Source organism: Bradyrhizobium sp. AZCC 1678, from assembly GCF_036924765.1.
GTDB classification, from domain to species: Bacteria; Pseudomonadota; Alphaproteobacteria; order Rhizobiales; family Xanthobacteraceae; genus Bradyrhizobium; species Bradyrhizobium algeriense.
Window position 1 is genome coordinate 338,135 of the sequence record NZ_JAZHSE010000001.1, and the last position, 56,252, is coordinate 394,386.

The 56,252-nt window shown below is 63.2% G+C and carries 55 protein-coding genes (2 of these 55 running past the window's edge); 19 read left to right on the top strand and 36 right to left on the bottom strand.

The genetic code is table 11. From position 1 onward, the window contains the following. From V1294_RS01685 to V1294_RS01695, 3 genes are all read right to left on the bottom strand, one after another. A protein-coding gene (locus tag V1294_RS01685; RefSeq protein WP_334494754.1) for a DMT family transporter crosses the window boundary here: on the bottom strand, positions 1-699 show its 5' portion. It extends 201 nt beyond the left edge of the window; only the first 699 of its 900 coding nucleotides appear in the window; it begins with the start codon at positions 697-699; its stop codon lies beyond the left edge, outside the window. 257 nt (positions 700-956) lie between these two features. Further along, positions 957-1,718, bottom strand: a complete 762-nt coding sequence (gene ubiG / locus V1294_RS01690; protein WP_334494756.1) for a bifunctional 2-polyprenyl-6-hydroxyphenol methylase/3-demethylubiquinol 3-O-methyltransferase UbiG — start codon at positions 1,716-1,718, stop codon at positions 957-959. Positions 1,719-1,721: 3 nt separating this feature from the next. Continuing rightward, on the bottom strand, positions 1,722-2,201 hold the full coding sequence (locus V1294_RS01695) for a PH domain-containing protein (RefSeq protein ID WP_334494758.1): 480 nt from the start codon (positions 2,199-2,201) through the stop codon (positions 1,722-1,724). Positions 2,202-2,375: 174 nt separating this feature from the next. Between V1294_RS01695 and V1294_RS01700 the strand changes: the two genes are divergently transcribed. The 5 genes from V1294_RS01700 (at position 2,376) to V1294_RS01720 (ending at position 9,467) form a co-directional block, all read left to right on the top strand. Further along, positions 2,376-3,629 (top strand): aspartate kinase, encoded by a 1,254-nt coding sequence (locus tag V1294_RS01700; protein ID WP_334487026.1) that lies wholly within the window; start codon positions 2,376-2,378, stop codon positions 3,627-3,629. 326 nt (positions 3,630-3,955) lie between these two features. Further along, complete coding sequence (ptsP, locus tag V1294_RS01705; RefSeq protein ID WP_334494760.1) at positions 3,956-6,223, top strand: phosphoenolpyruvate--protein phosphotransferase; 2,268 nt, start codon at positions 3,956-3,958, stop codon at positions 6,221-6,223. Positions 6,224-6,279: 56 nt separating this feature from the next. Next, positions 6,280-7,359 (top strand): peptide chain release factor 1, encoded by a 1,080-nt coding sequence (gene prfA / locus V1294_RS01710; RefSeq protein ID WP_334494762.1) that lies wholly within the window; start codon positions 6,280-6,282, stop codon positions 7,357-7,359. After that, a complete protein-coding gene (gene prmC / locus V1294_RS01715; protein ID WP_334494764.1) occupies positions 7,356-8,228 on the top strand; it encodes a peptide chain release factor N(5)-glutamine methyltransferase in 873 nt (290 codons plus the stop codon). The genes prfA and prmC overlap by 4 nt, the downstream gene beginning before the upstream one ends. A 489-nt stretch (positions 8,229-8,717) precedes the next feature. Next, on the top strand, positions 8,718-9,467 hold the full coding sequence (locus tag V1294_RS01720) for a DUF4167 domain-containing protein (RefSeq protein WP_334487038.1): 750 nt from the start codon (positions 8,718-8,720) through the stop codon (positions 9,465-9,467). Positions 9,468-9,685: 218 nt separating this feature from the next. On the opposite strand, the gene V1294_RS01725 is transcribed toward V1294_RS01720, so the two are convergent. Together V1294_RS01725 and V1294_RS01730 are read right to left on the bottom strand one after the other, a co-directional pair. Beyond that, positions 9,686-10,945 carry an IS110 family transposase gene (locus V1294_RS01725; protein WP_334494766.1) on the bottom strand — a complete coding sequence of 420 codons (1,260 nt, stop codon included), beginning with the start codon at positions 10,943-10,945 and terminating at the stop codon, positions 9,686-9,688. Positions 10,946-11,259: 314 nt separating this feature from the next. Further along, the gene (locus V1294_RS01730) at positions 11,260-12,012 is read right to left on the bottom strand and encodes a methyltransferase domain-containing protein (protein WP_334494767.1); all 753 of its coding nucleotides are present in this window, start codon (positions 12,010-12,012) and stop codon (positions 11,260-11,262) included. A gap of 122 nt (positions 12,013-12,134) precedes the next feature. Between V1294_RS01730 and gloB the strand changes: the two genes are divergently transcribed. Together gloB and V1294_RS01740 are read left to right on the top strand one after the other, a co-directional pair. Continuing rightward, a complete protein-coding gene (gloB, locus tag V1294_RS01735) occupies positions 12,135-12,902 on the top strand; it encodes a hydroxyacylglutathione hydrolase (RefSeq protein ID WP_334494769.1) in 768 nt (255 codons plus the stop codon). After that, positions 12,902-13,333 carry a cupin domain-containing protein gene (locus tag V1294_RS01740; protein ID WP_417021207.1) on the top strand — a complete coding sequence of 144 codons (432 nt, stop codon included), beginning with the start codon at positions 12,902-12,904 and terminating at the stop codon, positions 13,331-13,333. The genes gloB and V1294_RS01740 overlap by 1 nt, the downstream gene beginning before the upstream one ends. A gap of 82 nt (positions 13,334-13,415) precedes the next feature. On the opposite strand, the gene yddG is transcribed toward V1294_RS01740, so the two are convergent. The 4 genes from yddG to V1294_RS01760 form a co-directional block, all read right to left on the bottom strand. Beyond that, positions 13,416-14,288 (bottom strand): aromatic amino acid exporter YddG, encoded by an 873-nt coding sequence (gene yddG, locus V1294_RS01745; RefSeq protein ID WP_334494771.1) that lies wholly within the window; start codon positions 14,286-14,288, stop codon positions 13,416-13,418. A gap of 26 nt (positions 14,289-14,314) precedes the next feature. Continuing rightward, positions 14,315-15,301 carry an IS481 family transposase gene (locus tag V1294_RS01750; RefSeq protein WP_334494773.1) on the bottom strand — a complete coding sequence of 329 codons (987 nt, stop codon included), beginning with the start codon at positions 15,299-15,301 and terminating at the stop codon, positions 14,315-14,317. Positions 15,302-15,472: 171 nt separating this feature from the next. Then, on the bottom strand, positions 15,473-16,198 hold the full coding sequence (gene phbB, locus V1294_RS01755) for an acetoacetyl-CoA reductase (RefSeq protein WP_108512500.1): 726 nt from the start codon (positions 16,196-16,198) through the stop codon (positions 15,473-15,475). Between the two features lie 273 nt (positions 16,199-16,471). Beyond that, the gene (locus tag V1294_RS01760; protein WP_334487050.1) at positions 16,472-17,650 is read right to left on the bottom strand and encodes an acetyl-CoA C-acetyltransferase; all 1,179 of its coding nucleotides are present in this window, start codon (positions 17,648-17,650) and stop codon (positions 16,472-16,474) included. 305 nt (positions 17,651-17,955) lie between these two features. On the opposite strand from V1294_RS01760, the gene phaR reads away from it, so the two are divergent. Continuing rightward, positions 17,956-18,555, top strand: a complete 600-nt coding sequence (gene phaR / locus V1294_RS01765; RefSeq protein WP_108512502.1) for a polyhydroxyalkanoate synthesis repressor PhaR — start codon at positions 17,956-17,958, stop codon at positions 18,553-18,555. Positions 18,556-18,589: 34 nt separating this feature from the next. On the opposite strand, the gene V1294_RS01770 is transcribed toward phaR, so the two are convergent. Then, positions 18,590-20,284 (bottom strand): bifunctional diguanylate cyclase/phosphodiesterase, encoded by a 1,695-nt coding sequence (locus V1294_RS01770; protein ID WP_334494774.1) that lies wholly within the window; start codon positions 20,282-20,284, stop codon positions 18,590-18,592. A 235-nt stretch (positions 20,285-20,519) separates the two neighbouring features. Here V1294_RS01770 and V1294_RS01775 point away from each other — a divergent pair, with 235 nt between their 5' ends. After that, a complete protein-coding gene (locus tag V1294_RS01775; protein ID WP_334494775.1) occupies positions 20,520-20,804 on the top strand; it encodes a hypothetical protein in 285 nt (94 codons plus the stop codon). Between the two features lie 90 nt (positions 20,805-20,894). Here V1294_RS01775 and V1294_RS01780 read toward each other — a convergent pair whose 3' ends face one another. The 3 genes from V1294_RS01780 to mtgA form a co-directional block, all read right to left on the bottom strand. Then, positions 20,895-21,662, bottom strand: coding sequence for a hypothetical protein (locus V1294_RS01780; protein ID WP_334494776.1), 768 nt, complete (start codon positions 21,660-21,662; stop codon positions 20,895-20,897). A 130-nt stretch (positions 21,663-21,792) separates the two neighbouring features. Continuing rightward, positions 21,793-21,975 carry a 50S ribosomal protein L32 gene (gene rpmF / locus V1294_RS01785; RefSeq protein WP_028347701.1) on the bottom strand — a complete coding sequence of 61 codons (183 nt, stop codon included), beginning with the start codon at positions 21,973-21,975 and terminating at the stop codon, positions 21,793-21,795. A gap of 152 nt (positions 21,976-22,127) precedes the next feature. Next, positions 22,128-22,799 (bottom strand): monofunctional biosynthetic peptidoglycan transglycosylase, encoded by a 672-nt coding sequence (gene mtgA / locus V1294_RS01790; RefSeq protein WP_334504454.1) that lies wholly within the window; start codon positions 22,797-22,799, stop codon positions 22,128-22,130. A 176-nt stretch (positions 22,800-22,975) separates the two neighbouring features. On the opposite strand from mtgA, the gene V1294_RS01795 reads away from it, so the two are divergent. Next, positions 22,976-23,896: a polyprenyl synthetase family protein gene (locus tag V1294_RS01795; protein WP_334494778.1), complete on the top strand. Its 921-nt coding sequence runs from the start codon at positions 22,976-22,978 to the stop codon at positions 23,894-23,896. 146 nt (positions 23,897-24,042) lie between these two features. Beyond that, positions 24,043-24,723 (top strand): DUF1345 domain-containing protein, encoded by a 681-nt coding sequence (locus V1294_RS01800; RefSeq protein ID WP_334494779.1) that lies wholly within the window; start codon positions 24,043-24,045, stop codon positions 24,721-24,723. 85 nt (positions 24,724-24,808) lie between these two features. Here V1294_RS01800 and V1294_RS01805 read toward each other — a convergent pair whose 3' ends face one another. After that, positions 24,809-26,584: a caspase family protein gene (locus V1294_RS01805; protein WP_334494781.1), complete on the bottom strand. Its 1,776-nt coding sequence runs from the start codon at positions 26,582-26,584 to the stop codon at positions 24,809-24,811. A 240-nt stretch (positions 26,585-26,824) separates the two neighbouring features. After that, positions 26,825-27,253, bottom strand: a complete 429-nt coding sequence (locus tag V1294_RS01810) for a GFA family protein (protein ID WP_334494783.1) — start codon at positions 27,251-27,253, stop codon at positions 26,825-26,827. Positions 27,254-27,354: 101 nt separating this feature from the next. Between V1294_RS01810 and V1294_RS01815 the strand changes: the two genes are divergently transcribed. The 3 genes from V1294_RS01815 to V1294_RS01825 all read left to right on the top strand — a co-directional run bounded on the left by V1294_RS01815 (position 27,355) and on the right by V1294_RS01825 (position 29,989). Beyond that, positions 27,355-27,729 carry a nuclear transport factor 2 family protein gene (locus V1294_RS01815; protein WP_108512509.1) on the top strand — a complete coding sequence of 125 codons (375 nt, stop codon included), beginning with the start codon at positions 27,355-27,357 and terminating at the stop codon, positions 27,727-27,729. Positions 27,730-27,768: 39 nt separating this feature from the next. Beyond that, on the top strand, positions 27,769-28,143 hold the full coding sequence (locus tag V1294_RS01820; protein WP_334494786.1) for a nuclear transport factor 2 family protein: 375 nt from the start codon (positions 27,769-27,771) through the stop codon (positions 28,141-28,143). 238 nt (positions 28,144-28,381) lie between these two features. Continuing rightward, positions 28,382-29,989: a Na+/H+ antiporter gene (locus tag V1294_RS01825; RefSeq protein ID WP_334494788.1), complete on the top strand. Its 1,608-nt coding sequence runs from the start codon at positions 28,382-28,384 to the stop codon at positions 29,987-29,989. Positions 29,990-30,147: 158 nt separating this feature from the next. On the opposite strand, the gene V1294_RS01830 is transcribed toward V1294_RS01825, so the two are convergent. After that, positions 30,148-31,488, bottom strand: a complete 1,341-nt coding sequence (locus V1294_RS01830) for a Rieske 2Fe-2S domain-containing protein (RefSeq protein ID WP_334494789.1) — start codon at positions 31,486-31,488, stop codon at positions 30,148-30,150. A 338-nt stretch (positions 31,489-31,826) separates the two neighbouring features. Between V1294_RS01830 and V1294_RS01835 the strand changes: the two genes are divergently transcribed. Continuing rightward, positions 31,827-32,675, top strand: a complete 849-nt coding sequence (locus V1294_RS01835; protein WP_334494791.1) for an outer membrane protein — start codon at positions 31,827-31,829, stop codon at positions 32,673-32,675. Positions 32,676-32,858: 183 nt separating this feature from the next. Here the strand turns inward: V1294_RS01835 and V1294_RS01840 are convergent, their stop codons facing one another. The 3 genes from V1294_RS01840 to ispG form a co-directional block, all read right to left on the bottom strand. Then, positions 32,859-34,364, bottom strand: coding sequence for a toll/interleukin-1 receptor domain-containing protein (locus V1294_RS01840; RefSeq protein WP_334494793.1), 1,506 nt, complete (start codon positions 34,362-34,364; stop codon positions 32,859-32,861). 182 nt (positions 34,365-34,546) lie between these two features. Beyond that, positions 34,547-35,440 (bottom strand): TauD/TfdA dioxygenase family protein, encoded by an 894-nt coding sequence (locus tag V1294_RS01845; protein ID WP_334494794.1) that lies wholly within the window; start codon positions 35,438-35,440, stop codon positions 34,547-34,549. A gap of 128 nt (positions 35,441-35,568) precedes the next feature. After that, positions 35,569-36,855: a flavodoxin-dependent (E)-4-hydroxy-3-methylbut-2-enyl-diphosphate synthase gene (gene ispG, locus V1294_RS01850; protein WP_334494797.1), complete on the bottom strand. Its 1,287-nt coding sequence runs from the start codon at positions 36,853-36,855 to the stop codon at positions 35,569-35,571. 265 nt (positions 36,856-37,120) lie between these two features. On the opposite strand from ispG, the gene V1294_RS01855 reads away from it, so the two are divergent. Then, entirely contained in the window at positions 37,121-37,996 is an 876-nt protein-coding gene (locus tag V1294_RS01855) for a sulfurtransferase (protein WP_334494799.1), read from the top strand. 56 nt (positions 37,997-38,052) lie between these two features. On the opposite strand, the gene V1294_RS01860 is transcribed toward V1294_RS01855, so the two are convergent. Together V1294_RS01860 and V1294_RS01865 are read right to left on the bottom strand one after the other, a co-directional pair. After that, on the bottom strand, positions 38,053-38,991 hold the full coding sequence (locus tag V1294_RS01860; protein WP_334494801.1) for a DMT family transporter: 939 nt from the start codon (positions 38,989-38,991) through the stop codon (positions 38,053-38,055). Between the two features lie 34 nt (positions 38,992-39,025). Next, complete coding sequence (locus V1294_RS01865) at positions 39,026-39,511, bottom strand: Fur family transcriptional regulator (protein ID WP_334487094.1); 486 nt, start codon at positions 39,509-39,511, stop codon at positions 39,026-39,028. A gap of 139 nt (positions 39,512-39,650) precedes the next feature. On the opposite strand from V1294_RS01865, the gene V1294_RS01870 reads away from it, so the two are divergent. The 3 genes from V1294_RS01870 to V1294_RS01880 are packed head-to-tail and all read left to right on the top strand — an operon-like array spanning position 39,651 to position 42,871. Beyond that, on the top strand, positions 39,651-40,145 hold the full coding sequence (locus V1294_RS01870) for a MarR family winged helix-turn-helix transcriptional regulator (RefSeq protein WP_442895308.1): 495 nt from the start codon (positions 39,651-39,653) through the stop codon (positions 40,143-40,145). Further along, positions 40,138-41,310 carry an HlyD family secretion protein gene (locus tag V1294_RS01875; RefSeq protein WP_334487100.1) on the top strand — a complete coding sequence of 391 codons (1,173 nt, stop codon included), beginning with the start codon at positions 40,138-40,140 and terminating at the stop codon, positions 41,308-41,310. Before V1294_RS01870 ends, V1294_RS01875 begins: the two co-directional genes overlap by 8 nt. A gap of 4 nt (positions 41,311-41,314) precedes the next feature. Next, positions 41,315-42,871, top strand: coding sequence for an MDR family MFS transporter (locus V1294_RS01880; protein ID WP_334494804.1), 1,557 nt, complete (start codon positions 41,315-41,317; stop codon positions 42,869-42,871). Positions 42,872-42,921: 50 nt separating this feature from the next. Here the strand turns inward: V1294_RS01880 and V1294_RS01885 are convergent, their stop codons facing one another. From V1294_RS01885 to V1294_RS01955, 15 genes are all read right to left on the bottom strand, one after another. Next, positions 42,922-43,389, bottom strand: coding sequence for a GyrI-like domain-containing protein (locus tag V1294_RS01885; protein ID WP_334487104.1), 468 nt, complete (start codon positions 43,387-43,389; stop codon positions 42,922-42,924). Between the two features lie 100 nt (positions 43,390-43,489). Beyond that, on the bottom strand, positions 43,490-43,960 hold the full coding sequence (locus V1294_RS01890) for an SRPBCC domain-containing protein (RefSeq protein ID WP_334494806.1): 471 nt from the start codon (positions 43,958-43,960) through the stop codon (positions 43,490-43,492). Between the two features lie 12 nt (positions 43,961-43,972). Then, entirely contained in the window at positions 43,973-44,296 is a 324-nt protein-coding gene (locus tag V1294_RS01895; protein ID WP_334487110.1) for an ArsR/SmtB family transcription factor, read from the bottom strand. A 193-nt stretch (positions 44,297-44,489) separates the two neighbouring features. Then, positions 44,490-45,413 carry a DMT family transporter gene (locus V1294_RS01900; protein ID WP_334494808.1) on the bottom strand — a complete coding sequence of 308 codons (924 nt, stop codon included), beginning with the start codon at positions 45,411-45,413 and terminating at the stop codon, positions 44,490-44,492. Positions 45,414-45,465: 52 nt separating this feature from the next. Beyond that, a complete protein-coding gene (locus V1294_RS01905; RefSeq protein WP_442895309.1) occupies positions 45,466-46,293 on the bottom strand; it encodes a tannase/feruloyl esterase family alpha/beta hydrolase in 828 nt (275 codons plus the stop codon). A 16-nt stretch (positions 46,294-46,309) separates the two neighbouring features. Beyond that, on the bottom strand, positions 46,310-47,296 hold the full coding sequence (locus V1294_RS01910; protein WP_334494812.1) for a DUF6351 family protein: 987 nt from the start codon (positions 47,294-47,296) through the stop codon (positions 46,310-46,312). A 44-nt stretch (positions 47,297-47,340) separates the two neighbouring features. Next, on the bottom strand, positions 47,341-49,212 hold the full coding sequence (locus tag V1294_RS01915; protein WP_334494814.1) for a bifunctional sugar phosphate isomerase/epimerase/4-hydroxyphenylpyruvate dioxygenase family protein: 1,872 nt from the start codon (positions 49,210-49,212) through the stop codon (positions 47,341-47,343). Beyond that, positions 49,209-49,949 (bottom strand): ABC transporter ATP-binding protein, encoded by a 741-nt coding sequence (locus V1294_RS01920; RefSeq protein WP_334494816.1) that lies wholly within the window; start codon positions 49,947-49,949, stop codon positions 49,209-49,211. Before V1294_RS01920 ends, V1294_RS01915 begins: the two co-directional genes overlap by 4 nt. A gap of 11 nt (positions 49,950-49,960) precedes the next feature. Next, positions 49,961-50,704 (bottom strand): ABC transporter ATP-binding protein, encoded by a 744-nt coding sequence (locus V1294_RS01925; protein ID WP_334494817.1) that lies wholly within the window; start codon positions 50,702-50,704, stop codon positions 49,961-49,963. Next, positions 50,701-51,702: a branched-chain amino acid ABC transporter permease gene (locus tag V1294_RS01930; RefSeq protein ID WP_334494819.1), complete on the bottom strand. Its 1,002-nt coding sequence runs from the start codon at positions 51,700-51,702 to the stop codon at positions 50,701-50,703. The genes V1294_RS01925 and V1294_RS01930 overlap by 4 nt, the downstream gene beginning before the upstream one ends. Then, a complete protein-coding gene (locus tag V1294_RS01935; protein ID WP_334494820.1) occupies positions 51,699-52,574 on the bottom strand; it encodes a branched-chain amino acid ABC transporter permease in 876 nt (291 codons plus the stop codon). The genes V1294_RS01930 and V1294_RS01935 overlap by 4 nt, the downstream gene beginning before the upstream one ends. Positions 52,575-52,668: 94 nt before the next feature. Beyond that, entirely contained in the window at positions 52,669-53,805 is a 1,137-nt protein-coding gene (locus tag V1294_RS01940; RefSeq protein ID WP_334504456.1) for an ABC transporter substrate-binding protein, read from the bottom strand. Between the two features lie 50 nt (positions 53,806-53,855). Then, the gene (locus V1294_RS01945; protein ID WP_334494822.1) at positions 53,856-54,746 is read right to left on the bottom strand and encodes a shikimate dehydrogenase; all 891 of its coding nucleotides are present in this window, start codon (positions 54,744-54,746) and stop codon (positions 53,856-53,858) included. Positions 54,747-54,874: 128 nt separating this feature from the next. Then, complete coding sequence (locus V1294_RS01950) at positions 54,875-55,813, bottom strand: LysR family transcriptional regulator (protein ID WP_334494824.1); 939 nt, start codon at positions 55,811-55,813, stop codon at positions 54,875-54,877. Positions 55,814-55,858: 45 nt separating this feature from the next. Next, a protein-coding gene (locus V1294_RS01955; protein WP_334494826.1) for a phosphotransferase crosses the window boundary here: on the bottom strand, positions 55,859-56,252 show its 3' portion. It continues 674 nt past the right edge of the window; only the last 394 of its 1,068 coding nucleotides appear in the window; its start codon lies off the right edge, out of view; it ends in the stop codon at positions 55,859-55,861.

Here is a 56,252-nt window from a genome sequence, read left to right on the forward strand (position 1 = left end):
GCCCGCGAGCATCGAGGGCCGCCACAGGCCGAAAATCTTCACCAGCACATCGGGCGCGCGGGCGAGCAGATAAATCGTCAGCACCAGTGTCTGCACGAACAGGCCGAACACCAGCGTATAGGACGCCGCCGTTACGAAGGAGACGCCGGGCACGGTGATGATGGCGCCGCGAAAGCCGATCGCCGAAAGCGCGAAGCAACCGGCAGCGACCAGACCGATGATCGTTGGCTTCAACTCCGCAAAGCCTTTTTCGCCGCCCGGCCGCAGCGCCGTGATGACCACGCCGATGGTCGCGATCAGGATCGCGATCACTTTCAGCACCGTTAAATGGTCGCTGAGGAAGATGAAGCCGAAGATCGCGGTCTGGATCGCTTCGGTCTTGAGGTACGCCGTCGTCACGACGAAGGAGCGATCGTTCATCGCCAGCAACATCAAACCGGTGGCGACGATCTGGCTGAGTGCGCCGAGCAACAGCCACGGCCAGAAGGCGGCGGTCGGCCACGGCACGCCGTCGCCGGTCACGGCTATCACGACCGCGAAGAAGATGATCGAGAACGGAAAGCCGAACAGGAAACGAATGTTGGTTGCGCCCCAGGTCCCGAGCGGACCCGTCAACGACCGCTGCATCGCATTGCGGGCGACCTGGCCCAGCGCAGCGATGATGGTGAAGGGAATCCAGAGCGTGGCGACGGAGAGCATGGGAAATACCGGCGGGATGCTGACGCACCGTGCCGGGCGGGATGCGTCAGGTCAACGGGAACAGCGTCATGACAGGATTGCATCTGGCCAAAAACGCAGTGTCGTCCCTGCGAACGCAGGGACCCATACGCCGCGGCTTCTCAATTTTATTCCGCTAGTCGACGGCTTTCGCGCGACAACGAACACATGTGGTTATGGGTCCCTGCGTTCGCAGGGACGACACCGCTGATGCGGCTAGCGTGCCCACCACAAAACTCCTACGCCCCCTCCGCCACCACCATGTAATTCACGTCCATGTCGGACGAGATGCTCCATCGATCGGCGAGCGGGTTATAGACCACGCCGGCCTGCTCGGTGATGGTGAGCTTGTTGTGGGCGAGATGCCGGGCGAGTTCGTCGGGGGTAACGAACTTGTCCCACTGGTGGGTGCCGCGCGGCAGCCAGCGCAGCACATATTCGGCGCCGACGATCGCGAGCGCAAAGCTCTTCCAGTTGCGGTTCAGCGTCGAGACCACCATCAAGCCGCCCGGCTTGACCATGGCCGCACAGCGAGAGAGGAACGCGCCGACATCGGTGACATGCTCGATCACTTCCATCGCCAGCACGACGTCGAAGCGCTCGCGCACGTCCATCGTCTCGACCGTGGTGCAGCGGTAGTCGATCGACAGATGTCCCTTGTCGGCATGCAGCCTCGCGGCGGCGATGTTGGTCGCGGACGGATCGATCCCGATCACCTGCGCGCCCAGCCGGGTGAACGGCTCGCACAACAGCCCCGCGCCGCAACCGATATCGAGGATGCGCAGGCCCGACAGGCAACTCAGGCTCCTGGCGTTGCGGTCGAACTTGCGGCATGCGGCGTCGCGGATATAGGCCAGCCGCAGCGGATTGATCTTGTGCAGCGGAGCCATCTTGCCTTTGGGGTCCCACCACTCGTCGGATAATTTTGAAAATTTTGCGACTTCGGCGGGGTCGACCGTGGAACCGGAGAATCCGGCGGAGGAATTTTGCTGCATGGCCATGGGTCAGGTGCCGGGCGGTCGCGTCGTGATGGCATTGCGAAACGCCAGCGGCGACGCAATGGTGTCGATCGTCTTGTTGCCCTCGCCGACTCCGAAGATCGACACGTCGCCGTAATTGAGGATGCGGCCGAGAATGCTCTGGTTGACGTCGACGCTCTCGACCTTGTCGATGCCCATCTCGAACGTTTGCCGCTTGATGAAGCCGGTCTTGTGGACCACGCGCATATTCGTAACGTCAGTCTCGGTGGTCCAGTGGTAGAACCAGGCGGTGGCCGTTTTGTACAGCGCGAAAATCGCTGATATCGCGGCCATCGACAGGCACAGCAACATCGGCGTGTCGGCCGCGACCAGGCGGGAGAGCACCAGAAACGCGATCGCCACGACCCAGCCCGCGATCGCAGGCAGGAAAAATATCCAGTGCGCGTTGGTCGAATACAGCACCCTCTCGCCGGGCTGCAGGATATCATCGATATAACGGCCCATACGCCTACCCTGAATTAACCCGCTACCACAGCCATTTGCGCCATTTTTGGGCCGAAAACGAAGCTGGTTGCTTGCTCCGGACCGCGCCGCTATGTATACGCCGCTTTCGGCCCGGGCGCTCCACTTTCCGTACGGGTCACCTAACTTATCCTCACAGGGAATGCACGCGTCGTCATGGGCCGCCTCGTGATGAAATTCGGCGGTACGTCCGTCGCAAACATCGACCGAATCCGCAACGTCGCGCGTCACGTCAAGCGCGAAGTCGATGCCGGACACGATGTCGCCATCGTCGTGTCGGCCATGGCCGGCAAGACCAACGAGCTGGTGGAATGGTGCCGCGACGCCTCGCCGCTGCATGATGCGCGGGAATATGACGCCGTGGTGGCATCCGGCGAACAGGTGACCTCGGGCCTGCTCGCGATCGTGTTGCAGGGCATGGGGATCCAGGCCCGCTCCTGGCAGGGCTGGCAGATCCCGATCAAGACCTCCGACGCCCACGCCTCGGCGCGGATTCTGGAGATCGACGGCACCGAGATCAGTGCCCGCTTCAAGGATCGCAAGGAAGTCGCCGTCATTGCCGGCTTTCAGGGCATCAATCCGCAGACCAACCGGGTAACCACGCTCGGGCGCGGCGGCTCGGACACCTCGGCGGTGGCCATTGCGGCCGCGATCCGCGCCGACCGCTGCGACATCTATACCGACGTGGACGGCGTCTACACCACCGATCCGCGGGTGGTTCCCAAGGCGCGGCGGCTCGACAAGATCGCCTTCGAGGATATGCTGGAACTGGCGTCGCTGGGCGCCAAGGTCCTGCAGGTGCGCTCGGTGGAACTCGGCATGGTGCACAACATGCCCGTGTTCGTCCGTTCCAGCTTCGACAAGCCCGAGGATATCGACCCGCACGGCACGCCGCCAGGCACGCTGATCTGCAGCGAGGAGGAAATCATGGAAAGCCACGTCGTCACCGGCATCGCCTTCACCAAGGACGAAGCCCAGATTTCCCTGCGCCAGATCGAGGACAAGCCCGGCGTCGCCGCCGCGATCTTCGGGCCGCTGGCGGATGCCAACATCAATGTCGACATGATCGTCCAGAACGTCTCCGAGGACGGCAAGACCACCGACCTCACCTTCACCGTTCCGGCCTCCGACTATAACCGCGCCCGCGACACCATTACCTCGTCGAAGGGCAAGATCGGCTATATCAGGCTCGACAGTGCCACCGACGTGTCGAAGGTCTCCGTGATCGGCAGCGGCATGCGCAGCCATGCTGGCGTCGCGGCGAAGGCGTTCAAGGCGTTGTCCGAGCGCAATATCAATATCCGCGCCATTACCACCTCCGAGATCAAGTTTTCGGTGCTGATCGACGCCGCCTATACCGAACTTGCGGTGCGCACGCTGCACACGCTCTACGGGCTCGACCAGACTTAGAACGATTTTCTCTCAAATTTAGCGCATGGTCTGATCGCCAAACCGGCGGCGTTTTGGCAGGCCATGCACTTCGCTGGCGCAGCATCGGCTCTGACATACACGTTATTGCTTCTGGCAAGCGTTTTGCTTGGCAAAACAAGCCTCGATTGGCTATACGGCCTATGAGGTGGGTTGCCGCAAACTGCGCCACGGTTTTGGCGATCCCGATTCGGCCGGGATCAGGTGCCTGCGGTCGCGCCGAATGAATAAAATTGTAGTGTTTCGTGCGTTTCACGCCAGCTGCCGGCCACCCGGCAGGCTGGACTCGCGGGGGAGGATACCAGCACATGCGGAGCACGTCGGGAGGCCCCCGCGTCTTGTTGAGACGGCTCCGCGAAACCATGGCGGAGAAGGTCTCGGCGCAGGAGCGCCTGGACAAGATCGTGGTGCTGATCGCGGCCAACATGGTGGCCGAGGTCTGCTCCTGCTACGTGCTGCGCATCGATAACACGCTCGAACTCTATGCCACCGAAGGTCTGAACCGCGACGCGGTGCACCGAACGGTGCTGAACGCGCATGAGGGCCTCGTCGGCCTGGTCGCCAGCGAGGCGAGCCCGCTCAACCTCTCGGACGCGCAAAACCACCCGGCCTTCTCGTTCCGCCCCGAGACCGGCGAAGAAATCTACCATTCGTTCCTCGGCGTGCCGATCCTGCGGGCCGGCAACACGCTCGGCGTGCTGGTCGTCCAGAACCGCGCCAAGCGCACCTATGTCGAGGAAGAGGTCGAGGCGCTGCAGACCACCGCCATGGTGCTGGCGGAAATGATCGCCTCCGGCGAACTGGCGGCGCTGGCACAACCCGGCGCGGAACCAGCGGCGCGGCATTCCCTGCACAAGACAGGCGCGATCCTCTCCGACGGCATCGCGCTCGGCCATGTCGTGCTGCACGAGCCGCGCGTCGTCATCACCAACTACATCGCCGAAGACCTGCCGAAGGAAATCAAGAAGCTGGATGCGGCGCTGACCAAGCTGCGCGCCGACCTCGACCGCATGCTGGAGCGCGGCGACGTCGCCGAGGGCGGCGAGCACCGCGAGGTGCTGGAAGCCTATCGGATGTTCGCCAACGACCACGGCTGGTCGCACAAATTGCACGAGGCGGTCGCCACCGGCCTCACCGCCGAAGCCGCCGTCGAACGCGTGCAGTCCGACACCCGCGCGCGCATGCTGCGCTCGACCGATCCCTATTTGCGCGACCGCCTGCACGATCTGGAAGATCTCGGCCACCGCTTGATGCGGCAATTGGTGGGGCAGGACCACGCGCCGTCGCGCGAGCAGCTTCCCGAAAACGCCATCCTGATCGCGCGCGCGATGGGCCCCGCGGCGCTGCTCGACTATGACCGCAAGCGCCTGCGCGGACTGGTGCTGGAGGAAGGCACCGCCAACTCCCACGTCTCGATCGTGGCGCGCGCACTCGGTATCCCCGCCGTCGGCGAGGTGCCGAACGCGCCCGGCATCGCCGATCCCGGCGACGCCATCATCGTCGACGGCACTTCGGGCTCGATCTATGTCCGCCCCTCGGCCGAGATCGAATCGGCCTATGCCGAGCGGGTGCGGTTTCGTGCGCGGCGGCAGGCGCAGTATGCCGCGCTGCGCGACATGCCTTGCGTCACCAAGGACGGCCAGCCGGTCGAACTGATGATCAATGCGGGCCTCGTGATCGACCTGCCGCATATCGACGACACCGGTAGCGCCGGCATCGGGCTGTTCCGCACCGAGTTGCAGTTCATGGTCGGCCAGAGCCTGCCGCGATCCTCCGACCAGCTGGCGCTCTATCGCACCGTACTGGACGCCGCCGGCTCCAAGCCCGTGACGTTCCGCACCCTCGATATCGGCGGCGACAAGGCGCTGCCCTATATGGAGACCGTGGTCGAGGAAAATCCCGCGCTCGGCTGGCGGGCGATCCGGCTCGGGCTGGACCGGCCAGGACTATTGCGCGGCCAGATCCGCGCGTTGCTGCGGGCCGGCGGCGGCCGCGCGCTGAAGATCATGTTCCCGATGATTTCCGATGTCGCCGAATTCGACCAGGCCAAGGCGATTGTCGAGCGCGAGCTGACCTATTTGCGCCAGCACGGCCATGCGCTGCCGGAACGGATCGACGTCGGCACCATGGTGGAAGTGCCGGCGCTGCTCTATCAGCTCGACGAACTGTTAAAAAAGGTCGATTTCGTTTCGGTCGGATCGAACGACCTGTTCCAGTTCATGTTCGCGGTCGATCGCGGCAACGCCAAGGTTTCCGAACGGTTCGACACCATGTCGGCGCCGATCATGCGTGCGCTGCGCGACATCGTGCGCAAGGCCGATGCGGCAAAGAAGACGGCGTCGCTCTGCGGCGAGATGGCCTCAAAGCCGCTCGGCGCGCTGGCCCTGATTGCGCTGGGTTACCGCTCGCTGTCGCTGTCCGCCACCGGGCACGGTCCGGTGAAGGCGATGATCCTCGACCTCGACGCCAAGAAGGCCGAGTCTGTCCTGATGCCGCTGATTGACGCGCCGGCCGGCAGCGTCTCGATCCGGAAGAAACTGACGGAATTCGCGGAAGCCGAGGGGCTGTCGTTGTAGCGAGGCTCTGTCCCGCCAACTTAGCCGTCCGCATCTGCTGCCCTGAGAACAACGCCATGCTACCCGAAGCCAAACTCGATATCCTGCTCGCCCACCACGCCTCGCTCGAATCCGAGTTGCTGGGCCAGGTGAATTCCGAGAAATACGTCCAGATCACGCGCGAGCTCGCCGAGCTCAACCCGCTGATCGACGCGGTGAAAGACTATCGCGCGGCACGGGCCGAGATTGCGGGCGCCGAATCGCTGATGGCGGATTCCGCCAGCGATCCGGAAATACGCAGCATGGCCGAAACCGAGCTCGAGACGCTGCAGGCGCGCGTGGCCGAACTGGAGCAGAAGATCCGCGTGGCGCTGCTGCCCAAGGACGCCATGGACGACCGCAACGTGATGCTGGAAATCCGCGCCGGCACCGGCGGTGACGAAGCCTCGCTGTTCGCCGGCGACCTGTTCCGGATGTATGAACGGTTTGCCGGCCTGCAGGGCTGGAAGGTCGAGGTGATCTCGGCCTCCGAAGGCACCATGGGCGGCTTCAAGGAAATCATCGCCGAAGTGCAGGGCCGCGGCGCGTTCGCCAAGCTGAAGTTCGAGTCCGGCGTGCATCGTGTACAGCGCGTGCCCGACACCGAGACGCAGGGGCGCATTCACACTTCGGCGGCAACGGTCGCCGTGCTGCCCGAGGTCGAGGACGTCGATGTCGACATCAAGAACGACGATCTGCGGATCGAGACCATGCGCGCGCAGGGCGCCGGCGGCCAGCACGTCAACAAGACCGAATCGGCCATCCGCATCACCCATATTCCGACCGGCATTGTGGTGATGATGCAGGACAGCCGCTCGCAGCACAAGAACCGCGCCTCCGCGATGAACATCCTGCGCTCACGCATCTATGACGCCGAACGCCAGCGCGTCGATGCCGCGCGCTCCGCGGATCGCAAGGAGAAGGTCGGCTCCGGCGACCGAAGCGAGCGCATCCGCACCTATAATTTCCCGCAAGGCCGCGTCACCGACCACCGCATCAACCTGACGCTCTACAAATTGCCGCAGGTGATTTCGGGCGAGGCGCTGGGCGAATTGATCGACGCGCTGACGACTGAGCATCAGGCCGCCCAGCTTGCTGCGCAAGGCGCGGTGGCGTGAGCGCACCGACCGTCGAGGCCGCGCGGCGCGCGCTCACCGCGCGACTCAAAACCGCCGCCGTCGAATCCGCCGAACTCGACGCGCGGCTCCTGACGGGCCATGCACTTGGCCTCGACCTGACCGGCTTGATATCGGCCGCACGCCGCCAACTCACCCCGGACGAATCGGCACGCCTCGAGGACTTCGCGCGCCGTCGTCTCGCGGGCGAGCCGGTTGCGCGCATTCTCGGCGAGAAGGAATTTTGGGGCCTGCCGCTGCAGCTCTCATCCGCGACACTGGTGCCGCGGCCCGATACCGAGACGGTAGTCGAACTGGCGCTGGAGCTGTTGCGCGCCGATGGCGACCTCGATCGCCCGTTGCGCATCGCCGACCTCGGCACCGGCACCGGCGCAATTCTTCTGGCGCTGCTGTCCGAATTGCCGGCGGCGCAAGGATTCGGAACCGACATTTCGCAAGCCGCCTTGCAAACCGCCGGAGCCAATGCAGCGCGCGCAGGGCTATCGGATCGCGCGACGTTCATCGCGTGCGATTATGCAAGCGGACTAATCGGCCCGTTCGATCTGATCGTTTCGAATCCGCCCTATATCCGCACGGCGGATATCGATGGGCTGGCGGCAGAGGTGCGGAATCATGATCCGCCGGCCGCGCTCGATGGCGGCGCCGACGGGCTGGATGCCTACCGCGCCCTAATCCCCCAGGCGGCGCGCCTTCTGGCAGCGGGCGCCCCCCTCGTTGTGGAAGCCGGACAAGGCCAAAGCGGCCCTATCCAGGCCTTGATGGCGGCCGCAGGGTTAATGCCTGTGACAGCCCCCAAAGCCGACCTGGCGGGCATTCCGAGGGCCGTCGCGGGTCACAAAATGGCCCGATAAAGTCCTTTTGGAACGCAAAAAAACCCCTTGGAATATTCCCCGGGAGCGACTACGTTCCGGCCACAACATCGGTCCAGGGTTGCTGGCCCCGTAAGACGATGCGGGTGAGGCCAGAGTTCTCGAAACGAGAGCCCGCCGGGTGAAAGGTTCCAAAAGCAGGTCGAATTGAGCGCAATAGCTGGAGCTGTGCTGCTCTCGACCGTAAAGCGAACGAAAGCCTGATATTGCGCTTGAAGACTTACGCAACAGCTGGTCACGCAAAGTCGTCACGCAAGACGATTAGGCTGGTTTTGGCAGGCTGAACGATTTGGTCCGGCGGGCGTTGTACGCCGCCGGTGGGGGAACGCGTCTTTGCTGAACGCGATGGTTGGCGAAATCGACGACATGAATCTGAACGGCATCGTGATTCGGTGCGTCTGAACGCGCGCCGGGTCGGATCAGGCTACGACGGCAACTGCATTAACTTCAGGGCTGGAATAAAGGCGAGACATGAGAAACGGTCAGAACAACAAGCGGATGCGTAACCGGAATAACAACAATAGCAACAACAACAATAATAACCGGCGCGGTCAAAACCCGATGACCCGGGTGTTCGAATCGAACGGGCCCGATATCAAGATCCGCGGCACCGCCTCGCACGTCGCCGAGAAATACGTTCAGCTGGCGCGCGACGCGCGCTCTTCCGGCGACCCGGTCGCAGCCGAGAACTACTACCAGCACGCCGAACATTATTTCCGCCTGATCGCAGCCGCGCAGGAGCAATTCCGGCAGAACCAGCCGCAGCCGCGCGTCGATACCGAAATGCAGCCGGTGACGGAAGACGGCGACGACGACGGCGAGAGCTTCTCGCATTTCGGCCAGGAGCCGGGCTTCGTCCCGCAGCAGCCGCAGCCCTACGTCCGCGACAACAATCCGCGCGAGCAGCGCGGCGACGGCCAGCCCTTCCAGCGCGACCAGCAGCCGCGCGAACACCATCGCGAGCGCGAGCACCGTCCGCAACCGCAATATCAGCCGCAACCCCAGCCGCAGCCGGTGATTACCGACACCGGCGGCGTCGATCGCCTGCCCTCCTTCATCACCGGCCCGCAGCCGCAGGTGAACGGCACGCCCGGCGGGTATGAAGAGGGCCGTGGCGGCGAGCGTTTCCCGCGCCGGCGCCGCCGGCCGCACGGTCCGCGTCCCGAGGGCATGGCCGCACCTGCCGCGCCCAGCGAAGATTTCAATCCGGGGAATGAGTAGGTAATTCGCTCAGCTTTCGTAGGACCTCCTAGCTTTCGTCAAGGAGCTGGGCGTCCTTGAATGACGAGCGTAGCGCCGTGCTCGCCGCCGTCCAGGACGCTCCGCGCCGGCTACGCCGGTGCCGATGGCATCCTGGACAGCGTCTGCGCGCGTCGCTGTCGGGTTCGGCAGGTCGGGACGAAGGAATGGTCGCAAGCGGCCGAACCAAGGAATGAGGCTTACTGTTTGACGGAGATCTGCGAACTCCCGCGGTTGGCATCATACAGGGTCCGGCTCTTGAGGGTCGAGCATAGAGCCGAGAGCAGGCGATCGCCCACGCTACGCAACGCACGTGCATGGCCGTGGCCGCGCTGCCGCAAGGCATCATAGCGGCGCCGCGCGGCAGCATCGTGCTGGATGGCAACGCGCGACCAATGATGAACGGCGGTCTGCAGCCTCCTGTTGCAGGCGTGGCGGCGGATCACGAAGCGTTGTTTGCCGCTTTGCCGCGTCACCGGAGCAACCCCTGCCAGCGCACGCAAGGCGTGATAATCTCGGGCCTGCAGCGGCTGCGCTGCCTCGGTGAGCAGTGTGGCGAGAACAATCCTGCCGATTCCCGGCCAGGAGCGAAGGATTGCCACGTCACACTGCTCACGGCTCTGCCCCGACGGGCTCTCCTCGTCCGGTGCCGCGAGCCCGGCGCAGAGGCCGTCCAGGGCGTTGTGGGCTTCCTTGATCTGCTGATTGACCAGGTGCATGCGCGCCGCGAGACTGCGGATATGCACGCAAGCGGCCTCCGTCGTGCCTGGGGCGACGAACAAGGCCGTCTTGCGCAAGGTCTGCAGCACGGTGGCGGCATCGAGACGCCGGATGCGGTGGTCCTTGAGGATGCGCGCAACCGTCTTCTCCGTTACCTTCGCGGCGGCGGCGGGGGTCGGCACCTTTTGCCACAGCGCCAGGAACCAGTCGTCCCCGACATCATCGGCTAGTTCGGTCGCCTGCGGATAGTAGCGCCACAGCTGCTGACGCAGACGATTGGCCAGACGCGTCCGTTCCTGCTGCAACTCGTCCACGAGGCGCGACCACTCGCGCAGCTCGATCACCACCGGATTGTCGATCGCAAGCTGCCGGAAGGCTTTCCGATCGGTACGCAGTGAGTCTCCAAGGACAAGGGCGTCTCGGCTGTCATCCTTGGCGCCTGCGACTGTGAAGCGATCGCGGAAACGATCGAGCTGCTTGGGATTGATGGCAAAGACCACAAACCCGTGCTCGAGCAGCATCTCCACCACGGGACCATGCGGCATCTCGATCGCGACGGCGATCTGCCCCGGCGCAGCCCCGGTCTTCTGCAGCAACCAATCTCGCAGTTCCGTCAGTCCGGCTCCGCCATGGGCGAACTCCCGCTCGCCCATGCGTCCTCCTTCGCTATCAAGCAGGCAAACGCGGTGGCTCTGTGTTGCCCAATCGATCCCGACAAACCAACGCACATCCTCAACCATTACTGGACCTCCTCGCTTCTCAAAGCGGGCCCACTGCGATCCCGATCGATCCCTGTACTGGCGCTCTTGGCGCAAACCTCCTAGTGGATATTGATCGCAGCCGCTCCACCGGGGCGCAGGTCCTACGAAGGTGGCTCATAGCACGGGTGGGTCAGGCAGCTCCCGGCAGATCGGCCCGTGCAGCCAGTCTACATCAACGACTGGTGCCGAACGCCAGAAGGGTACAGGGTGGGCAAAGCGAAGCGTGCCCACCGACCTACTGGCGTAACTGCGAATGAGATGGTGGGCACGGCGCAAACGCGCCTTTGCCCACCCTACGATTCCAACTTATCCCGTGTCGCCGTCGACGACGGCACCAGCACCGGCTCCAGCGATGGAATCAGCCGCGTGCGTTCGCGGCCCGCGGGGATCGCGCGATAGACCTGCTTGGTCGCCTCCACGATATGGACGCCTGCGAACGGCAGCGACAGCGCGGCGCCAACGCGCTCCCACGCCATCGCGGAGCGCAGGAACCAGCTATTGCCGACCGGCGGCAGGAACAGCGCCTCGCCCCACGAAGCCGGCGTAAACCAGGTCTGCCGCAGCAATTGCGTGATCTGCGCCCGCGAATAGGGCCGGCCGTGACCGAACGGCGTGTTGTCGGTGCGCGTCCACACGCCGCGCCGGTTCGGAATCACCGCGATCAGGCGACCCGACGGGGCCAGCACGCGCCACACCTCGCGCAGCAGGCGCTCCGGATCGTCGGACATCTCCAGCGCGTGGACCAGCAGGATCCGGTCCACCGCGGCGTCCGGCAGCGGCATCGAGAATTCGTCGATCAGGGTCGCCAGCGCGGGACGCGCCGTCGGCCATTTCAACACGCCCTGCGCCGCCGGCATGAAGGCGATGCAGCGCTCGGAATCCTCGCGAAACAGGCCGAGATAGGGCGTCGGATAGCCGAGGCCCAGCACCCGCTGCCCGGCCGCATCGGGCCAGCGTGCCCGGATGCCGCGGTTGATCAACTGCCGCGCCACGATGCCGAGGCGCTGCGAATAGAAATCGCGGAGATCGATGACGTCGATGGTCATGGGCGTAATCTACCACACCGTGTTTCGTTGCGGCGCGCCGAAAATGGCATTGCCGCGTGAGCGTTAACGCCATATTTCTTTGGAATTACTGGGGCGTTGGAAGCCTTAATCACGGAGCTATCATGGCCGCAGAAATTCGCACCTTCACCTGCCTCAACGACAATTTCGGCTATTTGATCCACGATCCCGCGACCAAGGCCACCGCATCGATCGACGCGCCGGAAGCCGCCCCGATCATCAAGGCGCTGGAGCGCGAGGGCTGGACGCTGACGGATATTCTCGTCACCCACCACCATTACGACCATGTCGGCGGCGTCGCCGAACTGAAGCAGAAATATAGTTGCCGGGTCGTCGCCCCCAACGACAAATCCACCAAGATCGCCAATGTCGACCTGCGCGCGGCCCATGGCGACGTGATCAAGGTGGGCAGCCTGCTGGCGCGGGTGCTGGAAACGCCCGGCCATACGCTCGATCATATCTCCTACGTATTCGACACCGAAAAGGCGGTGTTTGCCGCCGACACGTTGTTCTCGATCGGCTGCGGCCGGGTGTTCGAGGGCACCTATCCCATGATGTGGGATTCGCTGTTGAAGCTGCGCGCGCTGCCGGACGATTTCAAACTCTATTGCGGCCATGAGTATACGGCATCGAACGTCAAGTTCGCGCTGACAGTCGACGGCGACAACCCCGCGCTGAAGGCGCGCGCCGAAGAAGTGACGCGGCTGCGTGCGGAAAACAAGCCGACGATCCCGGTGCTGCTGGGCGAGGAAAAGAAAGCCAACGTGTTCCTGCGCGCCGACGAACCGTCGGTGGCGGCGAAGCTGCACATGAAGGGCGCCGGCGCGGCCGAGGTGTTCGGCGAACTCCGCGAACGCAAGAACAAGTCCTGATGGCGCTGCCGCAACAGGCCGCCGAGATCATCGCGCGGCTGGACCTCAAGCCGCATCCGGAAGGCGGGCACTATCGCGAGACGTTTCGCGACGCGAGCGTGGATGCCGACGGACGCTCGCGATCGACCGCGATCTATTTCCTGCTGGCCCGCGGCGAACGCTCGCACTGGCATCGCGTCGATGCCGTGGAGACCTGGCACTACTATGCGGGCAGCGCGCTGACGCTGCGAATCGCGGATGGAAACGGCGAGCGCAGCATCAAACTCGGCGCCGATCTCACGGCCGGCGAAACCCCGCAGGCGGTCGTGCCCGCGCATGCGTGGCAGGCTGCCGAAAGCACCGGCGACTGGACCTTGGTAGGCTGCACCGTGGCTCCCGGATTCGAGTTTGCGAAATTCGAACTGGCGCCGAAGGGGTGGAAGCCAGTGTAAAATTTGTAGGGTGGGCAAAGCGCAGCGTGCCCACCATCAATCTGCACATGTATCTTTGAGGGCACGCTTCGCTTTGCCCACCCTACGGATTCTTCCGCCAAACCATATCCTTTGCGGCGATCAGGCCGCCGCCGGCGATCAGGATCGCGGCGATGGCGATCGTGGCGGTCGGCTGCGCAAAGCCGGCGAGAATCAGAAATGTCGTCGACAGCAATGGCGTCGCGTAGGACGCGGCGCCGAGCACGCGGATATCGCCGCGTTTCATGCCGATGTCCCAGACGAAGAATGCTGCCCCCACGGGGCCGACGCCGAGCGCAATGATTGCCAGCCACTGCCCAACCGTCTCAGGCCACACCGTGGTCTCGACCATGCCATGGACGAGCGCGGCCAGCAGCGCAGTGGCGAGACAGAAGCCCGCCACCGCATCCGTCGGCACCGCCTTGAGCTTGCGCGACATCACCGAGTAGGCCGCCCACACAAAGGCGGCAACGAAGGCTGCGGCCAGGCCCGGAATCTGGCCCGGCGTAAAGCTGCCGGTGTTGCCGGCGAACAGCAGTACCGTTCCGGCCAGACCCAACACGGCGCCGATGATGTGATGCGGTGCCAGCCGCTCGCCTGGCAGCAGCGAGGAGAACAGCACGATCAGGAGTGGCCAGAGATAGTTCAGCAGACCGGCTTCCGCGGGCGGCGCGAAGCGCAGCGCGAGGAAATACAGCGCGTGATAGCCGAACAGGCCGCCGACACCGACGACCCAGGCGATCGGCGGCTGCCTAAGCGCGTTGAAGGCAGAGGGCCGGAACAGGAAGCTGGCGAACGCCACCGCCGCGCCGATCGCAAATGTCATGGCGGCGAGTTGGAACGCGGGAATTTTCCCGGTGGCAACCGTCAGGACCGACAACAGCGACCACATCAGGATCGCGGTCAGTCCGATGAGCGTAGCGGTGCGCGGTGTCATGGGTCCGTCATTGCTGTCGATGTTCACTAATTCGCTGATTGGATCGCGGTGGCCTTGGTAGCGGCGAAGGCCTTGGGAGTTTGCCCTGCCAAGGCCTGATGGGGCCTGTGGTTGTTGTAGTAGATCAGGTACTCGAACAGTTCGTTGGCGAAGTGGTCGAGATTGTCGAAGGTGGCGCCCTCGATGACGTCCTCATCGAGCGTGCGCCAGAAGCGTTCGACCTTGCCGTTGGTCTGCGGCCGATAGGGCCTGGTGTAGCGGTGTTTGATGCCGAGCTCGAGCAGCATGGCCTCGAACGGATGCTCGTCCGGCTTGGTGCGGGCGGCGAACTCGGCGCCGTTGTCGGACAGGATTTCGGTAAAGACGAGCCCGTAGGTGACGTTGAGGGTGTTGATCATTTTCAGGGTCTTGAACATGACCGGCAGCGCCTTCTTGGAGGTCAGGACCTCGGCCCAGGCCAGCCGCGAGCAACTGTCGATCAGGCTGACGATGTAGGCCGTGGCCGGGGGTGGCGCGAGAAACATATCGCGCGGCAATTGATGCAGATCGACGTGGCCGAGCTCTCCGAGCTTGTCCTTGATAATGCGGCGTTTCTCCTCGCGCATCGCCGGCGTGCGGCGGTTCAGCCCATAGCGTGTCAGCACCCGATAGATGGTCGAGGGCGAGGGTATCGTGTCGCGCCGCTCGCGCAAGACGGCATGGATCTCGTAGCGGTTCATACCCTTCTGCCGGCATGCAACGATCTCCGCCTCGATGCCCTCTGGCTCGCGCCGTTCCCGCCATTTGGGTCCACGGCGGCGCGGCAACAAATCTGCCTCATCGCCGCTCTGCAGATAGCGGTTGTAATACTTGCGGAACGTCTGCGAGCAGGTTCCGTGGTGGCGGTAGAAATCCCCAACCCGCTTGAACAGCTTCGACCGGCCCGCCTTTACCGCCTCGTACTCCGGGATCAGGAACCGCCACTTCTGCAGGTAATTGCGTTCAATCGTCCGGTCATAGCTGTTATCGCGCATTGGATCGTCCTCCAGAGGAGCGATCCAATCAGCGAATTAGTGAACATGCACAATTGCGAGCGAAGCGAAGCAATCCATCTTTCTGCTTACATAGCGAAAATGGATTGCCTCGTCGCTAGCGCTCCCTTGCGCAAACGCTTCGCGTTTGTCGCAGGCAATGACGGAAATCAGTCAAACCATGTACTGACCGCCGTTGACCGTCATGGTCGAGCCGGTGATGCCTCCGGCCTCATCGGCGGCGAGGAACACCACCGCGCGGGCGATTTCCTCGGGCTCGCCGAGGCGATTGACCGGGATCAGCGGCAGAATGCTTTTCTCCAGCACCTCCTTCGGCACCGCCTGCACCATTTCGGTGTTAATGTAGCCGGGGCAGATCGCATTCACTGTGATGCCGCCCTTGGCGTTCTCCAGCGCGAGCGCCTTGGTGAAGCCGATGTCGCCGGCCTTGGCCGCGGAATAATTGACCTGGCCGAATTGGCCCTTCTGGCCGTTGATCGAGGAGATGTTGATGACGCGGCCGAATTTGCGGGCGCGCATGCCTTCGATCACCTGGCGCGTCATGTTGAACAGCGAGCCGAGATTGGTGTTGATGACCGCGTTCCACTGATCGAGCGTCATCTTGTGGAAGGCACCGTCCTTGGTGATGCCGGCGTTGTTGATCAGCACGTCGACCGGACCGAGATCGGCTTCGACCTGCTTGACGCCGGCCGCGCACGCATCGAACGAGCTGACGTCCCATTTGTAGACGGGGATACCGGTCTCGGATTTGAATTTTTCTGCGGCGGCGTCGTTGCCGGCGTAGCTCGCCGCCACCGTGTAGCCCGCAGCCTTCAGCGCCTTGCTGATCGCCGCGCCAATGCCTCTCGTCCCCCCCGTAACCAATGCAACACGTGCCATGTCGTAATCCTCCTTGGTGGTCTTCTTTCTATGCCGGAATTGCTCCGGTCTTTTGACGAAACTCAATCTTCAGGTTTTGAAGCGCTCTTGTTTTGCTGCGCCCCTGTTTTCAAGCGCTCTTGTTTTTCAAGCGCTCTTGTTTTTCAGCGCTCCTGGAAACGCTTGCGCAAGATGAAAATGCCCGGCGCGAGACCGGGCATTTCATCTTTACCAATTCGAGCTGCGGTTGCGAGATGATCTTTTCATCATTCAACCAGTCACTCTGCCTTTAGTTCAGTCGCGTGCAATGCACATCGCGATGCCCATGCCGCCGCCGATGCACAGCGTGGCGAGGCCCTTCTTGGCATCGCGCTTCTGCATCTCGTGCAGCAGCGTCACCAGCACGCGCGCGCCTGATGCGCCGACCGGGTGGCCGATCGCGATCGCGCCGCCATTGACGTTGACCTTGCCGGTATCCCAGCCGAGGTCCTTGTTGACCGCGCAGGCCTGCGCCGCAAACGCCTCGTTGGCTTCGACCAGATCGAGATCGCCGACATTCCAGCCAGCCTTCTTCAGCGCGGCGCGCGAGGCCGGGATCGGGCCCGAGCCCATGATCTTGGGATCGACGCCGGCCTGAGCCCAGGACACGATGCGGCCAAGCGGCTTCTTGCCTTCCTTGGCGGCTTGTTTCGCGGTCATCAGCACCACGGCGGCGGCGCCGTCATTGATGCCGGACGCGCTGCCGGCGGTGACGGTGCCATCCTTCTCGAAGGCCGGCTTCAGCTTGGCCATCGCGTCGATGGTCGCGCCATGGCGCGGATATTCGTCGTCGGCAACGATGATATCGCCCTTGCGGGTCTTGATGGTCACCGGAACGATTTCGTCCTTGAACTTGCCGGCCTTCTGCGCGGCCTCGGCCTTGTTCTGCGACGTGACGGCGAACTCGTCCTGCTGGGCGCGGGTGATCTGCCACTGCCGCGCGACGTTCTCCGCGGTGTTGCCCATGTGGTAGCCGTTGAAGGCGTCCCACAGGCCGTCCTTGATCATGGTGTCGACCAGTTCGAGGCCGCCCATCTTGACGCCGCCGCGCAGATATTGCGCGTGCGGGGCCATGCTCATGGATTCCTGGCCGCCGGCGACCACGATTTCGGAATCGCCGTTGAGCAGTGCCTGATAGCCCAGCGCCACCGTGCGCAGACCGCTGCCGCAAAGCTGGTTGACGCCCCAGGCCGGGCTTTCTACCGGAATACCGGCGGCGATCGAAGCCTGGCGGGCCGGGTTCTGGCCCTGGGCTGCCGTCAGTATCTGGCCCATGATGACTTCGGAGACGCGGCCAGGCTCGATGCCGGCCCGCTCAAGCGCGGCCTTGATGGCGACGGCGCCGAGGTCATGGGCAGGCATGGTGGCGAACGCGCCGTTGAAACTGCCGACCGGGGTGCGGGCGGCGCTGACGATGACGACATCGTCTGACATGGACATCTCCTGAGGTTGAGGTTTCTTGTGACGGCGGGCGGCCGGACGGCGTGCCTGTCTCTCGCCTTATCCTCATAACCTCGTTGACCCATGTCAATCGGCGAGGGCCCAAAATCCTGCCGCGGCGCATTCAAATTGATCCACGTGAGGGTTTCCATAGCAGCGTCCATGCCTTGGAATTAACCGTGCCGCACAAAACGGTAGCCGAACGGCATTGAAAATGCTTACTTTGCTGCGTTGCGTTGCTCGTCTGCCCGTCGGCAATGCCGTCGGGTTCCCCGCTCTCGGTGTCGATGTGTGAGCCCATGGCAAAGTCAGATCAACCTACGACCATCAAGAAATACGCCAACCGGCGGCTCTATAATACCGGCACCAGCACCTATGTGACGCTCGAGGATCTCGCGGCGATGGTGAAGGATGGCGAGGATTTTCTCGTCTATGACGCCAAGACCGGCGATGACATCACCCGCTCGGTGCTGGCGCAGATCATCTTCGAACAGGAAAACAAGGCCGGACAGAATCTGTTGCCGACCACTTTCCTGCGGCAGTTGATCCGCTTCTACGGCGACAGCATGCAGATGGTGGTGCCGAAATATCTGGAGCAGTCGATCGACACGCTGACGCGCGAACAGGAAAAATTCCGCAAGCAGCTCACCAACACTTTCAGCGGAACGCCGTTCGCGCCGCTCGAGGAACACGTCCGCCGCAACATGGAATTGTTTCAGCAGACGTTCTCGATGTTCAAGCCGTTCGTGCCGCCGCGCCCCGGCTCAAGCACGACCGAGCCCGAGAAGGTGCCGGAGCCGGCGCCCGACGAAGACAATATCGACGATCTTCGCCGCCAGATGAAGGACATGCAGGAACGCCTCGAGCGCATGTCGAAAGAGCCAAAGAAGGAAGAGTAGTTATCGTCGTCCCTGCGAACGCAGGGACGACAATCTACCCCGCCGCCGGCAGCGCCGCATCTCCCGCCACGGCCCACGGCCGTTCCGGCGAGGCCAGCCCGATCAGGCGGCCCTGGATGTAATCGCAGCCCCATTCGCGCAGCATCACGGCGGCTTCCTCGTCCTGCACCCATTCCGCCACCGTCTTGATCTGCAGGCGGTTGGCCAGATCGATCAGCGTATGCACGAAGGCGCGATCGTCCGCGGAGCGCGCGATGTTCTGCACGAAGGCGCCGTCGATCTTCACGATATCGACGCCGAGCTTGCGCAAATTCCGGAATGAAGTGTAGCCGGCGCCGAAATCGTCGATCGCGATCTGGCTGCCGAAGTTTTTCAGTCGCGTAATGAAGCCCCTGATGTCATCGATATCCTGGATCGCAACCGTTTCGGTGATTTCGACGATCAGCCGCTCACCGGCGCCGGGATGCGCCTGCATCAGCGATTCGATTGAAGTCCACCAGTCCGGATCCATGGTAGTGTCGGGCGAGATGTTGAGGCTGAGCCGCACGTTTGGCGACGCCGCAAGTTCGGCGACCACGAGTTCGAGCACGCGGTGATCGACCAGCCGGATCAGGCCCAATCGCTCGGCGACCGGAACGATATCAGGCGCCAGCAACGCCTGCCCGTCCGACTGCTCCATCCGCACCAGGCACTCGTAGAACGCCGGCTGCCGCGAGCGCGCTTCGACCACCGGCTCGAACGCCGTGACGATGCGGCGCTCGTTCAGCGCCGTGACGATCTCGTCGGTGACGCGGATGTTGACGCGGCGCTGGGCATCGCGTTCGACATTCGGACGCCACAGCGAGAACGATCCGGCGCGGCGGCGCTTGGCGCCATCGAGTGTTTCCTGGGCGCGGGTGATGGCCTCATCGGCAGTGCGGGCGTAGCGCGGGATGCTGATCGCACCGATCGAGGCCGTCACCGAGACCGGGCCGGATTTCGTCGGGATCACCTCGTCGCGGATTCCTGCCAGGAAGCGCTCGGCCGCGGTATTGGTGTCATCGACCGTGCAGTTCCTCAAGACCAGCCCGAACTTGTTACCGGAGAACCGGCCGAGCACATCGCCGCCACGCAGCTTGGCGCGGATGCGTTTTCCGACTTCGGCGATCACGGCGTCCGCTACATCGAAGCCAAAGGCGTCGTTGACGCGTGCCAGATGATCGATGCCGATCAGCATGAAAGCGGAGGACGATCGGAAACGCATGGTTTCTTCGATCGACTCCGCAAGTGAGGCGACGAGATGCGTGCGATTGAGTTCACCGGTCAGCGGGTCGTGCCTCGACAGCCGCATGAGCTGTTCGTCGCGGGCGTGGCGCTCGTTATTGATACGGACGATACCTTGCGCGCGCACCGGCTTGCCGTCGGGCCCGGCAAACCAGCAACCGGTCTCCTCGATCCAGATCACGGGCGCCGAGGCCGCGGCCCGTACGCCATATTCGATCCGGTAGGCGACCCCTTCTTCGCCAGTCCGCGCCGGCCCCGATTGAGCAAGCGCCTCGCTGCGGATCGAACCGGAGGGCTCGATCAGCCTGGCGAAGCCGGAACCGCTGGCCAGCGCCTCCGGTGGAATATCGGTGAAGACCGCACCGGCATTGTCGCTCCAGGCGATGGTGTCGGCCGCCAGGTCCCAGACGAAAGCAGCCTGCCCGAGCGAGGCAAGGATGCTGGCGGCTTGCGGGACATGGGGCATCGGGTCGCCTCAATTCGGGACACCAGCGGGGTGATTCCCAACATCCTGAGGATAGTGGGTCTTTCGAATCGCAGGCTAGGCCAAGTTCATAAATAATCCGGAAACCACGTTTCGCAGACTTTCCGGACCCGGCGGGAACGAACCGGAAGGAAGCGGCATAGGCCTTGCGAGGTCAGATCGCAGGTGGGGCGTAACGTCCCAAAACGTGACAGTTTAACCGGGTTTTCGGTGCGCGATGCTGGATATCGATCGATCAGACGAAATTTCGGACGGCGAGTTCGTCAACCTCGACGAGCCGGCCCGCGGCGAGCTGGTGCCGGTGACCCAGTCCGTGCAGTTTTCGTCGAGACCGGCGCCACGGCCCGATCCAACCTTCGTCGCGCAGCTGATCGCGACTGCCGACCGGGCGCCGCAGACCCGCAGCCTGAGGCGGGCTTCGCTGGCGGATGCGCAGACAGCCTACGGTGCCAGCCAGATCCGGCGTTGCGGCACCGGCTTCCGGACCCGGCAAACCATCTAGCTTTTTGTTTTGACGCGTTTTCTTGACGCGAACCGGGATCCACCCACGGATCAAGTCCGAGGGCATGCTTGCGCTCGAAAACGCTATGGATCAGCGCTGAGGCGTGTCGGGCTTATCCGGCGGTGGTGGAAAGCCTGGGCCCGGCTGCAGTCCCGGTGACGGGACCTCCGGCGACTGGACTTCCGGCGACGAGACTTCCGGTGACGCGACTTCCGATGAATGGACTTCCGGAGACGGCGTTTTCGGCGGGGCCGCCTCGGGCGCGGCGGCGGGCTGCACCGGCTTCGGCTCGGCGAGGTCCTTCAACACGGATTCGGCAACAGAGACTGCCGGCGGCACCGATGGCGCAGCAGACGCAGGTGCGGCAGCCGGCGCGGGGTCGAGCTTGGGCTCGGCCGCCGGTGTCTCGACTTTTTCGGCAGCTTTTGGCGGAGGTTCGGTGGCTTTTGGCTGAGGCGCAGGAGCAGGCGCCGCCGCTACCGCAACTGCCCGGCGTCGCGTTCGCAATGCGAGGCCGGAGAGGAAATCCACCAGCGCCAGCACCGTCAGCAGGAAATAGGTCGACGTGCCGAACTTCGGCCACAGCACGAATTCGGCCGCCGCTGCCCCGAACACGATCAGCGACAGCAGATGGTCGGTGAGGTATTTCGCGCCGGGGCGCGCGCCCTTGATGACTTCGGCAAGCAGCAGCAGGATGGCGAGCGTAAGCAGTACGTCGCTCAGCGTCACCGTCCATTCCGCCCCCGACATCAACGTCAGCTTCAGATCCAGCGGCTCGGTGAACGATACGCCGGGCATCAGGAAGACGATGATGTTGTAGATCGCGAGCGGAATCAGAAGCAGCGGAAAACCGACCATGGGTATCGCGCCTTCCTAGGAATACCGGATTGTCCCCGGGCAATCGCTTCGCCCAATGGAACCGTTGGCCCACTCGTTGGCCAAATTCGGGCAGACGCCGCCAAAAGCGGCGCCTTATCCCCGAATCCGATCAGGATTCCTTCTTTTTCAGCACCTGCCGGCCCTTGTACATGCCGGTCTTGAGGTCGAGGTGGTGCGGCCGGCGCAGCTCGCCGGAATCCTTGTCCTCGGCATAGGTCGGCTTCTTCAGCGCGTCCGCCGAGCGGCGCATGCCACGCCGCGAGGGCGATGTTTTTCTTCTGGGAACGGCCATAACGGTCCTCTAGGGGTGTTGTCGGAGGCATCGTCCGAAACGGACGACCCAGCGCTGCGCGCACGGGCTGCGATGCCGATAAGGCCGCGCTTATAGAGGATGGGATGGCGTAAAGCTAGGCCGGCTTGCGGTTAAAGGGACTGAAAATTGGCTCAAAAAGCACGATTTTCGGTCCAGCAGCGGGGCACGGCGTTGGCCCGGGCCATATAGGTCCCGGCCAGACGGCGTACCCCAGGGCCGGGATTGCGGGCGCTGCGCCTGGCGGGATTGGGCAGGATCGCCGCCAGCAGGGCAGCCTCGCGCGCGGAAAGCGTGGCCGCCGAATGGCCGAACGCGTACATTGACCCCGCCTCGGCCCCGAACTGCCCTGATGGCCCGAGCTCGGCGATGTTGAGGTAGATTTCCAGGATCCGCTGCTTGGGCAGCACCAGATCGATCCACATCGCAAGCGGCAGTTCCAGCGCCTTGCGGACCACGCTGCGGCCCGGCCACAGGAACAGGTTTTTCGCCACCTGCTGGGTGATGGTCGAACCGCCACGGGCAGGCTCGCCATCCTCGGCATCGTCGATCGCGTCCTGCAGCGCGTCCCAATCGACCCCACGATGGCTGCAGAATCTGGCATCTTCGGAGCCCACCACCGAGCGCGGCAGTGCGGGCGAAATCGCTTTGAAATCGACCCATTGCCGGGACACCGGCGCGCCCTTGAGCCAGCGCCAGGCCATCAGCACCGACACCGGATGGCCGGTTCGGTAGAACGGCGTCACGAGATAGGGCAGCAACAGCACCGCGAGCAGGATCAGCAGCAAAATTCGGACAATGCGCAAATTGGACGCTTCCGGTTTAGCCCAGGCCGGCCCGGGGCCGATGAATTGGCCCCACCCACGTGACATCTCCATGATATTTCGTGCGTTTTCCAGCGCTTTTGTGACCGGGATCATGGAATTGACGAAGCCCTTGCCATCAACGATTGTCCGGCCAAATTGATCTGGAGCTATTCTTAATGACCCCCGCTACTGCCGATTTTTCCAAACGCCTGGACCAGACCGCGGACGATACCGAAGCCCTGCTGGCGAAGCTGCTGTCCGATACGCTGCTGCCCGACGAGATCGTGCGGCCGAAGCGGCTGATGGACGCGATGCGCTATTCCAGCCTCAACGGCGGAAAGCGGCTGCGCCCTTTTCTGGTGGTCGAAAGTTCGGCCGTGTTCGGCGTCCCGCGCGAAGCCGCCCTTTTGGTCGGCGCCGCCCTGGAATGCATCCACTGCTATTCCCTGATCCACGACGACCTGCCGGCAATGGACAACAGCGACCTGCGCCGCGGCCGGCCCACGCTGCACAAGAAGACCGACGACGCCACCGCGATCCTCGCCGGCGACGGTCTGTTGACGCTGGCGTTCGACATTGTCACCCGCGATGAGATCCACAACGACGCCACGGTACGCCTGCTCCTGACGCGAGCGCTGGCGCGCGCCTCCGGCATTGGCGGCATGGTCGGCGGCCAGATCCTGGACCTCGCCGGAGAGGGGCGGTTCGGCGACCGCGAGCCGGTCGACGTGGCGCGGCTGCAGCAGATGAAGACCGGCGCGCTGTTGCGCTATGGGTGCATCGCCGGCGCGATCCTCGGCCAGTCCACTCCGAGCGAGTATCAGGCGCTCGACGATTACGGCCGCGCGCTCGGCGAGGCCTTCCAGATCGCCGACGACCTGCTCGACGTCGAGGGCGACGCGGCGGCCCTCGGCAAGCAGACCGGGCAGGATGCGGCGCTCGGCAAGACCACCTTCGTCACCCAGCTCGGCATCGACGGCGCCAAGCAGCGCGTGCGCGACCTGCTGGCGCGCGCCGATTCAGCACTTTCGATCTTCGGGACAAAGGGCGACACATTGCGGGCAGCCGCGCGCTTCGTCGCGGAGCGCAAGAGCTAGAGCATGATCCGGAAAAGTGGGTACCGGTTTTCCCTCGCGACAAACGCGGAACGCGTTTGCGCGGAGATCATGCTCAAAACAAAATGATAGAGAGGGATGACGCTTCGAAGAAGAGTTATCCCTCTCTATCGCAATAAGGGCAGCGGATGAGCAGGGAATTCGAAGAACACCTTGTTCGGTTCCGCAACCTGCCGCTGCCGGTCCGCGTGGTCTATGGCAGGCCGCGCACCTTCATCGCGCTCGCCGTCGGCGTCATCGCGTTCTTCCTGCTGCCCGGCACGCTGCGGCTGCCGACGCGGCTTGTCGTGGGATGGGACGTCTTCGCCGCACTGTACCTCGTGCTCGCCTACATCATGATGCTGCGCTGTGACGTCGGCCATATCCGCCGCAGCGCGGTGATGCAGGACGACGGGCGCTTCGTGATGCTGCTGGTCACCGCGCTCGGCGCCTTTGCGAGCCTTGCCGCGATCGTGTTCGAGCTTGGCGCCTTGAAGGGCAACCCGGCCGGGCTGATCCTGGCCACGGTGACGATCGTACTGTCATGGGCCACCGTTCACACCGCCTTCTCGCTGCACTACGCGCACGAGTTTTACCGCGGCAGCGAGCCGGGCGGCCTGCAGTTTCCGGGCGGCGACGCGCATGCCGAGGCTGATTACTGGGACTTCGTCTACTTCTCGTTCGTGATCGGCATGACCGCGCAGGTCTCCGACGTCGGCATCACCGACAGGGTCATCCGCCGCACCGCGACCGTACACGGCATCATCTCGTTCGTGTTCAACACGGCGCTGCTGGCGCTGATGGTGAATATCGCGGCGAGCGCGATCTAGTCCCCGTCGCCCCGGCGCCTTGAATCTGGCCCCGGCCTCCTGCCGTGAGGAGCCGGGGCCGTAGCGTGTTAACACGCGGCTGTGGCTACGGGCACACGCCCGACATGATGGCCCCGTAGGAGTGGCAACCCACCTGACGTTCCTGGCCGGTAAGCGGCCGGCCTGTAGATGAGTACCCTGCACCGGTCGGTCCCTGAGAACGCCTGACAATGACTTGCCTCGGTTCCCGAGCTTGCCTTGCTTCGGGAACGCGCCGTGATTCCGGCCTGTCGCGCGTTGCCACCGGCTTTTTGGCGCGACGCGGCTCGCATTCATTATCATCGTTGAGGAACGAGCCCTCGGCACAGGTGATTTTCGTGCAGCGCTCGCCGTCGACCTTGTAGCCGTGTTCGCAGACCAGCGGGCACACCCGTGACGACTTCAGCTTGATCGTATCGAGCGTATCGATGCTGGCGACCTTGGTATCGAGCTTGGTCCCGGCGTAGCGGTTGAACAGCGTCAGCGATCGCTGCGAGACGCTGTTCCAGTTGCCATCGGCATTGCCGGCCAGGCAGCCGACGCGGCGCAGTTCGGCCTGCACCGATTTGGTGACGTCGGCTTGCGGCGGCCCCGCGGCGAGGGCAGCAACGTTCACCGCCTTGTCCTTGTCAGCGGGCGCCGGAGCGGACGTCTTGTCGGCGGTAGCGCTTTCGGCAGCGACACGCTTCTGTTCGGCCGCGGCCGCCTGTTCCTGCGCCAATTGCTTGGCCTTTTCGGCCGCGACGCGCGCCTGCTCGGCAGCCTTGGCTTCGGCCTCGGCCTTTGCCTGCTGCGACTTCTGGGCGCCCTCGGCGGCGAGCCGCGCCCGCTCCTGTTCGGCCAGCCGCGCTTTTTCAGTCGCCGCGACGCGGGTTTCCTCGGCGGCGATCTTGTCGAGCTGAAGCTTGGCAAGGCTGGCATAGAAGCCATCGGGATATTGCGCGAGGAAGGCGTTGAGCGCGCTCTTGTTGCCTATCTGCAGCGCGAGTTCGTAATCGCGGCGGGCCTCGGCCTGCGCGCTCTGGGCGGGCGTCGGAGCGGCCGCCGCCGCGGGCGCCTGACGGGGCGCCGGTACCAGCGGCACGTCGTCACCGCCGAGCGAACCATACACAAAGGGTTCCTGCCGGTTGTTGGTGGTCTTGAGCACCTCGTCGCGCACGAAGCCGAAGGCGCGGCGCACGTCGAGCCCGGGCTTCGTCAAATGGTGCGACAGCGCCGCCGTGAACGGGCTGTTCTTGCCGTCGCCATCGGCCGCGGTGGACCCGGCCTTCGCCGAATAGGCGATCAGAACGTTCGGGCTGGTCGGCTCGACCTTGGCCAGGCCCTGCCCGATCGCGCGCGAAGCGACCGTGCGCTTCATGGTCCGGGAGAACGGATTGTCGCGGCAGGCGTCGAGAATCACCAACCGCAGTTTCTTGGCCGGCTCGATCGCGATCAGAATGCGGTCGAGCGAGAGGCCTTCGTCGTAGATGTCGGTGTCGCGTTCCAGCCGCGCATCGACGGGGATCAGGTAGTTCGCGCCGTCCACCTCGATGCCGTGGCCGGCATAATAGACCACCGCGATATCGGCATCGCGCGCGCGGTCGGCGAAGTCGCGCAACGCGCGACGGGTTTCGGCTGCGGCCATGTCCCGGCGGGAATCGACGACGTCGAAGCCGGCGTCTTTCAGCGTCGCCGCGATCCTGGCGCTGTCGTTAACCGGATTGGCCAGCGGTGCGACATTCTGGTAGTTGGAATTGCCGAGCACCAGCGCCACGCGCTTTTCGGCAAACGCCGGCCCGCTCACCAGCAGGAAGGTGGCGGCTGCAAGTGCCCATCGGCACAACTTTTGCGATCCAGACATCATCATGACTCCTCCGGAGCCTCGTACTTTTTTACCACACCGGCCTGCCTATCAGAAGCCACAGCCCGGCTTTGTGAGTTAAGTCACGAACCACGCCAACGTGAATCGCGCCCTCGCCTTATCGTTAGTCGGGCCAGCGCCCCGTCGGTTCGGCCATGGCCGATCACCTTTTCCGCCGGGTTCCCGTCCAGGTATAAACCTCCGGCGACGAGCATGTATTCCCGGAGCAGCGTGAGCCGCTCAACGCGGCTCGACATGCTCCCGGTATTGCGGCAGGTCATCCGTGATCGCAAACCACGATGCCTTGGAGCCGACAAAAATGTGAGCGGTCGGGCGGATCGAGGGATCATCGACCAGCGTGCCCATGGCGACATGGACGAAAGCGCCTTCACGCACCACCGAATAGAGCAGCGAGCCGCATTTCCGGCAATGCGCGTCGTGGCCGGCCTCGTCGCCATAGATCATGAGATCGTCCTCACCCGTGGTGACTTTGAATTTGTCGCGCGCGATGCCGGCGAACGGCTTGAACGCCGCACCGGTGGTGCGCCGGCAATTCGAGCAATGGCAGTTCAAGGCGTAGCCGAATTCGTCAGCCACGGCATAGCTGACCGCGCGGCAAAAGCATTCTCCGGCAAGAATGCGAGCATTCGATTTTGCTGAACCCGCCACCTGCAACTCCTCGCAACCGTGATGAGGTCAGCCTAGCGCAATGAAGCGGTTCGTGGCTTAATTCAAGTCGAACAAATTTCTTTTCGCCGGGAGGAACTGCCGTGAGTCACGACCGATCGACCGTGGAAGCCGTGGTCAAGAATTATTTCGATGGCCTTTATGAAGGCGATGCCGACAAGCTCGGCGCGATATTCGACCCCACTGCCGATCTGCGCTGGCTGGAAAAGGGCGAGTTGCAGGTGCTGACCGTGCCGGACTGGCTCGATCGCGTGCGCAAGCGCCCCTCAGCCAAGGCTGAAGGCAAGCCGCGCGAGGATTTCATCGTCACGATCGACCGCTCCGACGATCAGACCGCCTTCATCAAGGTACGCTGCCAGTTGCCGCCGCGCTATTTCACCGACTATCTGGTGGCAATGAAACTGCGCGACGGCTGGAAAATAGTCTCGAAATCCTACCGCTACGATCTGCGCGAGTAGCGATTTCCAACCAAACGGGGCTTAATCATGCAGCAATCCGTGAACCATGATCTTTCTACCGTAGAGGCCGCAGTCCAGCACTATTTCGACGGCGTGTACGAAGGCGACGTCGAGAAGTTGGGGGCCGTCTTTCACCCGTCCGCCGACCTACGCTCGTTGGAAAACGGCAAGCTGCGAGTTCTTACCCTGCCTGCCTGGCTGGACTGGATGAAAAAGCAGCCTTCGGCCAAGGCTGAAGGAAAGCCGCGTGAGGATTTCATCGTCACCGTCGACCATTCGGACGATCAGACCGCCTTCATCAAGGTACGCTGCCAGTTGCCGCCGCGCTATTTCACCGACTATCTGGTGGCAATGAAGCTGCGCGACGGCTGGAAGATCGTCTCGAAATCCTACCGCTACGATCTGCGCGAGTAATATCCACTCAGGCTTGGGCACCCGCCGGCGCGGTCTCTGCACCGCCACTGCGGCGGCCAAGATTACCCCGGATCATGCGCATCACGACGGCCGATTGCAGCAGCCGTGTCAGCGGCGCCTCCTGACGCACGCGTCACAAATTCGTCAGCGATGGCCTGAAACCGCTTCGCCCTTCGCCCGTGAACGCGCGCGCCTTGCGCATTGACCTTGCGGTTTTTCCCTGCGAATGGGGGCGATCATGGAAGCCAAATTTCAGATCTTCTTGATCCTGCTCGCGGTGCTGGCAGGGACCGCGCTGCTGGCGCGGCGAATCAACGTCGCGCCAGCGATTCTGCTGCTGCTCGCCGGCATCGCGCTCGCCTTCGTGCCCGGCATGCCGACGGTGGAATTGCCGCCTGAATTGGTGCTGCTCGTATTCCTGCCGCCGCTGATCTATTCGGCGAGCGTCGCCATGAGCTGGCGCGAATTCAAATCCAATCTCCGCCCGATCATCCTGCTGTCGGTCGGCTGCGTGATCTTCACCGCCTTCGCGGTCGCGACCGCGACGCATTATCTGATCGGGCTGCCCTGGGGCGTCGGCTTCCTGCTGGGGGCGATCGTCGCGCCGCCGGACGTGGTGGCGCCGCTGGCGATTGCGCGCAAGCTCGGCATGCCGCGCCGCATCCTCGTCGTGCTCGAGGGCGAGGGCCTCGCCAACGATGCCACCGCATTGATCCTCTACCGGTTCGCGGTGGCGGCGATTTCGACCGGGCTGTTCTCGCTGCCGAAGGCCACCGGCACCTTTGCCGTCATCGTGGTCGGCGAAATCCTGTTCGGTGTGGCAGTCGGATGGCTCTCCTTGCGCGCACGCCATCGTGCGCGGGATCCGCAGGTCGAGATCACGCTGTCGCTGATCACCCCCTACCTCGCCTTCTGGATCCCCGAGCATCTCGGCGGCTCCGGCGTGATCGCAACGGTAGCCTGCGGGCTCTACATAAGCTGGAACGGACCGCTTTTGATTTCATCGGCGACGCGCCTGCAGGGCATCTTCTTCTGGGACCTCGTGATCTATCTGGTCGAGGGCTCGCTGTTCCTGCTGACGGGATTCCAGATGCGGCTGCTGTTCGAGAAATCGAAGGCGTTTCCGCTGCAGGATATCCTGTTCGCCACCGCGCTGGTCGCAATCATCGTCATCCTGGCCCGCTTTGCCTGGGTCTACCCCGCAACCTATCTGCCGCGTCTGATCAGCAGACGAATCCGTGAACGTGATCCGCCCCCATCCTGGCAGACCGTGTTCGTGGTGGCCTTCACCGGCGTGCGCGGCGCGGTGTCGCTCGCAGCGGCGCTGGCGTTGCCATCGGCACTGCCCGGCGGTGAGGGCTTTCCCCACCGCGACATGATCCTGTTCGTTGCCTTCGGCGTCATCTTCATCACCCTGGTGGGATTGGGGCTTGGCTTGCCGGCGGTGGTGCGATGGCTCGGGGTCGCCAAAGACGGCCGCAGCGAGCATGTCACGGAACATGAGGCCGAGATCGCGGCCCGGCGCGAGGCGCTTGATGCCGCGCTCAAGTCGCTCGACGCCATCACCGACGACCGCGAACTCTCCGATGAAGTCGTGAAGCTACTCAGGGCACGGCATGAAATTCGCAGCAACCAGCTCCCGGATTCGCTCGATCCCGAAGCCCACGACGTTTCGGCGGCCGGCACCGCCCTGACGCGGGAATTGATCGCGGCGGAACGGAAATTCATCCACGCCCTGCTCCGCGACGGCAAGATCACCGACGAAACCAGACGCCGGATCGAGCGCGACCTCGATCTGGAGGAAGCGAGCTTGAGCAATCGGGAGTACCGGAAGATTCTGCTGTAGTTGTCGTCCTGGCCAAGCGCAGCGCGAGCCGGGACCCATACGCCGCGGCGGTAATCATCCGGCACGGAGGTCGTTTTCTTCCACAACGCAAGCCTGTGGTTATGGGTCCCCGCGCGCAATTGCGCACTAGGCGGGGACGACTCGCCGAGAGAGCGCAGCTACTCCGCGGCTGCGTTTCGCCCCAGCCGCCCGACATAGCCGGCCGGGTCGCCGAACCGCTCGATCATGACCGCGGTGAGGTCCTTTGTTTTGCTGGTGACGCAGGCGCCGGATCGTACCGCGTAACGATCCTGATGCTTGAGGTGCGGCGGCGCTTCGCCCTTCTGCAACGCGCGGGCGGCGTCCATGACAGTTTTTCGGAAATGCATGATGCCGAGATCGGTCGGGCCGAGATGCTCGCGGGTGCGGTCGGCGATCGGACCCTGGCTGTCCTGCACAGCGGCGTCCTGTTCGGACACGCCCTTGATGCCGGTGTAGCTATGGGTCTTCTGCAGCTTGCGATCGATCAGATAGTCGTTCGCCTTGTTGCGCCGCGGAATGTAATTCTCGTCGACCTCCGACATCACACCGTTGCCGCGGTCATAGCCGTCGCGCTCGGCCTGCGTCAGCGGGCGCTCCGGATTCCAGGCATAGGTGTAGATCCAGCAGCTCGTATCGTTCACCGGAATGAAACTCTGGCCGAAAATATTCTCACCCGGCATCGAACTCGGCGCATAGGCGTGAACCGGCATCAGGAATTGAGCGATCCGCCAGTAAATGTTGTCGGTTCCGGTGAGCCGTCCGCCGGCGACCGTGAGGCCGGCCTCGTGCGGATTGATCTTGATCACCGGGCGCGGGTCTTCGGCGATCCATCGCATATGGTCGGTCGCGACCCGTACAAGCGGATTCACAAAGTGCTTCTTGATGTCGAGGATCTCGTTCTCTTCCTTTTCAAAGGAGAGATGCGCGAAGGTGAAATGCGCGGTGTCGATCGAGCCTTCCAGCGCCTGTACCCAGTTGCAGTCCTGCCATTTCTTCGAGACATAGCGATGTGAGGCCGGCAGCAGCGCCATTTCCAGATCAGGCAATTCCGGCATCTGGTCCGCCGGGCCCATATAGGCCCAGATCATGTCGCCCCATTCCCGCGCCGGATAGGACTTGATGCGGATCAGGTCCTTGGCGTTGAGATCGGGATAGGAGGTCGGCATGTCGACGCAAGCGCCCTCGGTGTCGAACTTCCAGCCGTGATAGACGCAGCGGATGCCGCATTCCTCGTTGCGGCCGAGCCAGAGATTGGCGCCGCGATGCGGGCAATATTGATCGATGACGCCGACCACGCCGCGGGTGTCGCGAAAGGCGAGCAGCTCCTCGCCCATGACCACGATCTTTTTTGGCGTACCGTCGGGCTCGGGCAATTCGGCCGACAGCAACACCGGGATCCAGAAGCGGCGCAGCAGCTCGCCCACGCCGGTGCCTGCACCGCTCTCGGTGAGGAATTTGTTGTCTTCTGCGCGGAGCATGGGGCGACCTCCGGGTTGTTGTTTTGCTTTTGATTAAGCTTGACGCGGGATCGCACGGGCGTCAACGCGCGCGACTTCATGGGACATCTGCTGTCGGCGGCGAAGCCAGACGACTACTCACCTCAGGCCGATACTATTTGAAAATGAAAGGAAATTCTTCGCACGCCATTTACGACGCCCGCCGTGCTGGAGGTGTCGCGCGAGTCCGGTGATTCGCCACACCCACTGATTGTCCGCGACTGTTGCAGAAGAGGGACGGACGAATACGCAATCCACCAGTAAGCTGGTTCCCAGTTTGAATTCGGAATTGTCTTGTGGATACCTATTTGGGGCCTCTGATGAAAAGAATTGCCATTGCAGCTGCGGTTGTCTCCCTGCTCTTCGCCGGCGCTGCTTCGGCGGCCGACCTGGCCGCCCGTCCCTACGCCAAGGCTCCGCCGCCCGTGGCGCCAGTTTTCTCGTGGACTGGCTTCTACATCGGCGGCAACGTCGGCGGCGCATTCACCAATGACACGGCGTTCGGCATCACCGACCCGAATAACACGCTGGGCCTGACAGGCGGCTTGGTGCCGATCAACTTCTCGGCGTCGCCGACCAGCGTAATTGGCGGCGTTCACGCGGGCTACAACTGGCAGGTCGGGCCGACCTGGCTAGTCGGCATCGAAGGCGATTTCAGCTTTACGTCGCTGCGTTACCAAGGCTCGCTGTCACCTTTCGTCAGCGCTCTCCCGCCGGCGAACAGCTTCTCGAACTCCAATCTGCGGATCGATAACCTCGCCACCATCCGCGGCCGTCTTGGGTGGACCCAAAATCAGTGGTTGCTCTACGTGACAGGCGGCGGCGCATGGATGCACGCAGATGCCTCGGGCGACGTTGGTTGTCCCAATACGGGCGTATTTGCCTGTGGCTTCAACTCCCGCAATCCGTTCTCGTCGGACCTCAATAAATGGGGCTGGGTGGCCGGCGTCGGTGGTGAATTCAAAGTCACAAACAACTGGATCTTCGGCCTCGAATATCTTTACTACAGGTTTGACGGTGCCGCCTTCGCAGCCCGGAACGTCGATATCACGACCGGCGCTGCGACCGGCCGTTGCTGCGCGCTCTACAATTTCAACGACTTCGAAATTCATTCGGTGCGTGCGCGTCTGAGCTATCAATTCGGTGCTCCGGTCGTCGCCAAATACTGATCGACGCTCCAACGAAGTCAAAGCCCCGGCATCATCCGGGGCTTTTTCATGTTCGAGCGGCCGCCTCACACCGGCCGTTCTCTTCATCCGGTCCGACGGCGACTCGTAGACCGCCGACATGTTGGCGAACAGCGTGTCGCTGACGCGCGGCCCCACCTGTCTTGGGTCCGACGGGTAGCGCCGTTACGCCGCTGCGGTCAGCCCGACCTTCGTTTGCGCGCCCGATACGATCCGGCCAAGCGCCAGCAGGACCTTGGAAGTGAAGTCTTCATTCAGAACTCGCGTGCTGTCACAGAAGGCCTGCAGCACCGTTACGAACTCGGCCTTGTTCTGCAGAAGCTCGCGGTCGTCAGCAGTCGCGAGCATTTTGCGCGCGGCCGCATAAAGCTTGCTCTTTTCCGTCTCCCAGATTTCCGACTTCCTCTCGATCTCGCCGGTCGGCAAATCGCCCAGGATTTGAAGAATGCTTTCGGGCTCGTTCAAGCCGGCGTCCTGGCTGTACCACAGCAGGTAGTCCAGTTGCTGGATCATCTCGGCAATTCTTCCGCGCAGATCATGCAACGTCGCATTGAAGCTATTTGGCGAGAATTCGCTGGTCTTGCCTTCAAGGAACATGAATCGATACTGCAGTCCGATGGAAATCGCCTTCAGCAGCATCGTTGTAGTCGGATCACCGTAGTCCTTGTACCTGATCTCGACGATGTAGATGTGAAATTCGCGCACGCCGCTGTAATAGATGACGCTTCGCGCAACGAACATTCTGAACGCGCGGTCCTTCTCCTGCGAGGTGACGACCTGCCGGTTGTCCCGGAAATCGCCGCGCATGGCCGCCGACACCAGCATTTGAATGGTGGAAGTCCAGCAGCGGGCGATGTCTTCCTCCCCGATACTTTCGGCAAATTGCGACCAGGGAACCGGCCCGCCTTGCGGCGCCTGAAATCCGAACGAATCAAACCGGCCGAAGAATTCGACGGTCGCATCCGACAAGGCGTCGCCGCGGCCGGGCTGGCTCGCCGCAAGGCTTGTACGAACGACGATCTTGCGTTCGGGAAAATTCTCCTGGTAGACGCGCTTCTGCAGTTCAAGATGAACGACGTTGAAGAGACGCGCTGAGGATTCGAGCAATTGCTCATTGAAAGCCTCCTGCTCTTCGTCGGAGAGCTGGATCGACTGGTTGATGATCCCCTGGATGCGCTTGAACAGCCTGAAGATCGGACTTTTCTTCAAGGCGCCGTTGGCGGCGCCGGCCGGGTTCGCCGGGTTTTTCAGGGCGGCGGGGTCCACCACCATCGGATCGAACGGTGCATTGATCTGCAGCGCCTGAATATCGGACATGGTCTCCGGCGTCTTGGTGAAGACGGCGACCGGAATCATGATCCGGTCCTGGGTCGGAAAATGCTCCATCTTCGGAGAATGCGAAATCGAGGCATCGAAATAGCCGACTTCGAAGCCGGTGAACGAATGGCTCACTTTTTGTTTGCCGGTGGCTACGACTAGTAGAATGTCGGTGTCATCAAGATCGGCCTTCAGCCGGTCACGCCAGTTCGAGCCAAGCGAGAATTCAACGTCGATGGTCAGCTTGAGAATGGCGGGATTGAAAGCGCGCCGCAGTTCTTCGGCGATCGCGGTGGCGAGATCCCTATCCTCGGAAGAATAACTGATGAATACGTGGAGCCGCTCTTCTGCCATTTCGCACCCTCCGAAATATCATTTTGAATTTTATCGATAGACACTCCGTGCAACGGATGGTTGCGTAACGGGCCAAAGCCTATCCGGCGCGCAGGCGCGACAAATGTGACGTAGTTCACACAAGAGGGTTTTTATCTGGATAGCGAGATGGCAATAGCGCGTCGCGCCGGACGCGCCATCCTTCACACCGGCCGCTCGCCCTTCACCGTCACCCGCGTGCCTGACCTTGTATGCGGCCAGTAGTCCCACATGGCGCGGTGCTGGGCGCAGCGGTTGTCCCAGAAGGCGATCGCGTTTTCGGTCCAGCGGAAGCGGCACTGGAACAGCGGGTTTTCCGCGTGCTGGTACAGATAGGCCAGCATGGCGTCGCTCTCGTCGCGGGGAATGCCTGTTATGAAGCGGGTGAAGCCGCGGTTGACGTAGAGCGCTTTCCTGCCGGTCACCGGGTGCGTGCGGACCACCGGATGTTCGGCGCGTGGATATTCCACCCGGTCGGCGACGCCATAATTGGCGTAGAGCCCGCGATAGGTCTGCTCGCCGTCGTGCAGCGCGGTCAGCCCGTCGAGATAGGCCTTCATCCGATCCGACAGCGCCTCGTAGGCGGCATACATGTTGGCGAACAGCGTGTCGCCGCCGCGCGGCGGGCATTGCTTGATGTAGAGGATCGAGCCCATCGGCGGCTCGACGTCACAGGACACGTCGGTATGCCAACCCTCGCCATTGGCGCGCGGCGAATCCTTGTCGGCATAGATCTTCATCAGCGCCGGGTCGCCCTCGTTGGGCGCCGCCGGGTGCACATGCAATTCGCCGAACTTGCGCCCGAAGGCGAGGTGCTGATCGGGGCCGATGTGCTGGTCGCGGAAGAAGATCACGAGGTTTTCGGCGAGCGCGCGATGAATCTCGTCCATCTGGCGATTGGAGCGCGTGTCGTCCGAGACCAGCTTGCCGATGTCGACGCCGGAGATTTCCGCGCCGATGATCGGGGTGAGTTTTTCGACGCTGATGGTCTCGTAGGGCTCGGTGTCGCCGGCGGTGTGCCTGTAGCGGGGTCCCTGCTTGCCGGACAACGAGCTCATGGCGTTTCTCCCAATCGTTCTTGATTGGGACGCATCGTAGCCCGGATGGAGCGAAGCGCAATCCGGGATCGGTCTATCGGCTCGCGAGAAAGATCCCGGGTTTCGCTTCGCGGCACCCGAGCTACGATCTACTCTGCCGCTGTCGTCTCCGGCGCCTTGGCGCCCGCCCCATACCGCTGATCAATATAGTCGATCACCAGCGCCTTGAAGTCGGCGGCAATCGTTGGCCCGCGCAGGGTGCGGAACTTCTTGCCGTCGACGAACACGGGGGCTGCCGGCGCTTCGCCGGTGCCGGGCAAGGAGATGCCGATATTGGCGTGCTTGGATTCGCCGGGGCCGTTGACGATGCAGCCCATGACGGCGACGTTGAGCGTCTCGACGCCGGGATATTGCGTCTTCCAGCCCGGCATTTCTTCGCGGATGAAGTCCTGGATCGAGCGCGCCAGTTCCTGGAACGTGGTCGAGGTGGTGCGGCCGCAGCCCGGGCATGCCGCGACCAGCGGCACGAAGGTGCGGAAGCCCATGGTCTGCAGCAATTCCTGCGCAACCTGGACTTCCAGCGTGCGATCGCCGCCGGGCTCAGGCGTCAGCGAAATACGGATGGTGTCGCCGATGCCGTCCTGCAACAGGATGCCGAGCGCGGCCGACGACGCCACGATGCCCTTCGATCCCATGCCGGCTTCGGTGAGACCGAGATGGATCGCGTAGTCCGAACGCGAGGCGAGCGTCTGATAGACCGCGATCAGGTCCTGCACGGCGGAAACCTTTGCCGACAGGATCATCTTGTTCTTGGGCATGCCGAGTTCTTGGGCGCGGGCGGCCGACAACAGCGCCGACTGCACCATCGCCTCGCGGGTCACCGCGCGGGCATCGCGCGGGTTCGCTGACGCGGTGTTTTCGTCCATCAGCTTGGTGAGCAGTTCCTGGTCGAGCGAACCCCAATTGGCGCCGATGCGGACCGCTTTGTTGTTCTTGTTCGCGATCTCGATGATATCGGCGAATTGCGAGGCGCGCTTGTTCTTGAAGCCGACATTGCCGGGATTGATGCGGTATTTGTCGAGCGCCTCGGCGCAGGCCGGATATTCGGCGAGCAGCTTGTGGCCGATGTAGTGGAAGTCGCCGATCAGGGGCGTGGTGATGCCGCGCTTGCGCAGGCCATCGCGGATGTGCGGAACGGCGGCAGCCGCCTCCTCGCGATCGACGGTGATGCGCACCATTTCCGATCCGGCGCGCGACAGCGCTGCGACCTGCGCGATCGTGCCATCGACATCGGCGGTGTCGGTGTTGGTCATCGACTGCACGACGATCGGCGCACCCCCGCCGACGGCAACATTGCCGACCATGACCTGGGTGGTTTTATGCCGGGCGCGGGGACCAGCGACGTCGTCTTGCGGAATTACTTCGGGCTTGTTCATGGGGCCTCGAATATCAGGTTTTGGTGACATTCACCAAGGGGGCGGCGAAGGGTCTGTGCGTCCCGTCACATGGGGATTTTTGCGTTGTATATTCAATAGCTTAAGCCGATGACGGCGACCGGAAGCAGGCGGAAATACCGCTACGTCCGTTAACCGCTATATTGGACAGGAATCGCCGAATTGAAAGGGCGAGCGCACTTCCGGCCGCCTTTTCATGGCCCGATGCGGGCCCTAGCATCGGCTTGAAATAACGGGAGGCCAACAAATGTCGGGGCGTAACGGGCTCATCTCTACGGCGGAACTCGCTGATATTCTGGGTCAGGCCGACCTGCGCCTGTTCGACTGCACCACTTATCTCGAACCCGCGCCCGAAGGCAGCAGCCTCCCCTATCTCGCCGTACCCGGGCGACACACGTTCGAGGCCGGACATATTCCGGGCGCGGATTTTCTCGATCTGCAAAGCGAGTTTTCCGACCCCAATACCGAGCTTCGCTTCATGATGCCGGATGTTGCGCATCTCGAGCGGGCGTTCGGGCGTCACGGCGTATCGAACGGCAACCAGGTCGTGCTGTACAGCATCGGGACGCCGATGTGGGCGACGCGGTTCTGGTGGATGCTCCAGTCGCTCGGCTTCGAGAGCGCCTCGGTGCTCGACGGTGGGCTCGACAAATGGAAGCTCGAAGGCCGTCCGCTCGAAACCGGACCGGCGCAGGGATATAAGCCGGCAACCTTCACGGCTAAACCAAAGACCGGATTTTTCGTCGACAAGCACGAAACACTCGCCGCCACCGCCGAGCGGGGCACCGCTGTCGTCAACGCACTCGGCCCGCAGTTTCACAAGGGCCTCGAGCCCAGCCGCTACGGCCGGCCCGGCCGCGTTCCCGGCAGTTGCAACGTCTCGGCAGCCACATTGCTCGACCCAAAGACCAAGGCCTTCGTCCCGCTCGCGGAAGCCGACGCAAAATTCAAGGCGCAGGGCATCACGAAAGACAAGCGCGTGGTCGCCTACTGCGGCGGCGGCATCTCGGCGACGATCGATCTGTTCCTGCTGGACCAGCTTGGTTACGACAACCTCACGCTCTACGACGGCTCGATGGGCGAATGGGCCAAGGACACCTCGCTACCGATCGAGACGGGTTAGGACGCAAGCTCCGCTCTCCACGTCATTGCGAGCTTGGCACCGGACCCCGTCCGACATCACGCCGGCAGGTTCGGATCCGGCACGATCTTCGGATCCGGCTTGTTGACGAGATAGAGCCCGGCAATGACCAGCAGCGCCGCGACACCGAAGGCGATGGTCAGCGTATCATGCAGGATGAAATAGCTGGCCGCGACGCCGAACAGCGGCGTGACGAACGTGAACGCTGACAATTTGCTGGCGGAGTAGGTTTTGACCAATGCGAACCACAACAGGAACGTCAGACCCACCACCCAGAACGCCTGATAGGCCAGCAACGCCAGCGACAGCGGCCCGGGAACATGGGTGATGGTTTCGCCCGATATCCACGCAGCAAGGGCGAGAATCGGGATCGAGATCGCCACCTGATAGCCGAGCCCCTTTTCCGCGGGGGCCTTGATCAGCGCGGTGGTCTTGACGATCAGCGTCGTGGCCGCCCAGAGCGCACCGCCGACGACGATCAGGAAATCGCCCAGCAAGACCTTCGCGTCGACATTGGTCTGGGGGACGCCGATCGCCAGCGCGACCCCGGCGAAACTCAGGGCCAGGCCGCCCCATTGCGGCGCTCGCAGCCGTTCGCCCAGAAAGACGAACGAGCCGAGCGCGACGAAGAACGGCGCCACATATAGAAACACCACCGCACGCGACGCCGACGTCAGCAGCAAGCCGCGATAGATCAGCACGAATTCAATGCCGAAGATGGTGCCCGCAATCACGCCGGGCCACAGTGTGCCATCACGCTCGAAGAATTTAACGCCGCGAAACCAGCCAATCAGGAGCAGCACCGGCAACGCGCCGATGGAGCGGGCCAATGCCTGCAGCATCGGCGGCACGTCCGGCAACACCAGCTTCACCGCGATCTGGTTGAACCCCCAGCTCAGGCACAGCATCAGCATCAAGGCGATGGCGCCGGGGATGAGCGCACGCCCGGCGGACAGTTTCACTGGCTTGGACGACATCTATCCTCGTGGCCGGCTTGGCGCCGTGTTTTTGTTATTTTTGACAGTGAGCGCAGGTGCCGGCGATCTCGACGACGGAGAGCTTTGGCGCGAATCCGGAGGCGCGCGCCGCCGCATTGAGGCTTTGCGCCACGGGGGCCGCAGGAATTTCGCCAACGGAGCCGCAATGATCGCAGATCAGGAACGCCACCATCGAGGTCTCGTCGTGGTCATGCGCGCAGGCAAGGAACGCATTGCGGCTCTCGATCCGGTGGACCAGGCCGTTCTCCATCAAAAAATCGAGAGCGCGGTAGACCGTGATCGGCGCCGGCCGCGGCATCGATTTGGCGAGTTCGTCGATCACCTCATAGGCGCCGAGCGGACGATGGCTCGACAGCAGCGCCTGCAGCACCTGGCGCCGGATCGGGGTGAATTTCTGCGCCCGCCGCGCGCAAACCGCTTCCGCATGCGCGATTGCTTCCGCAGTGCAGCGGCCGTGATCGTGGTCGGGCGCGGGAAATGTCGGCTTTGTCAGGGTCATATCCGGCCTTTGTAGCAGTTTGAATGCCAATCCCAAAGCCCGGCCGCCCGCTGGTTCCCAGCCATGTGCTGGAAGCGGATCAGGCCACTGTTAACTCGCCATGCAGAATTCATAAGCAAGCTTATCATATCGCAAGCTTATGGAGGCTGAAACCATGCGCGGTTCCGTGGATATGAACTTCCTGTTCACGCTCGGCGAGGTGCAGCGGATGATGCGCGCCTATGCTGACCGGCAGGCGGCGCGCTACGGCATCACCCGCGCGCAATGGGCGGTTCTGGCCAAGGTCGAGCGAACCGAAGGCCTCAAGCAGTCGGAGCTCGCCGAGCAAATGGAGATGCAGCCGATCACGCTGACGCGGCTGATCGACAAGCTCTGCGACAATGGCTGGATCGAACGCCGCGGCGACGAGAACGACCGCCGCGTCAACCGCCTCTACCTGCGCAAGGCCGCGCGTCCCTTGCTCGGCAAGCTCGCCGGGCTTCGCTCCGAACTGACGGCCACCGCGCTCGACGGCATCAACCCCACTGATGCCCACCGCCTTCTCGACCAACTCGACCTGATCAAGGAGAACGTTCGCAACGCGATCCAGCGTCCGGCGAACGAACCTCCGCGAAAGGAGCAGCGTTATGGCTGATCCGGTGCTCAAATTTCCGCCCGAACAGAAGGGCAACCCCGCATCTCCGGAGTCGCGGCCGAAACTCGCGGCCGAGCCGCGCCGCCGGCTGATGGCCGGCATGCGCCGCTACCGCCGCTTCCTGCTGCTGGTCGTGCTGCCACTGGTCGCGCTGGTGGCCGGCGTGACGTTCTATCTCAACGGCGGCCGCTACGTGACCACCGACGACGCCTATGTCGGCGCGCAGAAGGTGCTGATCACGCCCGATATCTCCGGCAAGATCGAGAAGGTCGTGGTGAAAGAGGGCCAGCAGGTTGGTCCAGGCGACGTGCTGTTCGAGATCGATCCCGTCCCGTTCCGCCTCGCCGTGGCACAGGCCAAGGCCAATCTCGCGCAGACCAAGGTCACCTATGACAATTTGATCGCCGACCTCAGGATCTACGGCCAGATGAGCGAGCTCTCGCAGCAGGGCATGGACCTGAAGCGGCGTGACGTCGACCGCAAGTCTTCGCTGGTGAAGAACAATTTCGGCTCGCAGCTCGACCTCGACAATGCTTCCACCGCCCTCGTCACCGCCAGCGCCCAGTTCCAGTTGCTGCAGCAGAAGATCGCCACCGCAAAGGCGCAACTGCTCGGCAATCCCGAACTGCCGCTCGACGAATTCCCGCCCTATGCCCAGGCCAAGGCGGCGCTCGACCAGGCCCAGCGCAATCTCGACCACACGGTGATGCGCGCGCCGATGGCGGGCATCGCCACGCAGGTCGAACAGATCCAGCTCGGCCGCTTCGTGATGGCGGGCGCGCCGGTGTTCAGCATCATCGACACCTCGAACCCCTGGGTCGACGCCAATCCGAAAGAATCCGATTTCACCTATGTCGCGGTCGGCCAGTCCGTCACGCTCGAGGTCGATGCGTTCCCGAACCACCCGTTCAAGGGCACGGTCGGCTCGCTCTCGCCCGGCACCGGCGCGCAATTTGCGATCCTTCCGCCGCAGAACGCGTCGGGCAATTTCGTCAAAGTGGTGCAGCGCGTCCCGGTGCGGATCTATTTCGACAGGAACGACAAGTTCGTCCGCAAGCTGAAGGCCGGCATGAGCGTCTACGCCACGATCGACACCAACCATCGCCGCTCGCTGTCCGCCCTGCTCGGCATGTCGCCGGCGGTGGCGAACCAGGACCACGAATAGCGTCATGACAACAGGCGCACCATCGGCTGCCGTTCCCGGCCTGCGCCGGAACATGGTGACGATCTGCGCCATGACGGCAACGATCATGCAGGCGCTGGATACGACCATCGCCAACGTCGCGCTGCCCTACATGCAGGGCACGCTGTCGGCCTCACAAGACCAGATCAACTGGGTGCTGACCTCCTACATCGTCGCCGCCGCGATCATGACCGCGCCTGTGGGGTGGATCGCCAACCGCTTCGGCCGCAAGCGCATCTTCATCATCTGCTCGGCCGGCTTCACCATCGCCTCCGTGATGTGCGGGCTGGCGCAGGACATCGGCCAGATGGTGCTGTTCCGCCTGCTGCAGGGCGTGTTCGGCGCGGCGCTGGTGCCGCTGTCGCAGGCCGTCATGCTCGACTCCTATGCGTTGCATGAGCGCGCGAAAGCGATGGCGATCTGGGGCATGGGCGTGATGATGGGGCCGATCATGGGCCCGTCGCTCGGCGCCTGGCTGACCGAGACCTATTCCTGGCACTGGGTGTTCTTCGTCAACCTGCCGTTCGGCATCATCACCGTGCTCGGCCTCGTGATCTTCATGGACGAGACCAGGAAGGACGTCGCGCTGCGCTTCGACTGGTTCGGATTCACCGCGCTTGCGATCGCGATCGGCGCGCTGCAGCTCGCGCTCGACCGCGGCGAGCAGCTCGGCTGGCTGGAATCCAACGAGATCATCGCCGAGTTCATCATATCGGCGATCGGCTTCTACTACTTCCTTGCGCATTCCCTGACCACGCAGCATCCGTTCATCCAGTTCGCGCTGTTCAAGGACAAGAATTTCGTCGGCGGCTGCGTGTTCATGGCCGTGATGGGGCTGGTGCTGTTCTCGACCATGGCGCTGTCGTCACCCTTCCTGCAGAACGTGATCGGCTATCCGATCATTACGGCAGGCCTGCTGCTGGCGAGCCGCGGCTGCGGCACCTTCGTGGCGATGATGCTGGTCGGCCGCCTGATGCGCCATATCGAAGCGCGGACGCTGATCGTCGCAGGCCTCAGCCTGACCGCGGCCTCGCTGTTCTACATGACCGGCTGGACCGACCAGACCGGCGTGACCGAGATCGTCATCATCAGCGTGGTCCAGGGCTTTGGCTTCGGCCTGGTGTTCGTGCCGCTTTCCACGGTGGCGTTCCTGACGCTGCCCAATCATCTGCGCACCGACGGCACCTCGATGCTGACCTTGATGCGCAATGTCGCGAGCTCGATCGGGATCTCGCTCGTGATCGCGCAACTGACGCAGGGCACGCGCTACACCTACGCAGTCCTGTCCGAGCATATCAACCCGTTCAATCATGCGCTGCAGATGCCCGCGGTGCGCGGCATGATCGATCTCGCGACCGACCAGGGCCGCGCCATGGCGGATATGATGGTCAAGGTGCAGGCGCAGATCATCGCGTTCTCGCACGACTATCAGATGGTGATGATCTTCACCGCCTGCGCGATCCCGCTCGCGATCATGATCGGCTCGACCAAGGCCACGCTCCGCGAGCAATCGGCCGCGCCGGATCATGCGGTGATGGAGTAAGGCTTGGTTGGTGTACGCTTGTTTTCCGCATTGCGTGCCGAGCCGGTATTTTAGGTTTCGACCAATTCCCGGCTAAGCACCGTCCGCCAGGCGCTCGGATCCGTGCTCGCCTCCGGGCCGACGTCGTAGGATTCATACAGGCCATCCGCGGTTCTGTGTCCGGCCGCCTTGATCGTCCCCATGAATTCGCCCCAGGCGCTGCCGAGGCCTTCGTAGCCGCCATGATAGGTAGTCTGGACGATCTTCATGGCGGACCACTGCCCTGGTTTCACGCGATTTACCGGCGCGACGGGCGTGGCGACCGGCAGGCATATCTCGAAATCGAAAACCTCACCGGGATTGCGGAGGTGGTGGGTGAACCAAGGACCGACGATCGCAACGTTCTGCACGGTGACGACGGCCTTTAGTTCAGCAAGGCCGGGTCCCATGACCTTGTGAATGTCTTCGCGCGGAACCTTGATCGGAATCGAGGCCGTGAGCAGCGGCTTAGTTTGAAGGACGCGAAGCGGTTCGATCACGGCTGGTCTCCCGATTTGAGGTGTTGGTGAAACGAGCGTCCTCGCGCGTTTCACTCGGCTGACGTAAAGCCCGGTGCATGCGTCGCTGATGGGACACTGCTTATGATTTGAGTGTTGTCTCAAGTCGCGCGTAGCTCGCTTCCATTCCGTGCTCCATGCCGGTCGACAGCATGGCCGCCCTCGTCGCGGCATCGGGCAAGGTCATCCGCATGGTCATCAAGGTACCGGTCCCGTCCGGCGCAAAGGTCGTTTCAACGTGGTTGTCCGGCGTGGCATCCGGCATGTGCATCCGCTCGACATGAACGAGCCGGCTGAATGGCACCAGTTCGAGATACTCACCGGTCAGATAAAATCCACCGCCTTCGCCGTTCGTCCACTCGTAGCGGATCTTGCCGCCCGGTCGCGCCTCGTTGATGCAAACCGGCATCGTCCAGCCGTCCGGACCGAGCAGCCATTTCTGAATCAGCGCCGGCTCGGTATGCGCGCGATACACCGCTTCCGGCGCGGCGGCGAAGCGCCTGGTAACAACGACATGGCGGTCGCCTTCGGTCTTCAGCGTCATCTTGCTCATAGGGTTTGCCTTTCACTCTTCGGTTTTCATGGCGGCCAGAACGTCGTCGAGCCGGTTGTAATTCGCGGACAGGGCTTGCCGGAGCATCGCAAGCCATTGGTCGATCTCGTTGACGGCTGCCGGCGCCAGCCGGCACGGCCGCTTGGTGCCTTCGACGCGGCGGATAATCAGCCCTGCACCCTCGAGAACCTTGAGATGGCGGGAGATGGCGGGCTGCGTCATCTCGAACGGCTCGACCAGTTCCATGACGGTGGCCTCACCCAACGCGAGGCGTGCCAGAATCGCCCGGCGTGTCGGGTCGGCCAGCGCGGAAAAGGCGGCATCGAGGTTTGACATTGTACATCTCAGATCAGTTATATAACAGATATATTATATAACTGATATCTTATTGTCAAGCCCATGCGACGACGGTCCCCTGCTCGCGCCGGACGCGCGCGGAAGAGCGGTGCTCAGATGCAATCGGCGATGCGCGCATCGAGCGCGAAGATGCCTTGATAGATTTCCGGATAAGGCAGCAACCGAAATCGCGTTAGGCCGGTGGCCTGCCCTGCTTGGCTTGCAGGCTCAACCACATGCCGCCGAGCGACAGCGCGCCACCGATCAGATGAATCACGGTCGGCGCCTCGCCGAGAAAGAGGATCGACAGCACCGCGCTGACGATCGGCCCGAGATAGAGGCTCAGCGAAGTCGACACCGCACCGAATTTCGAGCCGAGATAGGCATAGGCCGAATAGGCAAATAGGCCTGGGACCAATCCTGCGAAGAGATAGACCAGCGCCGCACGCCCGCTGAAGGCGGCGGCAGGCGCGGACCACATTTCATGGATCGCGAAAGGCAGCGAGAACAGCGCACCTGCTGCCGCGAACAGGCCGATCCGCGCCAGAAAGCTCACACCGCTGCCGACACGGTTCTGCAGCAGGGTGTATCCCGCCCAACCTAGCATCGCCAGCAATGCGAGCAGATCCCCGGTCACCACGCCTCCCCCGACGGCGGCTTGTCCCCTTGTGATGATCAACGCCGCCCCCGCCAGCGAGAGCAGCATGCCGATGATCTGGCTTCGATGGATGGTTTCCTGGCCCGACACGAAAGAAAACAGCAGCACCACGAGCGGCGCGAGCGCCATGATCAGCGCCAGATTGATCGCCGAGGTCGTAACACCGGCGACATAGACCGGGCCGCCGCAGACGAACATGCCGAGGAAACCAGCCACAACGATGCCGGGCGTCTGGCCGTTCAACACGCCGGGCTTTTCGCGCAACGCCATCATGACGGCCGGCAGCAGGCCAAGCGCCACGATGCCCCAGCGGAAGAAGGCGATCGAAAATGGCGGAACGCTCCCGGCAACGCCACGCGCCAGGATCATGTTCGAGACCTGGGCGGTGGCAACCAGCAGAAAGCCGAGCAGGCCCAGCACCTCGCGTGTCCTGCTGGCGGCTTCCTTGGGTTCGATCATGTTCAATCCGGTGCTGGCACTCCCGCCGACGATACGATCCTATCCCGCCGGCTTACCGGCAGCTATAGCTCGAAGCCTGCTTTGCATCCCCGTTGCCGTTCCACGTCGTCCGCAGCGGATAGACGCAGACGGGATAGCTGACGCTGTTGTCGCGCGACGTCAGCATGACTTCACCGGGCGCCGTGCCCTTCTCGACCCAATCCACCAGTGCCGTGAAGAACTGGTCCTGTTCGCGCGTCGGCGTCTGGTTGGTGTTACCAGGCAGTTTCGGCAGCGGCACGGTGTCGTTCTTGCCGCCAACTGTGTAGGCCCGGCCCTGCGAGGAGTGCGCTGAACCCGGCAGGAGGTACATCCGCATGAACTTCTGCACCTCGGCGTGCCCGCCCATCGCCGCCGCCACGCGCTCGTGATAATTGATGTTGCCGGCCGGCGGGATCGCGTCGTCGACCAGACCGCTGTAGACGATGACCTTGCGGCCGAGATCGCGCAGCTTCCCGAGATCGGCCTTGTCCGTGATGAGGTCGCTGAACACCGTCGGCTGCAATGCGACGCCCGTGTTCACGGCGTCGGCGAGCCCGGCGTAATCGAGTTCACGCCATTTGTTGCGCACGTCAGACGAGCCATTTGCGATCGGATCGCTCGATGAGGTGCTGGAGTCGGGGGCATAGCTGACGTCCTGCAACGCCAACGCGACGCCGAGGGAAGCGGCATTCGTGATTTGAGTGCCGATGGCGGTGCCCTTGGTGAAGGTCCACCAGAGCTGGTTCTTGCCGAGCGATTTGCCGGATCGCGCGTCGGGGCTCTGCGCGGCTTCAAAGCTTCCATCGCTGGTGGCGCCGAACCAGATTCGGTTCAGCGCATTCGCCTCCTTCAAATTCATGCAGGTTGCCGAGTCGTTATTCTTGCCGGATACGCCTTCGCCGGCCACGCCTGCACACAATATGTCGGCATCGCGCGCGCGGATTGTAATCGCAGTTGAAGGGATCGAGCAGGAAACCGAGGCCCGTTTTGTCGCAGACGGCGACCGCGCGCTTGCTGGCGGCAGCGACCCTGGTGGCGAAGGCTGCAGCCTCCGGCTTGTTCGCCGCGGTGAAGCCGAGTTCGGTCTTCATCACGATCTGCGGATACAGTCCCGCCGTGCCGAACTTCGCGATGTTCAGCGCCGGCTGGGCGATCATGTAGCCGTCGTAGAGTTCCGGATATTCCTGCGCGATCTTCATGCCCTGCCGGCCGCCCTGCGAATGGCCGTCGTAGTAGGTGTATTTCGGCGCCTTGCCGTAATAGAGGCTGACCAGCGCCTTGGTCTTGACGGCCTGCTCCACCATGGCGCGCACCGAGAAGTCGCGAAGCGACTCGGTATTGACCTTGCCGTCCGAGAGAAACGTGAACGAGCCATCCTGGTACCAGGGCTGTCCTGCGTCCGTGGTGCCCGAGGCATATCCGATGTTGGCGTTGACGATGGCCGGGACCTTGCTGCCGACCTTGTCCGCATGGCGATGACCGCCGCCGACCCATCCGCCGCCGCCATAGTTGCGGATGCGCTCGTTCCAGTTGGCCTGCGTCGGCAGCCAGACCTCGATGCCGATGCCCTCGGAATAGGAGCGCGCGTTCTTGTCCTTCTCTGCCGTGGCGCCGGGGCCGACCAGCAATTTCACGAGGCACAGATCGGCCGCCGCCGTGACGGGCTGTTGCGCATCGGGCGCCTTCAGCTCCTCATCCTTTTTCACCAGCCGAACCGCGACAACCTTTGTGTCGGCGTCGGGACGAAAGGCCGTCTTGATGCCGTCATCGCAGGGAAGCGTATCGGCCACCGCCGGTGTCAGGTAACAGCACGTTGCAAGCAGCAATACCGCGCGAATACGCCTCCCGTTCATGATCGACATCGTCTCGCTTCCCTTTCAGTCTTCTTGCTTTGCATTCCGAATGGTCATGCCTTGGGCATGGTCAGCGGCCGCGATTCCCGGGTCTGGGCTGCGAGCCTGATCGCGGCGTTGGCGGCACCGAAGCCGTGATAGTCACGCCGCTCGACGATCTCGAAGAAGAACCGCTCGTCGAAGGCGTGGGTATAGACCTGGAAGAATTCGCCATCGCCTTCGCGGTCGTAGAGAATCTGGTTGTCGCGAAGTGCTGTCATGGTCGCGGCGTCGAGGCCGTATTTGGCGTCGATGTCGTCGTAGTAATTATCGGGAATTTTCAGGAAGTCCGCACCGCGCGAGCGCATGTCGGCAATCGCAGCGAAGATATCGCGGCAGGAGAACGCGACGTGCTGCACGCCGGACCCGAAGAATTCGTGGATGAAACGGGCCGACAGCGTGCGGGTGGCGGATGAGCCGTTGAGCACCACGCGCAGGCTCTGATTGCCATTGATCAGCGCCTGGCTCTGCACGAGGCCGACCGGGTCCGCGATCTCCATCTGCGGCAGGCGCTCCAGATCGAGAATGCCGGTATAGAATAACAGCCACGACAGCATCTCGTCATAGGGCATCGACTGCGAGATATGGTCGACGACATCGAGCTGGTCGCCGGCCGCGTCGCTGCGCAGCGGCTCGAAATCGAGGTCCCAGTTCTTGCCGGCCCCCTCCAGGAAATACAGCAGGCTACCGCCGACGCCGCGGATCGCCGGAATCTCGAGTTCGCCCGGCCCGACCGGCTGATAGAAGGTCCGCGCCTGCAACGCTTCCGCGCGCGCCATGGTGCTAGCGGCATCATCGACATCAACGGCGATGGCGCAGACGCCGGGGCCATGCGCGACAAAGTGCGAATGAGCAAAGCCATCAGGCTCGCAATTGATCACGAGATCAATTTGGCCCTGCGACCAGCGTTCGACATCCTTGCTGCGATGAGCGCCGGTCTTGCGAAAACCGAGCTGGCCGAACAGCGCGGCGAGGTCACGGGCCTTCTCTTCACTGACGGCGAACTCGATGAAGCCGACGCCGCGGCTGCGAGCCTTCGGCTGCAGCGGCATCGCAGGAGCTCCGGACGCGGCGCCGCGGACGTCATCCTCGAGCAGAATCAGGGAGCGCAGCCCGTCGGTCGCGGTGCGGACCGCGGAGCCGGCGCGAAACTGGTCGTTGAATATTTCCAGCGACAGCGGCCCCGCATAGCCGGTGGCGAGTACGGCTTTCACGAACGTCGCAACCGGCAGATCGCCCTGTCCCGGGAAGCAGCGGAAGTGCCGGCTCCAGGACAGTACGTCGAGGCCGAGCTTTGGTGCGTCGGCCAATTGCACCAGAAAAATCTTGTCGGCTGGAATCGATTGAATGGGCAGCGTCGGGAACGACGGCGCCAGCGCATGAAAGCTGTCGAGAATAACACCGATCGATTTATGATCCGCGCGGCGCACGATCTCCCAGGCGTCGCGGTAGTCGTTGACGTGACGCCCCCAGGCGAGCGCCTCATAGCCAACGCGCAGGCCTCGCGTGGCGGCGCGTTCGCCCAGTTCGCGGAAATCGGCGGCCGCACGGTCGATACCACCGAGCGAGGCCGGCGAGATATTGCTGCAGATCAGCATCAAATCGGTCTGCAGTTCCTGCATCAGGTCGAACTTGCGTTCGGCGCGCGCGAAATTGCGGGTGCGCTGCGGCTCGGGCATGCCTTCGAAATCGCGGAACGGCTGAAACGCGCAGATAGACAGCCCGAGATCCCGACACATCTGGCCGACGTCGCGCGGGCTGCCGCTGAACGACAGCAAATCGTTCTCGAAGATCTCTACGGCATCGAAACCGGCCGCGGCGATGGCGCGCAGCTTCTCGTCGAGTGCGCCGCTGAGCGAAACCGTGGCGATCGAGCGCTTGTTCATGCGGCCGTCTCCGTCATGGCGCCGCCCAGGAACAATTGCCCGATGCGGGGATCGTTCAGCACACGCTGCGCGGTGTCGACAAGCCGGGTCTGGCCGAGCTCAAGCACGATGCCGTAGTCGGAAATCTCCAGCGCCGAACGGGCATTCTGTTCGATCATCAGGATCGACACGCCGCGGTCGCGGAGATCTTTCAGAATGTTGAAGGTCTGCTGCACCATCAGCGGCGAGAGCCCGATCGACGGCTCGTCGATCAGTACCAGTTGCGGATTGAGCAGGAGCCCGCGGGCGACTTCGAGCTGCTTCTGCTCGCCGCCCGACAGGGTGGAGGCCTGCTGAGTCGCCTTCCTGCGCAGCACCGGGAATTTATCCAGCGCCGCCTCGATCCGATCAGGCAGGTCGGTGATGTCGCGCCCCGCAACGACGGCGCCGAGCTGGATGTTGTCGCGCACGGACAGTTCGGGGAAGATATTGCGTCCCTGCGGCACGTAGCAGATGCCTGACGTGAGCAATTCGCGCGGGCTCAGGCCGGTGACGTCACGTCCTTTGAATACGACCCTGCCTTCGCGCAGCTTCAACAGGCCGAAGATCGCCTTGAACACGGTGGATTTTCCGGCGCCGTTCGGCCCGATCACGGTGGTGATGGAGCCCGCGGGCACCGAGAAGCTGGTGCCGTTGAGGATCGTCATCTTGCCGTAGCCGCCCACGAGACCTTGAACCTCGAGGATAGGGTCGCTCATGGGCTGTTCCTCTAGTGGCCGAGATAGGCTTCGATGACGGCGGGATTGGCGCGCACTTCAGCCGGCGTGCCCATCGCCAGCAGCTTGCCTTCCGCCATCACCATGACGCGCGTGCACAGCGACATCACGAATTCCATGTTGTGCTCGATCACGACAAAGGTGGCGCGCTTCTCGCGGTTGATCGCGGCCAGCCGCTCCTTGAGATCGCCGAGCATGGTGAGGTTGACGCCACCGGCAGGCTCGTCGAGCAGCACCAGCCGCGGCCCGCCCATGAACGCCATCGCGGCATCGAGCAGCTTTTGCTGGCCGTAGGACAGGCCGCCCGCGGCTTCGGTCGCGAGATGATCGAGCTTGAAGAAGCCGATCATCTGGTCGGCCGCCGACGTCAATCCGGCGTCGGAGGGACCGAGCAGCCGCGACATCATGTTGCCCTGATGCTCCTGGCCGGCGAGGATCAGGTTCTCCCGCACCGACAGTTTTGGAAACACCTGCAGAAGCTGGAAGGTGCGGCTGACGCCGAGACGATTCAATTCGGACGGCCGCAATCCGGTGACCACCTTGCCGTCGACCTTGACCTCGCCACCGATCGGCGTGAGCTGGCCGAGGATGCAGTTAAAGAGCGTGGACTTGCCGCAGCCGTTCGGGCCGATCAGGCCGAGGATCTCGCCCTCCTGCACGTCGAAGCTGACGCCGTCGACGGCCTTGATGCCGCCAAAGCTCTTCTTGATGTCGCTGACTTCGAGGACCGCGGTCATGGCGCCGTCTCCAGCCGGGATTTGGCGACCGCGCGCAGGGCGGAAGCCGCCTTGGTGCGGCGCTCGACCAAATAGCGATCGAGAATGCCGAGGATGCCGGTCGGCGAATAGATCAGCAGCAGCATCACGGCAACCGCATAGAGCATCAAATAGTAGCCCTGCGTGAAGCGCAGCCACTCGGGCAGCAGCACCGCGATCATCGCGCCGAGGAACGGTCCGAAGAAGAATCCGGAACCGCCGACGATCACCATCATTAGAAGATCGAGCGAGAGCGAGAGGTTGAACGGAACCGGGTCGATATATTGCGTCAGCGGCGCGTAGAGCGTGCCGGCGACGCCGCCAAGCGCCGATCCGATCGCAAACGCCATCAGCGTATAACGCCGGGTGTCGATGCCGAGCGACAGCGCCCGCACCGGATTTTCGCGCAGCGCCACGAAGGCGCGGCCCCAGGGCGAGCGGATCAGCCACCACATCGCCAATGATACGAGCGCAAGCGAGCCGAGGCAGAAATAATAGAACGGCAGCGGCCGGTTGGTCGCGAAGCCCATGACGTTCGGCCGCGGAATGTTGGAGATGCCGTAGATGCCCTTGGTGAGCCAGTCCTCGTTACGGAACACCAGGAAGGCGAGCGTCGAGAACGCCAGTGTCACGAACGCGAGATAGTGATGCTGCACGCGCAGCGCCGGATATCCCAGGATCCAACCGATCGCGAAGCACAGCACGATGGCGACGCCGAGCGCCGCAATCAGCGGCATGCCGCCCTGCGTGGTCATGATCGCCGCCGCGTAAGCGCCGATGCCGACGAACGCGCCCTGCGCCAGCGAGACCTGTCCTGCGTATCCCAGTGTCAGGTTGAGGCCCATCGCGGCGATCGTCATCACCGCCCACTGGCTCAGGATGTAGAGGCCATAGCGGTTGAAATTCATCGGCACGATAATCAGCGCCGCGATGACGGCGATGCCGAGCGCGATACGCAGATATTTCCCCGTGGCGGTCATACCGTGCGCTCCTCGGGCCGGCCGAGCAGCCCCTGCGGCCGGAACAGGATGATGACGATCAGGAGGATCAGCGGCACGGCGGCGCGGTACTGCGTCGACACATAGGCGGCGGCGAGATTGTCCACCACGCCAATCAAAAGCCCGCCGGCGATGGCGCCGCGCACCTGATTGAAGCCGCCGACGATCGCCGCAATGAACGCCGCCTGCCCAAGCACTTCGCCGGAGGAAAACTTCGCCAGATAAATCGGCGTGATCAGCAGTGAGGCCAGCGCTACCAGAAACGCATTGATCAAGAAGGTGAACAGGATCATGCGTTCTACGGGTACACCGATGATGCGGGCGACCGTCGGGTTCTGCGCTGTGGCCTGCATCTGATGACCGATCGAGGTGCGGTTCAACAGCGCAGTCAGGCCGATCACCACCGCGATCGCGAGTGCCAGCACGCCGAGGCTCTGCAACGAGACCACCCGGCCGAGGATCGAGACGTCACCGGCTGGCACGATGGAGGGGAAGGGCGACGCCTCGGCGCTGAAGAACTGCTTCACCGCCTCTTTCATGCCAATCGCCAGCGCCATGGTCGCAATCGCCAGCGGCAGCACGCCGTGCCGCAGCATCGGATCGACCAGCAGCAGCTTGAAGCCGAGCCCGAGCAGCAGCAGCGACAGCAGGATGCCGAGAATGACCGCGAGCCAGAACGGCGCGCCGGCATGCATCACCGCCAGCATCAGGAACGCCGGCAGCATCACGAATTCGCCCTGCGCGAAATTGATGGTTTGCGACGTCTGCCACAGCAGCGTGAACCCGACCGCGACGAGGGCGTAGATCGCCCCGGTCGCAAGGCCTGCCACGAGCAGATCGAGCAGATTGGACATGCTCCTCCCCTCACCCGTCACATGCGGACGGCGTCAATCAATTTCACCATGCTGATCTCGGGGGCGCACGTTCAAGCGTACGCCCCGTCGCGGCTCAGTTCAGTTTCGGCAGCACCTGCTTGACGACCTGCTTGCCGTCGACAATCTCGACCAGGAACCCCTGGCGGTCGATGTCGCCCTTCTCGTCGAAGGTCACGTCCATCAGGATGCCGGGCTCGCTGGCGGCCTTGATGGTGAGGCCGTGCAGATTGTCGGCGAACGCCTTGGCGTCGACCTTGCCCATCTTCACGGTGGTGGCCTTGATCATGTAGATCGCGAGATAGCCTTTCAGCCCGTTATGATCGGGGACGTAGTTGTACTTCTTGACGAACTTTTCCCGGAACGCCTTGACCAGATCGACCGGTGCATCTGTGGTGAGGCCGACATGGCCGCGCGCGCCGTTGGCGGCATCGCCGGCGAGTTCGACGACTTTCTGGCCGACCAGCGTCGTTTCCCCCATCAACGGCACTGATATCGCCTGGCGCTTCAGCTCCTTGAGCATCCGCGCGCTTTCTTCCTCGTTGACATAGACGAACACCGCGTCCGGCGCGGCGGCCTTGATCTTGCTGACGTCGGCGGCAAAGTCGGCCTGGCCCGCTTCGGTGGAAATATCCGCGGCGACCTTGATGTTGTACTTGGCAAATTCCTTGGTGATGACGTCGCGGCCACCCTTGCCGAAGTCGTTGTTGACCCAGACGATCGCGACCGATTTCGCCTTCAGTTCGTCGTTGATGTATTTGGCGACCTTCGGCATCGAAGATTGCTGGCCGAACGAGGTGCGGAACAGAAACTTGTTGCCGCCCTGCGTCAGTTCGGCGGCCTCGCCACCCATGATCTGGGTGATGCCGGCTTCGGCGGCGAGCGGCGAAGTGACCTTGACGGAGCCGGAATAGCCGGGTCCGAGCAGCACGTAAGGCTCATTGTCGAGCGCCTTTTGCACCTGCGCGCGTGCGACGCCTGGATTCGATTGTGAATCCGCATGCGTGACTTCCAGCTTGCGGCCGAGCAACCCGCCCTTGGCGTTGATCTCCTCGATCGCAAGGTCGATGCCGTTTTTCCAGTTGTTGCCGACGGTGGCCCCGCCGCCGGACAGTTCGGCGACGTTGGCGAGCTTGATTGGCGCCCCTTGCGCGAACGCGGCTGCGGCCGACACGGTGGCAAGCAGGAGCCCAGCAAAAATCCCAGATCTCATTTCCATCCCCTCTTCTCGTTACAATAAGCGACCTTGTGACCGGTCGCGTTTTAAGCTGCGTTCACTTTAGCGTAGCGTTTGGCCATCACCGCGTCGAATGCATTTCCCATCTCGACGGCCGATGGCTTCAATCCCGTGAACAGTTCGAATGCATCCGCGGCCTGGTAGATCGCGAGCTCACGCCCGGTCATGACCTCCGCGCCCTTTGCCTTTGCGGCGTTCAACAGCGGCGTCCAGAGCGGCGTGTAGACTGCGTCGGCGACCCATATGTCCTGATGCAGCAAGGCATCCGGAACAGGCGTGCCACGGTTCGGCAGCATGCCGACCGGCGAGCCGTTGACGACCCCGGTGGCGCCGCTCATCGCATCCTCGACGCTGCCGGCAACACTTGTTTTGCCGCGTTTCCCGATCTGGGCGGCGAGTTGCGTAGCCTTGACGCGGTCGGTGTCGAAGATCCTGATCTCGGCGACACCGATCCCGGCCAACGCAAAGGTAATCGCCTTGCCGACGCCGCCTGCGCCGATCACGGCAACCGAGCTCTGCGCGGGGTCACGGACAAGCTCGGTGATCGCCCGGGCAAATCCCGTAGTGTCGGTGTTATGCCCGATCAGCCGGCCATCGCGGACCACGACGGTGTTGACCGCACCGATCGCCTGCGCACCCGGCGACAATTCATCGAGCAGGGAGACCACCGCCTCCTTGTAGGGAAAGGTGACGTTGACCCCTGCAAAGCCCAGGCGGCGCACACCGTCGAGCAGCAGCCGCAGTTCTTCGCGGTCAGCGCCCGCAACTTCGATCAGCTGGTAATGGCAATGCGCGCCGAGCGCCTCGGCGGCTCGCTCATGCATCGCCGGCGACGCCGAATGCGCGATCGGCGACCCGATCAGGCCGGTGAGAAAGCGGCGATCGGCTGGAGTGAACGGTCGGGCGGCAGGGCTCATGATCTCGTCATCGGGCGCAAATGCGCGTTAGCGGCGCGGGGGTTCGGGATACGTCCCGATCCGCCCAGACGATAGCGCTTTGCCGACCTAACACAATTACCCATTTATGCCGTATAGATAACATCATGTTATTTCTTGCGCGACTTGGGATCGGGCTTTCGCGGCGCCGCCTTGCCCGGTCCGACCGCCCGCATTTCAGAACGCAGACATTCGATGAAATGCTCGATGTGCAGCGACAGCGGTGCACCGCGCTTCACCGCAACGTAGGTGTCGAACCTGGTCGGCTCGACGATTTTCAACAATTCGACACCGGGATAACCGCCATGGGCGACGGTGAACTGGTCGATCACGGCAATGCCGAGACCGGCCTTGACCAGCGCGCACACGGTGGTGCCGAAGCGCGCGCGGATGGTGATGTCGTAGTCGAGTTTGTTGCGCGCAAATATCTCCGCCATGATCCGCCCATAGGGATCGTTGGGATCGATGCCGATCAGGGGATAGCGGATGATCTCCGCGGCAGAGACCTGCTTGCATCCGGCAAGCTCATGCCCCGCCGGCACGATGCAGAACAATTCGCCTGACGCCAGCGGCAGAAAGTCGAGGCCGGGATGCTCGAGCCGATAACTCATGGCGACGCAATCGCCGCGGCCCAGCAGCAGATAGTCGACGGCCTCCTCGATCTTGAGGATGTTGATGTCGATCCGCAGTTCCGGATAACGGCGCCGCACCCGCTCGATCGCGCGCGGCACCATAACCTGCGAGATGCTGGGCACGGAGCCGATGCGCAGCTCGGACAGATCGCCGCGTCCGATCTTCGAGATGATCTCGGAGAGATCATCCATCTTCTCGTAGACGCCGTTGATCTGCTCGAAGATGTTGCGGGCTTCCGCCGTCGGGAAATAGCGCCCGTTCTGGCGCTGGAAGAAGCGGACGCCGAGCGATTTCTCGGTGTATTTCACCAACCGGCTGATGCCCGGCGCCGACACGTTCAGAAGCCTCGCCGCGCCGCCGATCGTGCCGGTCACCATCACGGCGCGGATCACCTCGACCTGGCGAAGCGTCATCATGGAAATCTTACCTGCGACGTAACTTGCTTACGATCAATATGGCCATCAGTCGAGCAGCTCCCGACAGCCGAGGTCGTCGACTGCGAGAAAAATCCGCTCAAGATTATTCCACCAGACCCCGCCGCCAATACCAGCCATCGCCTGCGCCACTGGTCTTGTGATCAGCCAGAGCACCGACAGCCGATAATCATCGTTCAGCGACTGGCGATCATAATCGCTCACTCCGTGAACCGATAACGCCGCATGGTAGCGGGCCAGAAGAGGCTGCTCGATACGCCTCCGGCGATCGGGATACCAAAGCATCGCCATCATATAGGCTAGGTCGTCGGTCGCCGTATTGATGCTCCAGCCTTCCCAATCCAGCAACCTGGGGTTATCGCCTCCATCAGGCCGCGGCAGGAAGAAATTCCATGGGTGAGCGTCACCATGGATGATGGTC

Coding starts and splice junctions, on each gene's coding strand:
- ubiG (WP_334494756.1), bottom strand. CDS start 1,718: ATGGCCATGCAGCAAAATTCCTCCGCCGGATTCTCCGGTTCCACGGTC.
- V1294_RS01695 (WP_334494758.1), bottom strand. CDS start 2,201: ATGGGCCGTTATATCGATGATATCCTGCAGCCCGGCGAGAGGGTGCTG.
- V1294_RS01700 (WP_334487026.1), top strand. CDS start 2,376: ATGGGCCGCCTCGTGATGAAATTCGGCGGTACGTCCGTCGCAAACATC.
- ptsP (WP_334494760.1), top strand. CDS start 3,956: ATGCGGAGCACGTCGGGAGGCCCCCGCGTCTTGTTGAGACGGCTCCGC.
- prfA (WP_334494762.1), top strand. CDS start 6,280: ATGCTACCCGAAGCCAAACTCGATATCCTGCTCGCCCACCACGCCTCG.
- V1294_RS01720 (WP_334487038.1), top strand. CDS start 8,718: ATGAGAAACGGTCAGAACAACAAGCGGATGCGTAACCGGAATAACAAC.
- V1294_RS01725 (WP_334494766.1), bottom strand. CDS start 10,945: ATGGTTGAGGATGTGCGTTGGTTTGTCGGGATCGATTGGGCAACACAG.
- V1294_RS01730 (WP_334494767.1), bottom strand. CDS start 12,012: ATGACCATCGACGTCATCGATCTCCGCGATTTCTATTCGCAGCGCCTC.
- gloB (WP_334494769.1), top strand. CDS start 12,135: ATGGCCGCAGAAATTCGCACCTTCACCTGCCTCAACGACAATTTCGGC.
- V1294_RS01740 (WP_417021207.1), top strand. CDS start 12,902: ATGGCGCTGCCGCAACAGGCCGCCGAGATCATCGCGCGGCTGGACCTC.
- yddG (WP_334494771.1), bottom strand. CDS start 14,288: ATGACACCGCGCACCGCTACGCTCATCGGACTGACCGCGATCCTGATG.
- V1294_RS01750 (WP_334494773.1), bottom strand. CDS start 15,301: ATGCGCGATAACAGCTATGACCGGACGATTGAACGCAATTACCTGCAG.
- phbB (WP_108512500.1), bottom strand. CDS start 16,198: ATGGCACGTGTTGCATTGGTTACGGGGGGGACGAGAGGCATTGGCGCG.
- V1294_RS01760 (WP_334487050.1), bottom strand. CDS start 17,650: ATGTCAGACGATGTCGTCATCGTCAGCGCCGCCCGCACCCCGGTCGGC.
- phaR (WP_108512502.1), top strand. CDS start 17,956: ATGGCAAAGTCAGATCAACCTACGACCATCAAGAAATACGCCAACCGG.
- V1294_RS01770 (WP_334494774.1), bottom strand. CDS start 20,284: ATGCCCCATGTCCCGCAAGCCGCCAGCATCCTTGCCTCGCTCGGGCAG.
- V1294_RS01775 (WP_334494775.1), top strand. CDS start 20,520: ATGCTGGATATCGATCGATCAGACGAAATTTCGGACGGCGAGTTCGTC.
- V1294_RS01780 (WP_334494776.1), bottom strand. CDS start 21,662: ATGGTCGGTTTTCCGCTGCTTCTGATTCCGCTCGCGATCTACAACATC.
- rpmF (WP_028347701.1), bottom strand. CDS start 21,975: ATGGCCGTTCCCAGAAGAAAAACATCGCCCTCGCGGCGTGGCATGCGC.
- V1294_RS01795 (WP_334494778.1), top strand. CDS start 22,976: ATGACCCCCGCTACTGCCGATTTTTCCAAACGCCTGGACCAGACCGCG.
- V1294_RS01800 (WP_334494779.1), top strand. CDS start 24,043: ATGAGCAGGGAATTCGAAGAACACCTTGTTCGGTTCCGCAACCTGCCG.
- V1294_RS01805 (WP_334494781.1), bottom strand. CDS start 26,584: ATGTCTGGATCGCAAAAGTTGTGCCGATGGGCACTTGCAGCCGCCACC.
- V1294_RS01825 (WP_334494788.1), top strand. CDS start 28,382: ATGGAAGCCAAATTTCAGATCTTCTTGATCCTGCTCGCGGTGCTGGCA.
- V1294_RS01830 (WP_334494789.1), bottom strand. CDS start 31,488: ATGCTCCGCGCAGAAGACAACAAATTCCTCACCGAGAGCGGTGCAGGC.
- V1294_RS01835 (WP_334494791.1), top strand. CDS start 31,827: ATGAAAAGAATTGCCATTGCAGCTGCGGTTGTCTCCCTGCTCTTCGCC.
- V1294_RS01840 (WP_334494793.1), bottom strand. CDS start 34,364: ATGGCAGAAGAGCGGCTCCACGTATTCATCAGTTATTCTTCCGAGGAT.
- V1294_RS01845 (WP_334494794.1), bottom strand. CDS start 35,440: ATGAGCTCGTTGTCCGGCAAGCAGGGACCCCGCTACAGGCACACCGCC.
- ispG (WP_334494797.1), bottom strand. CDS start 36,855: ATGAACAAGCCCGAAGTAATTCCGCAAGACGACGTCGCTGGTCCCCGC.
- V1294_RS01855 (WP_334494799.1), top strand. CDS start 37,121: ATGTCGGGGCGTAACGGGCTCATCTCTACGGCGGAACTCGCTGATATT.
- V1294_RS01860 (WP_334494801.1), bottom strand. CDS start 38,991: ATGTCGTCCAAGCCAGTGAAACTGTCCGCCGGGCGTGCGCTCATCCCC.
- V1294_RS01865 (WP_334487094.1), bottom strand. CDS start 39,511: ATGACCCTGACAAAGCCGACATTTCCCGCGCCCGACCACGATCACGGC.
- V1294_RS01870 (WP_442895308.1), top strand. CDS start 39,651: ATGGAGGCTGAAACCATGCGCGGTTCCGTGGATATGAACTTCCTGTTC.
- V1294_RS01875 (WP_334487100.1), top strand. CDS start 40,138: ATGGCTGATCCGGTGCTCAAATTTCCGCCCGAACAGAAGGGCAACCCC.
- V1294_RS01880 (WP_334494804.1), top strand. CDS start 41,315: ATGACAACAGGCGCACCATCGGCTGCCGTTCCCGGCCTGCGCCGGAAC.
- V1294_RS01890 (WP_334494806.1), bottom strand. CDS start 43,960: ATGAGCAAGATGACGCTGAAGACCGAAGGCGACCGCCATGTCGTTGTT.
- V1294_RS01895 (WP_334487110.1), bottom strand. CDS start 44,296: ATGTCAAACCTCGATGCCGCCTTTTCCGCGCTGGCCGACCCGACACGC.
- V1294_RS01900 (WP_334494808.1), bottom strand. CDS start 45,413: ATGATCGAACCCAAGGAAGCCGCCAGCAGGACACGCGAGGTGCTGGGC.
- V1294_RS01905 (WP_442895309.1), bottom strand. CDS start 46,293: ATGAATTTGAAGGAGGCGAATGCGCTGAACCGAATCTGGTTCGGCGCC.
- V1294_RS01910 (WP_334494812.1), bottom strand. CDS start 47,296: ATGTCGATCATGAACGGGAGGCGTATTCGCGCGGTATTGCTGCTTGCA.
- V1294_RS01915 (WP_334494814.1), bottom strand. CDS start 49,212: ATGAACAAGCGCTCGATCGCCACGGTTTCGCTCAGCGGCGCACTCGAC.
- V1294_RS01920 (WP_334494816.1), bottom strand. CDS start 49,949: ATGAGCGACCCTATCCTCGAGGTTCAAGGTCTCGTGGGCGGCTACGGC.
- V1294_RS01925 (WP_334494817.1), bottom strand. CDS start 50,704: ATGACCGCGGTCCTCGAAGTCAGCGACATCAAGAAGAGCTTTGGCGGC.
- V1294_RS01930 (WP_334494819.1), bottom strand. CDS start 51,702: ATGACCGCCACGGGGAAATATCTGCGTATCGCGCTCGGCATCGCCGTC.
- V1294_RS01935 (WP_334494820.1), bottom strand. CDS start 52,574: ATGTCCAATCTGCTCGATCTGCTCGTGGCAGGCCTTGCGACCGGGGCG.
- V1294_RS01940 (WP_334504456.1), bottom strand. CDS start 53,805: ATGAGATCTGGGATTTTTGCTGGGCTCCTGCTTGCCACCGTGTCGGCC.
- V1294_RS01945 (WP_334494822.1), bottom strand. CDS start 54,746: ATGAGCCCTGCCGCCCGACCGTTCACTCCAGCCGATCGCCGCTTTCTC.
- V1294_RS01950 (WP_334494824.1), bottom strand. CDS start 55,813: ATGATGACGCTTCGCCAGGTCGAGGTGATCCGCGCCGTGATGGTGACC.